Raw genomic sequence first — 54,889 nt, forward strand, 5'->3', positions numbered from 1 at the left:
ATTTGAGGACAGATTATGAAGCGCACACGATTTACGGACGAACAGATCATCGGTATTTTTGGCTGTGCATGAGGCCGGCGCAAAATGCGCTGACCTTTGCCGCAAGCACGGCATGGCCGAAGGCACTTTCTACAACTGGAAGGCCAAGTTTGGCGGGATGACTGTGTCTGAAGCCAAGCGGCTGAAGACACTCGAAGACGAGAATGCCAAGTTGAAGAAGCGTCAGCGGTGTCTGCACCTCACGGGAGTTCAGCTTGCGGGCTTGACGTTCCAGGGCAGCAATTCGTCGATGCGGCTTTTCGGGTGGCCAGCGGCGATAGCTTCGAGGGTTGCCTTGAGCTAGGCGAAGGGTTCGACATCGTTGACTTTGGCGGTCGCGATTTGGGAGGCGATGCGGCCCCAAGCCCTGGCACCTTCGTCATGACCGGCAAAGAGTGCGTTCTTTCTGGTGAGGGCGATGGGGCGAATGAGGTTTTCGACAGCGTTGGAGACGATCTCGATGCGGCCATCGGACAGGAAGGTTTGCAGACCGTCCCAGTGGCGGTGGATGTAGGTCCGCTTCTCACCCAGCCGTTACTTGGCCGAGATACGCAGGCGTTGTGCTTGCAGCCATTCTCCGAAGGCTGCGACCAAGGGTGTGGTGCGGTGCGGGCTTGCCGCGCCGAGAGGCGCTGGCCCGGTCCCATACCTCGAATTTCCGCTTCGATCCGGTAGAACTCTGCGATCTGGTGCAAGCCTTCGGCCGCGATTTGCGAACCGTCATGGTCGAAGATTTCCTTGAGCTTCCGGCGCGCGTGCGCCCAATAATGGGCGACCTTGATCGGTGCCCCGCCCGTGCGACAGGGGCGCATCAGGCGGTCCTAGCCGGAATAGCCGTCCAACTGCAGGGTGCCGTCAAAGCCCTGCAGGATTTGCTCTGCATTTTTGCCTGCGCGGTTTGGCGCATAGGTAAAGACCACGCCGGGCGGGTCCTCTCCACCCCAACCGCGATCGTCGCGCGCCATAGCCCAGAGATAGCCGGTTTTGGTTTTGCCCCGCCCCGGATCCAGCACTGGGGCGGTTGTTTCGTCCATAAAGAGCTTGCCCGATGCCTTCAGATGCTCGGAAAGCCTGTCCACCACCGGCGCCAGCTGGAAGGTAGCGGTCCCGACCCAATCGGCCAAGGTGCTGCGCTCTATGTCGATGCCGGATCTGGCCAGGATCTGACTCAGCCGATATAAAGGCAAATGGTCCGAGAATTTGCAGATCGGCACATCAGCGATGGCGCCCTCGGTGGGCAATCCGCCCTCGATCAGGTGGGCGGGCGCAGGGGCCTAGCTGACAACGTTGGTGCAAGCACGGCAAGCATATTTGGGACGCACCGTGACGATCACGCGCACTTGCGCAGGCACGATGTCCAAGCATTCTGTGCGGTCCTCGCCAAAGCGGTGCATGGCCCCGCAGCCACAGGGACAGTCCAGCATTTACGGTTCGATCATCTGTTCGAAGCGCGGCAGTTCGGCTGGCAGGTTGCCCCGATTGCGGCGGGCCGGTTTGCGCGCAGGGGCGCCCGCGGGTATGCTGGCGTCCTGCTGCGCTTCAACCTCGTCGACGGCGGTTTCCAGATCCTCGAAGGCCAATTGCCGTTCGTCTTTGGTCAGTTTTTCCGATTTCTTGCCATGCACGAGCTGCTACAGTTCGGCCACCAAATGCTCGAGCCGCTGGTTCGAGACCTTCAGCGCATCCCGTTCCTGCAGCACCGCAAGAACAGCGGCGCGCTGTTCTTCGGGGCTGGCGGAAAGGTCGAGGATCGGGGTGCTGGACATGCCCTGATACTACCCTGATCCACCTGTAATTGCACGGTATTGTTGAGTTTCTTTTACTCGGCGCACTCCGGCCTGCGGGTCTAGAGCGCCCTGACCTTCCGCCAATCAAGGCACACAAACAGCGCCTCGAATTGGGCGCGGTGCAGGGTCATCGCCCCGTCACGGATCGCGGGCCAGGTGAACTCGTGATCCTCCAGGCGCTTGTACGCCATCACCAGTCCGCTGCCGTCCCAGTACAGGATCTTCATCCGGTCCGCGCGCTTGGCCCGAAAGACGAACACGGTTCCGGTGAACGGGTCCTCGGCCAAAGCCGATTGGACCAGCGCCGCCAACCCGTCATGCCCCTTACGGAAGTCGACGGGCTTCGTCGCGATCAGGATGCGAACGCCCTCAGACGGCATCAACACGGGCTGGCCCTCAACGCCTGCACCATCTCGGCGATCCTGCTGGCCTCGGCATCGAGGGGCAGCTCCAGGCAAACATCCCCTATCCTGATGCGCAGAGTGTCCGAGACAGTGCCAAAGTCCGGTTTTGCTTCCGGCTTTACGCGATCACAGATCACCAAGGGCGCAAAAACGGCTTCATCCTCAGCCCGAGATGGCAGAAGAAGTTCGCCGTCCTTCGCAGCCCGACGCCACGCCGATAATTGGTTCGCAAGCACCCCATAGCGTTCAGCCACAGCCTTGACCGTAGCACCAGGCTCCAGCGTCTCCGCGACCGATTGCGCCTTTGCTTCTTCGGACCAAGTCCGATGACCCGAAGGATGAAATTCCACGCCCAATGAAATGAGAAACGATTTTATCGCGCACACTGCGAAACGCACTCCCCGTTATCAAACAGGAATGATCTCGCATCGCATAAACCTCAGCTCAATGTGGCGCGCAGACATCGGTTACGAAGAAGCTACTGGCCGAGCAGATGCTAGATCTAGCAGCGATGCGTGAGTTGGCTTCAACGTGAGGGCATGAACGCCACTGGTTCGAAAAAAATGCCCGAACGGTGACGCCCGCTGTTAAGCGCGAGGCCGTCGCGCAGCTGAGAAGCCAGTTCTGCTTCTCGGAACGGCGGGCATGCCGGATTGCGGGCGCGGACCGGAAGATGGTCCGGTATGTTGCGCAGCGAGCACCGGATACGGCCTTCGCGGCCGGTTGCGGGAGTTGGCCAACGAGCGGAGACGGTTTGGCTATCCATTGGCCGGTAGGCGATTGCGTGCAATCGCCGTAAGGCGCCGCCTGTTCGTGTTGTTGCGCCGTGAAGGAGAGCCTTCGGGCATCAACCGGATTTATCGCCTCTACCGCAAAGAGAGATTGACGTTCCGTAAACGCAAAGCCCGCCGCAAAGCGATCGGGACGCGGGCACCGATCCTGATCGAAGCGCGGCCAAACGCACGCTGGTCATTGGATTTCGTCCACAACCAGTTTGCCAATGGCCAACGGTTTCGCGTGCTGAATGTCGTCGATTATGTGACGCGGGAATGCCTGGCTGCAATACCTGACACCTCGATCTCGGGGCGTCGCGTGGCACGTGAATTGACCACCATCATCGTTCGGCGGGGAAAGCCCAGGATGATTGTCAGCGATAACGGAAGCGAACTAACTTTTAATGCTATCCTGCGGTGGTGTGCCGAGAACCAAATTGAATGGCATTATATCGCGCCAGGAAAGCCAATGCAGAATGGATTTGTAGAGAGCTTTAACGGCCGCATGCGTGACGAGCTATTGAACGAGACGATGTTCCGCAATCTGGCACACACCCGCGCGGTGATCGCTGCATGGGCCGCCGATTACAATACGGAGCGCCCTCATTCCGCGTTGGATTACCGCACGCCTGCGGAATATGCCCGAACTCTAAACCGCGCAATCGCCCGCCCCGCTGCGCGGGATGAAAGCTCCGCGCGACGGGCGATTGCTCAACCCGCGCCAATCGGCGTAAACACCCTTCAGGCTCATATCGCCATTGGATGAATGTTCAGTGGCAGGTCACTGCCACTGCATCAGGGGCTGGATGCACTGCTTACAGATTGATCGCATAGCCGTCACTAGCATGGAGAACCAGCCAAAAAAGTAGTTCCTCCCAAATATCCCTAAACAAAAACTTAAACCCGTCCGTTGGAGTCGTCAGCGACCAGTTTCTGATTTCTAGCAGAGGGGCAGAGGGACATGATCAATTCGGGATCGGCAGGGGCCGTGAACATTGCATTGCAGGCGATCTCTGCTGCGGATCAGGATCGCTCCAAATCTATGGAATCCCTTCAGACTGGTGAAAGGATTAACAAGGCTGGGGACGACGTTGCCGGTGTCTCGGGCGCAGCGAAGCTGCGCGGAGAGATCACTGCAGTTGCTCAAGGCATCAGGAATATCGGGGATTTTGGGGGATTCCTTGGGACGGCTGAGACGATCCATACGGGCGCGATCGACATCCTTCAGTCCATGCGCGTGTTGGCGCTGCAATCTGCGAACGGTGTGAACTCGGGGAACGAACGCTTTTCCATTAACGATCAGGCGCAGAATTTGTTGACCCAGTACCGCCAAGAGACCACCGGCGGTAACCTTGCTGCGCGGTTTCTGGTGGATGGGTCATTCTCGGACAAGCAACTGACTTTGGGCGCGGGAGACGACAAGTCTCTGAACATCAGCATCCGCTCCATTCAGCTGCCGGATATCGGCCGGTTCAGCAATGGCACCGAAGCCTCGATGAGCTTTACCACCGGCGCGGGCGTGGCCACGGGGCCGATCCAGAGCGGGGCGGTATTTCGGGTAAACAGCCTTGGCAAAACCGCCGAAGCGACGCTGGAGCAGGGCATGTCCGCGCGGCAACTGGCGGACAAGCTGCGCTCGAATGGCGGCGAGAGTTTGGCCGCGGCGGGGGTAGAGCTGATCGCGACCACGCAGGTGAAGCTGACCTCGCTGGCGGCGGGCAATATGGAGTTCAAGCTGAACGGTGTCTCCGTGGGGGGCATCGTCGGGGGCGATGGGGATCTGACAAACCTGAGCAGCCAGCTCAATGCCCAGTCCAACCGGACGGGTGTGACGGCCAGCCTTGATTCCTCTCGGACCAGTCTGACCCTGACGGATGCGCGGGGAAACAATATCAGCCTCTCGGACTTCCAGAGCTCCGATGGTGCGCGGCTGGAATTAACCGCGCTAGAGGATGGCGCGGACGCAGGGGCGACCAGCGGCATCCACACGGGCGTTCTGGAAAGTGGTGGGAACCTCGGGGCCACGATCACGGGGCGGCTGTCCCTGCTGGGGCACGAGAATATCAGCATCATGCAGACCGCCAATACCGGCGCGGGGCAGGGCTTTGTCGAGGGTGATCTGAAGAACAGCACCTTTGAAAGCCTCGGCTCCGTGGACCTGAGCACCGCAGAGGGCGCGATGAAGGCGGTTTCCATTCTGGATCACTCGATCGCGCGGGTCGAGACGGGCCGCGGACGGTTGGGTGCGACGCAGAATACCTTGGATTCGTTAACGCGGGGGCTGGGGCGGCTTCAGACCAATCTGGAGAGCAGCCACGCGTATATCATGGGGGCGGATATGGCCAAGGAGGTCAGCCACTATGCGCAAAGCAGGATCATGCTGAACGCCGCGCAGGCGATGCTGGGGCAGGGGATGAAGGTACAGTCCCAGTTCCTGAACCTTCTACAGGGATAGCGAAAAGGGGCCGGAAATCCGGCCCCTTTTGCTTTAGTTGATGGGAGCGAGCAGATCGGGGTTCGTCACGATCTGGCGCACGCCGTGCGAGTGGTGTTCGTTGAACTTGTTCTCTTCGGCCCAGGCGTGCAGGGACGAGATATCGACCTGAGCACAGGTCGGGCGCACGGACCATGTCACCTGAAGGGGCGAGCATTGCTGTTCGGTGTATTTGGGGCCAGTGGTCGAGCCTGCGAACACAACGGGGGTGCCGGTGTTGGTGGGCAGGGCATCGGGCTGGTAGTAGCCATCCACCTGCTTGCCGTGGAAGTCGTAGGTGCGGAAATCCAGCGCATAGCGGTTGTTCACGACCAGAAAGACCTGGCTTTCCACGCGCAGCTGCGGGTTGGTGCAGCTTTCGGACATGCAGGACCCCAGACCTTCGCCCGGCGCAACCTCGCACGAGGAATAGACCCAGTGCACCTCGATCGTATCGCCAGGTTTCACGCCGCCAAAGGGACCGTGTCCGCCAAAGGGATCTTCCAACTCGGCCGCGTTCAGCTCGCCGCTTTCGTTACACTTCCAGCCGCCATCTTCGCCCTTGCCCGCCGAGACCGAGAAACCGGGGCCCTTGTGTTCGGCGTTGGTGTGGGTGTGGATGTTGCACAGGTTCATCTGCGAGGGCGGCGGCGCCATGTTGAACAGGCGGTGGTTGTTCCCCTCTTTCATAGAGATGTCGCGCGGGGTTTGCGGGCCATAGCCGGTGCAGGCGTCAGCGGCGATACCGGCAGCAGGCAGTAGGGCGATCAGCGCAGCGGCGCTCAGGTGATGTTTCAAGTTTTCCCTCCCTGAGGCGGAATGAACGCCCCGTTTTCGTTTGGTTTGGATGCGGCCAAGCGGCCGCCGTTTGTCGGAACTTTGGGGGAAAAGGGTATTCATTACGTTACCAGCATCCGGGTTTTCGTCGGATTGGCACATATCCTAATGCCGAACGCCCCTTGCACATAGCCGCTTAAGCAGGGGGTCGGTCTGCGAAAAAGGTTAGTTATCGATATAACAAATGGCGGGGACCGGCGGCGCAAGGCCGCATCCCCACAGCAAAAAGCCCCGCCGATGAAGGCGGGGCTTTGCAAAAACACTTCCTGCGGCCGTTAGGCCATCTGGCGGATGGTGGCGGCCAGACGGCGCACGCCCTCGGTCAGTTTTTCCGGCGTGTTGAGGGTAAAATTGATCCGCAGAGACGACTGATCCTTCCCTTCGGGGTCGAACACGCTGCTGGGAGAGATGCAGACACCCTGATCCAGACCGGCCTTCATCAGGGCATCGGTGCTGATCGCGAGGTTCTTCATCTTGGCCCAGACGAACATGCCGCCGCTGGGTTTCTCCCATGTCATCAGGTCGCTCAGGTGTTCGTCCATTGCGGCGCACAGGGCATCGCGGCGGGCACGGTAGAGGTCCAGAATGCCAGGCAGGGCCGTGTCCGCCACGCCCTCTTCGAACGCTTTGGCGGCGACCATCTGGCAAAGGCCGCTGCTGAACATGTCAGAGCCTTGTTTGGCGGTGGCCAGCGCCTTGATCATCTCGGGGGCGGCGATGATCCAGCCGATCCGCAGACCGGGGGCCAACTCCTTGGATACGGTGCCCAGATAGATCACGGGGCCATCATAGGGGCTGCCGTCGCCGCACATCTCCAGCATCGAGGGCAGAGCCTCGCCGTCATAGAAGAGCTTGCCGTAGGGGTCATCCTCGACCAGCCACGCGCCGGTCTCGCGGGCGGCGTCGATCAGCTGTTGGCGCTGCGCGACGGGCACCAGACGCCCGCTGGGGTTCGAGAAGTTGGGCACCGTATAGGCGAACTGTGCACCGGTCATCGCGGCCTTGGGATCAAAGCCCTCGGCCTCCAGCTTCATCGGGTTATAGCGGGGCGTGCGTGGGCGCCACGCATCCAGCGCGCCTAGGTAGGCGGGGCTTTGGGCGGCGATCAGCGCGCCGGGCTCCAGCAGCACCTTGCCGATCAGGTCCAGACCCTGCGCGCCGCCCGTGGTGATCAGCACGTTGTCACGGGTCAGAGGGCTGTTTTCGGTGCTGTACCGCGCCGCCAGAATGTCGCGCAGATAGGGCAGGCCGGGCACGGGGCTATAGGTCAGCGTCTCGGTCGGGTAATCGCGCACCACGCGGCCCGCCAGTTCTGAAATCTGGTCCACCGGCCACGCATCGGGCGCAGGCAGACCGCCCGCCAGATTGATCAGGTCGGGGATCTGGCCTGCCGCCAGAAACACGGCAACCACGTCGTTGGTGTCATTCAGCCAGTTGGCCAAGGGCGCGCGCTTGGTCATCGGAAACGCCTTTCGTTCTATGTCAGTGCGGGGCGCGGGGCCCCGTTAAAGCAAATGCCACCCGTTTTGAGGGTGGCATCCGGTTCGTCGTGTCAGAACCGCAAATCAGGTGCGGGTGCCTGCGAAACGCTGTTGCCAATCCTCGCGCTGTTCGTCGCTGATCTTGGCGAACAGGTTGTCCGGCACCGCAAAGGCGTGACCGGCGGGCAGGCGCTTCACCGCATCAGCGGCGCTGCCGGGCCATTCGGCGTCAACCTTCATGGCGGTCAGCAGCGCGTCTGCTGCATCGGGGATAAAGGGCGCGGACAGCACAGCGTACAGCGGGATCAGGTTCAGGGCGAAACGCACCTGACCTGCGGCCTTCTCGGGGTCTTCCTTGAAGGTCGACCACGGCGCGGCCTCTTGCAGGTATTCGTTGCCCATCACCCAGATGGCGCGCAGGGCACCGGCGGCCTTGCGGACCTCTTTGTCTTCCATGAACTGCTCGTAGGCGCGGATGTTCGCCTCCAAGGCATCCATGAACGCCTGATCAACGGGCAGATCGTCGCCACCTGCGGGAACCTCTTCGCCGAACTTCGAGCGGCAGAATTTGGTGACGCGGCTGACAAAGTTCCCCAGCACGTCGGCAAGGTCTTTGTTCACCGAGGCTTGGAAATTGTCCCAGGTGAATTCGCTGTCCGAGGATTCCGGTGCGTGGCTCAGCAGCCACCAGCGCCAGTAGTCGGCGGGCAGAATTTCCAGCGCCTGATCCATGAACACACCGCGCCCGCGCGAGGTGCTGAACTGGCCGCCGTCATAGTTCAGGTAGTTGAACGACTTGATGTAATCGACCAGCTTCCACGGCTCGCCCGAGCCCAGAATGGTCGCGGGGAAGGACAGGGTGTGGAACGGCACGTTATCCTTGCCCATGAACTGGGTGTAGGTCACGTCGTCCGCGCCCTTGTCGGTGCGCCACCAGCGTTCCCAGTCCGCGCCTTTGCCAGCGTCCACCCATTCCTGCGAGCATGCGATGTATTCGATGGGGGCGTCGAACCAGACGTAGAAGACTTTGCCTTCCATGCCGTCCCAATCCTGATCGCCCTTCTTGACGGGGATACCCCAGTCCAGATCGCGGGTGATGCCGCGGTCTTGCAGGCCGTCTCCGTCGTTCAGCCATTTCTTGGCGATCGAGGTGGTCAGAACCGGCCAACCCTCGCGGGTGTCGATCCACTGCTCCAGCTGGTCCTTCATCTGGCTCTGGCACAGATACAGGTGCTTGGTCTCGCGCATCTCCAGATCGGTCGAGCCCGAGATGGTCGAGTGCGGGTTGATCAGGTCCACGGGGTCCAGCTGCTTGGTGCAGTTGTCGCACTGGTCGCCGCGCGCGCTGTCGAAGCCGCAGTTGGGGCAGGTGCCTTCGATATAGCGGTCAGGCAGGAAGCGGCCATCGGCGTGGCTGTACATCTGTTTTTCGCTGACTTCGCGGATCAGGCCAGCCTCGGCCAGACGGCCTGCGAAGTGCTGGGTCAGCTTGTGGTTCGCGTCCGAGGACGAGCGGCCAAAGTGGTCGAACGACAGGCGGAAGCCTTCGGCGATCTTGGCCTGAACCTCGTGCATTTCGGCGCAGTATTCGGCGACGGGTTTACCGGCCTTGGCAGCGGCCAGCTCGGCGGGAGTGCCGTGTTCGTCGGTGGCGCACAGGAACAGAACCTCGTTGCCGCGACCGCGCTGGTAGCGGGCGAACAGGTCCGCCGGCAGCTGGCTGCCCACAAGGTTGCCAAGGTGTTTGATGCCGTTGATGTACGGAATGGCCGAAGTAATCAGGTGCCGTGCCATGAGGTGCCCCCAGAATTCTGTTGTCCGGCCTCCCTTAGCGCATGAAGGGGCGGTGTTCCAGCATAACGGACGGGCGGGTTAACATCGGCACGCAGATTTTTGCGTCCCTGTCAGCGCGTGGGGGCACTGGTCAGGGTGATCCCGTCCGCACCCCGCACCATCGTCCACGCAGCGGGTGGGGCCATGCGGGCGCGCACCCGCTCCAGCCGCCACGCCGGATCGCGCCCCTTGGTGGGGATCGGCGCGATGTGCCAGCGGGTTTCCACGGCAGGGACGCCGCCCCGCTCTGGGGTCAGCAGTATGCCAATGGGGGCCTCTTTGCCGCGCTCGGCGCCCCGTTCGGCGGCCAGATGCAGGCGGCGCACGGGGGTGATTTCGGGCAGGTCCGTCAACTCGGCCACCACGGCGGCGGCGGCCCCGCTGCGCAAGGATTCCTCGGTCGCCCACAGGATATCGCGGGCATGAGGCGCCTGCACCGTGATGATCCGCGAGGGATCGCACCACGGAAGGATCCCCGCCGGATACAGCGTATCGCGCAGCCATTTCGGGCGCACCCAGATGACCGGCCCGTCCATGCGCCCCGCCCAATCCAGTGCCAGCACCCGCCGCGAATGTCCGCAAATCTCGTGGACGCGGGCCCGCGCGACCTTCAGCCCTCCGGCCAAGGTCAGCTCCGGTCCATCCCGATGGGGCCGCCGGTCCAGAAGATTTGCGTGATTCACCATGGCTTTCATTATATGTTCACTTTTTGTTCTGAAAACCTATTCTGACGGAGGGGGCAAGCTATTCCACGATCCGGTAAATCTACGGGCGGGGGTTGAGTTTTGACGGGGACCACGCATCTTGAGCCTCAAGCGATTGCAAAGACAAAGGATTACCCGATGAAGACCAGACCACTGGGCCGTACCGGCCTTGATGTGAGTGTTTTCTGCCTTGGCTCGATGACTTGGGGCACCCAGAACACCGAGGCCGAAGGCCACCAGCAGATCGAGCGCGCGATCGAGGCGGGGATCAATTTCATCGACACCGCCGAGATGTATCCCGTGAACCCCGTGCGCGCTGAAACCGTCGGCGTGACCGAACAGATCATTGGCAACTGGTTCGAAAAGACCGGCCGCCGCGATGAACTGATCTTGGCGACCAAGCACAGCGGCGCCGGTTCCTTCGCCCGTGACGGCGCGCCGATTACGGCAGAAAGTATCCCGCAGGCGGTCGAAAACTCGCTGAAGCGTCTGAAGACCGATGTGATCGATCTCTATCAGTTCCACTGGCCGAACCGCGGCAGCTATCACTTCCGCAAACTGTGGGATTACGATCCGTCCAAGCAGAACGCGGAAGAGACGCGCCAGAACATGGAAGATTGCCTTGGCGCCCTGCAAAAGCTGGTCGACGAAGGCAAGATCAAGCATTTCGGCCTGTCCAACGAAACCGCGTGGGGCACCACAAAATGGGTCCAGCACGCCGAGGCGGGCAAGGGCCCGCGCGTGGCCTCGATCCAGAACGAATATTCGCTGCTGGCCCGTTATTTCGACACCGATCTGGCAGAGGTCTGCGTGAACGAGGATGTGGGGCTCTTGTCCTATACCTCGCTCGCGGCGGGGCTGCTTTCCGGCAAATACCAGAACGGGCAGGTGCCTGCGGGCTCGCGCATGGCGATCAACGGTGACCTTGGCGGGCGCAAGACCGACCGCGTGTTCGATGCCGTGGACGCCTATCAGAAGCTGGCGGACAAATACGGCCTCAGCCTGGTGCAGATGTCGCTGGCATGGGTGCGCGACCGTCCGGGCATGTGCTCGGTCATCATCGGGGCGACCAGCATGGACCAGCTCGAAGAGGTTCTGGGGGCCCACGATCTGCACCTCCCCGAGGAGCTGTTCAAGGAAATCGACGCGGTGCATAAACAGCACCCGCTGCCGTTCTGATCCAATGCGGGGCCTTCGGGCCCTGTTTTTGCTGGTGGCGGCACGGGCGCGGTGCAATATCGCGCTATGGATGCATGGATTCTGATCACCTTTGCCGCGGCGACGTTCCAGACGCTGCGGTTCGTACTGCAAAAGCGGCTGAGCGCGCGTGAACTCAGCGCCGCTGGCGCGACCTTTGCGCGGTTCATCTATTCGTTCCCGTTCGCGCTGGCGATCACGCTGATTTACCAGCAGATGCGCGGATTTGACTGGCCGCAGATGGCCCCGTCGTTCTGGGTGCATGGGGCGGTCGGCGGTGTCTCGCAAATCCTTGCCACGCTGATGACGGTGATGCTGCTGGGGCGGCGGAACTTTGCGGTCGGCATGACCTTCAAGAAAACCGAGGTGATCCTGTCGGTCATCGTGGGCCTTCTGGTGCTGGGGGACGTGGTGTCGTGGCCCGCGATGGGCGCGGTGCTGGTCGGTCTGGCGGGGGTGCTGCTGCTGTCCAAAACGGCCAAGGGCGCGGGATGGGACAGCACGGCGGTGGCGCTGGGCCTTGGCTCGGGGCTGCTGTTCGCGATTTCCGGCGTGACCTATCGCGGGGCGACCTTGTCGGTGATCAGCGATGATCCGTTCCTGCGGTCCTCGGTATCGCTGGCGCTGGTGACGCTGTTCCAGACGGTCGCGATGCTGATCTGGCTGGGCCTGCGGGACCGCGCGCAGATCGGCAAAGTGCTGGCCGCATGGCGCCGCGCGGGCCTGATCGGGGTCATGAGCCTGTTCGGCTCGCTCAGCTGGTTCACGGCGTTTACCCTGCAGGCCGCAGGTCTGGTGAACGCGGTCGGTCAGGTCGAGTTGATCCTGAGCATCTTTGTGGGCCGCGTCATTTTCGGCGAACGGTTAACCCTGCGCGAAATCCTCGGGATCGCGACGATCGGCGCCAGTGTGGTGGTGCTGGTTCTGGTCAGCTAAGGGGGCTGGCTCCGCCCAAACGGGCAAAGTGGATGTCCTCGTCCCGATCACGGTAGAACGGCACGCTGTCCGGCACAGGGCCGCCACCAAGGCGGGCCCCGATTTCGGCCAGCACGACCTCGGTGATAAAGGGCAAGTCAAAGCGGCGCACCTCTGGCAGGGGGATCCACTGCAGGTGGCTCAGCTCATCACTGGCGGCCGAGAAATCGTCGGGATCGGTGGCCAGCGCATCCGCATCAATCAAAAAGAACCGCGCGTCGAAACGGCGAGGGCGACCCGGCGGCGTGATGGCGCGGAAGACGAATTCCATCGCATCGGCGGCGGGCAGGAACCCGCGGGCGGCATAGCCCTGCCAGTCGGCGGGCACATCCCCGTCCCATGCTCCGGCGGCCCCAAGGATCAGCCCAGTTTCCTCCCACAGCTCGCGGATTGCGGCGACGGGCAGCGCATGGGCAACGGTGGGGGTGGTTTGTTCGGCCAGCCGCGCCGCGCAGGACGCGGGCAGCGGCATGGCCAAAGGTACAGCGGCGTCGGCGGCATCGACCGCCCCGCCCGGAAACACAAACTTCGACGGCATAAACGCGGCAGTGGCCCCGCGCTGCCCCATCAGGATACGGGGCGCTGTGGACCGGTCACGCACCACAATCACAGTGGCGGCGTCACGAATGGCGGTTTTGTCGATTTCCGTCGAAATAGCCTTATCCTTTTACGTGGCCGAAGCCGTGCATCCGCTTGGACCATTGCAGCGCGACCAGCGCGCCCTTGAGCCTGGGCAGAAGGTAGAGCGACAAGGCCACACAGCCAACCGCAAAGATCGTGAACAGCACCAGCGGATCGGGGCGCCAGGTTTCAAAGGCGATCAGCAGGGTCGGCGCCATGATGTGACCGACGATCAGAATCGTCAGATAAGCAGGGCCGTCATCCGCACGCTGGTGGTGCAGTTCCTCGTTACAGACCGGGCAGGTGTCCCGCACCTTGAGATAGCCCTTGAGCATCGGACCGCTGCCACAGTTGGGGCATTTGCGGCGCCAGCCTTTCCATAAAGACGGGTAGAGCGGGCGCTCCTCACCGGCGTCCACTTTGGGGTTTTCAGACATTCCATCCTCGTTCGCGCTGAATGTCGGGCGACCATGATACGTTAGCGTCCAAAGTGAAAGGGTGCGCGTTGTCCTTGCGGCTCCATGTCGCGAAGGATGGCAGGGTTTACGCATAAACCTGTGATTATTTTCGACGGAACTCCGGTGCTGCCGCGTTTGACTTGATGAACACGGCGGGTGTTGAGGCCACCTGCTGCGGTTCGAGGCCAAACTGTAAAATGGAAACTGGAAGGACGAACAGTATGACCAAGACTTCGACCAAAATTGCTCTGGCACTGATGGGTCTTGCAACCAGCGGCATGCTCATGGCATCCGCAGCTCAGGCGCGCCCCGAAGGCATGATGGGCCACGGCGCACGCCCCGCATTCGCGGAGCTGGACACCAACGGTGACGGCCAGATCTCGGCCGAAGAATTCGCTGCATTCCGTACCGCGAAATTCGCCGAAGCCGACACCAACAAAGATGGTGCCCTGAGCCCCGAAGAGATGATCGCGCACATGGAAGCGCAGCGCGCGGAGAACATGAAGACCCGCATGCTGGAGCGTTTTGACGCCGACAAGAACGGCACCATCTCCCCCGAGGAAATGGCCAAAAACGCGCCGAACGACGCTGACATGATCAAGAAGATGGACAAGGACGGCAACGGCACCATCTCGGCCGAAGAGTTTGCAGCCATGGATCAGCACATGATGCGTGACGGCGACGGCCCCCGCGGCGGCAAAGACGGCAAAGGCCCCCGCAACGGTTGCGGCAAGCCCGATGACCACCACGGCAAAGGTCAGGACGGCAACCAGCAGATGCCGCGCTGCAACTAATTGAAAAGACTTGGTGGCGCATTCCGGTGCGCCACCCGTTGCCGGGAACGGCAGGATCAGGGTAATCAGGGCTGTATGAATATGCCTTATGACGCAGTGAGCGAGCTTTCGGACGAGGCGCTCTTGGTGCTTTATGCCAAGGGTGATCCGCTGGCTGCCCACGTGCTGACACAGCGGTTCTTGCCGCGGGTTCTGGCCCACGCCGCCCGTGTGCTCAAGGATCAGGCCGAAGCCGAAGACGTGGCCCAGGAGGCCATGTTGCGCCTGTGGAAGATTGCCCCCGATTGGCGCGCCGGAGAGGCGCAGGTGACGACGTGGATGTACCGCGTGACCGCCAACCTGTGTACCGACCGTCTGCGCCGCCGCCGCAATGTCCCCTTGGACGCCGCGCCCGAGCCCGAAGACGAAACCCCCAGCGCAGGCGAGGCCATGCAAGAGGCCGCCCGCGCCGAGGCCCTGAATAACGCCCTGATGGAGTTGCCCGACCGCCAAAGACAGGCCGTCGCCCTGCGCCATCTGGAGGGGTTGTCCAACCCCGAGATCGCCGAAATTCTGGATTGCGGGGTCGAGGCCGTCGAGAGCCTGATCGCCCGCGGGAAACGCGCCCTGACCAAGATCCTTCAGGGCAGACGAGAGGAACTGGGATATGTCGATGAATGACAAAGACGACAGCTTGGACCTGGAACTCTGGTTCAGCGCGTCCCGCAAGCACACGGCCGACCCGTCGGATGATCTGTTGGCCCGCGTGCTGGGGGATGCAGCGCGCCTGCAGCCTCAGGCCCCCGGCATCATGACCGCCGCGCCCGTGCTGGCACCCAAGCCCTCGCTTTGGGACCAGTTCATGAACGCCATTGGCGGCTGGTCCGGTCTGGCCGGTCTGGGCACCGCGACCGTCGCGGGCCTGTGGATCGGCATCAGCCCGCCCGCCATGTTGCAGAACGTCAGCAGCGCGCTGACCCAAAGCGACAGCAGCTACGAAACCACCTACTTGAATGCGATGGACGATTACGCCGCGCTGATGATCGAAGGAGACCAATAAGAATGGTCGATTTGCAAAAGCCCGTCGTGAACGCCTCGGGTACTCCGCGCTGGATCAAGGCGCTGCTCGCGGGATCGCTGGCCCTGAACTTTGCGGTGATCGCCGGCGCGATCGGGATGGTCGCGACCTTTGACGGCCCGCCGCCGCCCGATGGGGGCATGCCCGGCGTGGGGGGCTTTGTGCGGTCCCTCAACGAAGAGCATCGCCGCGAGTTCGGGGATGCCATGCGCGGCGCCTTTGACAAGCGCCCCTCGCGCGAGACGTTCATGGCCGATGCGCAGCAGATGATCACCCTGATCCGCGCCGAGCCCTTTGACAGCGCCGCCTTCCAAAGCCACATCGAGACCGTGTCCCAGCGGTTCGAGGATGGTCGCCGTGCCGGTGACGCGGCCCTGATCCGCATCATTGGCGGCATGTCGTCTGCGGAACGTCAGGACTATGCGGACCGTCTGGAAAAGCGCCTGTCCAAGGGGTTCGACAAAGACGACCACAAGGACGGTCACAAAGACGATTTCAAGCCGCGTTAACGCTGCTGCAACTTACTTGGTTACGGCCATTGTTCTTGGCCAGATACAGGGCGCTGTCCGCTTCGGTCAGCGCCCTTTCCATGCCCGAGAGCCCGTCGCGGAACAGTTGGACGCCCACGGAAATGGTTAGCGCGACCTCGGGCGCATCCGCCCCCAGCGCCACCGGAACCGAGGCGATCGCGTGCCGCATTTCCTCGGCCAGCGCGGTGGCGTCGGCGATGTCGTTCACCTCGACTGCGATCAGGAATTCCTCGCCGCCCATGCGGGCCAGAACGGGGGCGTCGGGGATGGCCGCGTGCAAACGGCGCGAAATCTCGATCAGAGCTGTGTCGCCCGCCCCGTGACCGTAGCTGTCGTTGATCCGTTTGAAGTGGTCCAGATCGGCTACCATCAGCGCCAAAGCCCCACCGTTCCGCCGCGCTCGCTCACTGGCGCGGGCCAAGGCGGGCAGGGCGCCCCGCCGGTTCTGCAATCCGGTCAACGGATCGGTCAGCGATTCCGCATAGCCCTGACGCAGCGCGGTCTGCTGCGCCCTGAGCCGCGCTTGGCGGGCCATCAGTCCGCCAATCCGCAGGCCGATCTCGCGCGGGTCGGTGGCCCCCAGATACAGATCGTCCGCCCCCATGTTCAGCAGCTCCAGCGCCTGCTTTTCCAAGGCACCGTCAAAGACCCCCAGCACCGCCGCGGTGTTCGTGCGCCGCCCCGAGCGCAGTTCGATCAGGGTATGCGCCGCCGGAAAGGGGTGCTCGTCACTGGCGCACAGCACCACCACTTCGGGCGGTGTGCCGGTGCCAAAGGGCTCGGCGGCTTCGGTCCAGGCCCGGGCGATGATCCGCCCCTCCCAGCCGCCGGTCAGGGCGCTGGCATAGTCCTGCGCCACCGCGCGGGTCGCGCCCACCACCAGCACCGGCGCGGCTTTCGCCGCCCCCGTCGCCAGCCCCCAATGCCACCCCGAGGGCAGGCTGCCTTCGGCCTCGAAACAGGCGCGGCGGGTCAGGCCGCGCAGGCGCGCGACCATCTCGGCGGGATTGCCCCCCGACTGGATCGCGTCGTCGGCTCCGGCGGCCAGCGCATCGGCCACGCTCAGGGGGCCGGTCTCGGCCAGAATCGCCATGACCGGCACATGGGGCTGCCCCAGCCGCCCCCGCAAATCGGCCAGCATCGCCGCAGGCGCCCCCGCCAGACAGCGCCCCGCCACGATCACCGCGTCCACGGGCGCGGCCTCGCGGATTTCGCCAATAGAACCGTGCAAGGCGACCTGATAGGACAGTTGCGACAGGCGTACCTCGAGCATGATCCTGTTAATCGCCACATCATCGATGACAAGGATACGTCCGGACATGACATGCCACTCTCTGCCTGTTTGCTGGTCATTTCTTTATCGGTAATGCAGGTTAAATTTTTCTTTCCAATATCGGAGGAATTTGAATGAACAGCGCCGCTGCAGAGGTTTTGGCAATCAAGGCTCTGGCCTGGCTCGCCACTCAGGACGAGCTTTTGGGCATCTTCATGGGCTCCAGCGGGGCCAGCCCCGACGATCTGCGCACCAAGATGGGCGACCCGGAATTTCTGGGGGCCGTGCTGGATTTCATTACGATGGATGACGCTTGGGTCGTTCAGTTCTGTAATAAGGCAGGCCTTGCCTATGACATGCCGCTGCGCGCGCGTCAGGCCCTGCCCGGAGGAGAGCAGGTACATTGGACATGACGGCAAAGGTTAAGGGCATTCTGTTCGACAAGGACGGAACGTTATTCGATTTTAACGCCACCTGGGCCGTTTGGGCCTATGATTTTCTGACCGATCTGGTGGGGGGCGACGCGCCCAAGGCCGCCTTTCTGGGGGGCGCGCTGGGCTTTGATTACGCCCACCGGACCTTTCACCCCGAAAGCCCCGTGATCGCAGGCACGGCCGAGGAAGTGGCCAGCTATATCAAGCCCTTCGTCCCCGATGTCCCCGACGCCGAGCTGCTTGATCGCATGAACGCGGCCGCCGCCGTGGCCCCTCAGGTCGAGGCTGTGCCGCTAGCGCCGTTGCTGGCCGAACTGCGGGCGCGCGGCCTGAAGCTGGGCGTCGCAACCAATGACGCCGAACACCCCGCGCGGGCCCATTTGGTTAAGGCTGGCGTGCTGGAAGAGTTCGATTTCGTCGCTGGTTTCGACAGCGGGTTTGGCGGAAAACCGCAGCCCGGTCAGCTCTTGGCCTTTGCCGATCAGCACGGTCTGGACCCGTCCGAAGTGGTGATGATCGGCGACAGTCTGCACGACCTACATGCGGGGCGCGCGGCGGGCATGCGCTGTATCGGCGTGCTGACCGGCATGGCCAGTGGCCCCGATCTGTCGCCCCATGCGGATGTGGTGCTGCCGGATATCGGATTCCTTCCCGATTGGTTAACCCAACAAGACCTGTGGCCCGAGCTGGAAACCCAGCGGTAACCTTCCGCAAAAATCCACGCAATTTTACCTGTTAGGGGCCGGTTAAGGCCCCTTGCCGCACCCTCTGGAAAACGGAGGCAAGAATGCACGGCTTGGTAAATTGCGCGATCGAATGCTTTGTTCGGGACACTTATGGCGACGCCATGTGGCAACGCGTCTGCGCGCAAGCCACGCTGCCCGAACAAAGGTTCGAGCCCCTTCTGGACTATGACGACGACCTGACCCAAGCGATCCTGCGCGCCGCCTGCCGCGTGCTGCGCCGCCCCGAAGGCGAGATGCTCGAGGATTTGGGATGTGCCCTGATCTCTGGCGCGTCGGATTCGGCGGTGGCCACGCGGCGGCTGCTGCGCTTTTCCGGCGATAGTTTTGTCGATTTCCTCTATGCACTGGACGATCTGGCGGACCGCATCGCCCTCGCGGTTCCGGATTTCCGGATGCCCCCCCTGACGGTCGAGGAACGCCAGCCAGACCTCTTCATCGTGCGGGGCGCGCGCCTCTGGCCCGGGTACATGGACGTGGTGCGCGGTGTCCTGCGAGCGATGGCAGACGAATACGGCGTGCTGGTCCTGATCGATTCGATGGACGCGGAGAATGCCGAGGCGCTCGAGGTCCGCCTGATCGACATGTCCTTTACTGCGGGGCGCGAATTCACCTTGCGCGCGGGCTAAACCACTGTGCCGTTTCAATTCCCCGAACTGCTGGACCAACTGTGTCCCCTGCACGCCATTCTGGACGTCCAGGGCGTGGTGACTGGCGCCGGCCCCACCTGCCGGAAAATCCTTCCCGATCCGATTGGTCAGAGCGTCACGGACCTCTTTGAAATGCGGCGCCCTACCGGAATTACCGATGCCTCGGGACTGATCCGCGCGGGGGCAGGGCGGCTGCTCCTTTCGCCCAAGCGGCATCCGCAAATCCGCCTAAAAGGCGCGCTTTTCCCCGTGCCTCAGGGGGCGGTGCTGAACCTGTCCTTTGGCCTGTCCATGCAGGATGCGGTTGCGACCTACAACCTGACCCAGCGGGATTTCCCACCGACCGATCTGGCGGTCGAGCTGCTCTACCTGATTGAGGCAAACGCGCTCGCCATGAAGGCCGCCACCGACGTGACCCGCCGCCTTCAGTCCGCGCGTCAAAGGGCCGAATCCGATTCCCACACCGACGCACTAACTGGCCTGCTTAACCGTCGTGGGCTGGAAAACGCGGTCACGAAATTGCGCCGCCACCCCTGTGATGTCGCGCTTGTGCTCATGGATCTGGACCGGTTCAAAGCTGTAAATGACGGGCTGGGTCACAGTGCGGGCGATCAGGTTCTGCGCCTCGTGGCCGATCTGCTGCGCAAACACACGCGCCCTGATGACATTCTGGCCCGTTGCGGGGGCGACGAATTTACCCTGCTTCTGCACAACGTGACCGACGTCGATCTGGGGAAACGTCTGGACGGTCTGATCGCTGAAATCGGGACCCCGATCGAAATCGAAGGAAAAACCTGTGGCATCGGTGCCTCGGCGGGATGGGTGTTGATCCCGGCTCAGGACCTGAGGAACTATGATAATATAGCAGAAATTACTGATAATGCGCTCTATGAGGCCAAGGCTCGGGGGAGGGGTTGTCACATACGCGCACGAATCGCGTAGAAATTGTAAAATTTGACAAGGGCTTGCAAAATTCTTGGTTTCCCTCTTTTCATAAGGCGCTGCTTTCCGGAAATTTTCGATCCGTAAGTTTGCCAAATGATAAGGACCGGCTTAGCCGGCTGCGTCGAAAGGGATGCAAATGAGAGTTCTGTTGGCGGACGACCATGAATTGGTCGCTCAGACCATCGCGGCCTATCTACGCTCAGAGATACAGGCCGACGTTACGGTGGTGCCGAACCTGCCCGATGCGCTGCATCAGGTTGGAACGCACCGGAGTTATGATCTGATCCTTTTGGATCTGAATATGCCGGGGATGAATCACCTCGAGGGTCTGGATGCCATGCTGACTGCAGCAAATGGCGCCAAGGTGGCCATCATTTCCGGTTACAGCGGTCGCATCGTGGCCGAAGAGGCGATCGCGCGCGGGGCGTCCGGCTATTTGCCGAAAACCATCGCGCCGGTGTCTCTGTTGTCAGCGGTCCGCCTGATGATCGCGGGAGAGGTGTTTTTGCCGTTTGCCTCGCTTATTTCGGCCGAGGAAGACACCACCATTTCTGCGCTGACCCGCCGCGAGTTGCAGGTGTTGCAGGGCATTTGCGAAGGCAAATCCAACAAGGAAATCGCCCGCACCCACGAGCTGCAGGAAGTGACCGTCAAGCTGCACGTCAAAACCTTGAGCCGCAAGCTGGGCGCCAAAAACCGGACCCACGCCGCGATGATCGCACGGGATCGGCAGTTGTGCTAAGCAATTGCCGATAAACGCAAAAAGCGGCGCTTGCGCCGTTTTTTTGTGTCTAATCGTCAGCGATGTTCTGAGAAAAGTGGCAGCCCGTAGGGGAATCGAACCCCTCTTTCCAGGTTGAAAACCTGGCGTCCTAACCGATAGACGAACGGGCCACTCTGTTGGTGAGGGGGTGTTTACTGTCGGGCGCGTGCCAGCGCAAGGGGGAAAATCGCCTTTTTGACAGTTTTTTGAACATCCTAAACGGCCGCGCGAACAGCCGCATCCAGCGATTAATCGATCTGCGATATCGGGGAAAAGTGGCAGCCCGTAGGGGAATCGAACCCCTCTTTCCAGGTTGAAAACCTGGCGTCCTAACCGATAGACGAACGGGCCACTCTGTGGTGAGGGCGTATTTACCGCGCCGCGCGGCAGGCGCAAGGGGAAAATACGGCCGCTGCACAGATAAATTTCGACGCCCAAATCCGGACCGCCAGAAACGAAAAAACCGCCCCGAAGGGCGGTTTGTTTTCGACCGAAGTGGCAGCCCGTAGGGGAATCGAACCCCTCTTTCCAGGTTGAAAACCTGGCGTCCTAACCGATAGACGAACGGGCCACTCTGTCGGTGTGAGGGGGTGTTTACTGCCCGCCGCATATCTGCGCAAGCGGAAAATGCATTCCTTGCGATCTTTTTTCAGTGCCCGCAAAACCCCCTTATTTCAAAGGGATTTCAATCGCTTCGGCTCAGCCCGCCGAGGCAGGCGCGGCGTCCTCGAGGCGCAGTTGCGCGCTGCTGCGGCCCTGCCAGTGATTCAGCTCCAGCCGCCCCGCCAGATGGAAGGGCTGGCCATTGTGGTTCTCCAGCCGCGGGCCCAGATCGGTGTCATAGGCCCCAAAGCAAATCCCCTGCAGCCGCCCGCCCAATCCATCGGAAACGGTCAGCTTCAGGTGGCTCTCGCCGACCCGCTTGGCAAAGGTGATCTTGCAGGCGGGCAGGGCGAACCGCGGCCCCGGCGCACCCGCGCCATAGGGGCCCGCTGATTCCAGTTGCTCGATCAGTTCGGGGGTCGCGGCGCCGGGCATGATCGGGGCGTCGATGCGCAGGGCACGGGGGCCGCCCGCACCAGCGCCTTGGCGCTCCAAGAGTTCGGTCAGCCTCGCCATCGCCGGTTCCAGCTGATCCTGCATCACCGTCAGACCGGCCGCCATCTTGTGACCGCCGCCTTTGACCAGCAGCCCCTCTTGGGCCAGCTTGTGGATCGAGGCCCCCAGATCGACGCCGTTCACAGACCGGCCCGACCCCTTGCCCTCGCCATCGGCAAAACCGATGACCACGGCGGGGCGGTTGGTCGCCTCTTTCAGGCGCGAGGCGACGATGCCCACCACGCCCGGATGCCAGCCTTCGCCCGCAGCCCAGACCAAGGGCAGGTCCAGCCCGCGCCCTTCGGCCTGTTCCATGGCGGCGGCGCGCACGGCGGCCTCAATTTCCCGGCGTTCGGTGTTGTAGCCGTCTAGTCGGTCGGCCAAGGCACGGGCCTCGTGCGGGTCGGCGCAGGCCAAAAGGCGCGCCCCCAGATCGGCCTGACCCACGCGGCCACCGGCATTGACACGCGGCCCCAGAACGAACCCAAGCGAATAGGACGTCGGTGCCGTATCCATCCGGGACACGTCGCACAGGGCAACCAGACCGGGCCGATCGCGCCGCGCCATGATCGCCAGACCTTGCCGCACCAGCGCGCGGTTCACCCCGATCAGAGGGGCCACGTCCGCCACGGTCGCCAGCGCCACCAGATCCAGCAGACCCATCAGATCAGGCCCTTTGGCCCCATCTTCGCGCAGCTGTCGGCCCGCCTCGACCAGCATCAGGAACACCACGCCCGCCGCGCACAGATGCGCCAGATCGCCGGATTCGTCCTGACGGTTCGGGTTCACCACGGCCACGCAGTCGGGCAGGGTCTCCGCGCCCAAGTGGTGGTCCAGCACGATCACATCGGCGCCCTTGGCGGCGGCAATCGGCTCGTGGGACAGGGTCCCGCAGTCCACGCAGATGATCAGATCGTGGTCCCGCGCCAGCGCCTGCATGGCGGGCACGTTGGGGCCGTAGCCCTCGTCAATACGGTCGGGGATATAGAGGGTCGCCTCGCGCCCCATCGCCCGCAGCCACACCAGCAACAGCGCCGCGGAGCTGCCCCCATCCACGTCGTAATCCGCAAACACCGCTATCTTTTCGCGGCGCTTCACAGCCGCCAGAAACCGCCGCGCTGCCGGTTCCATATCGCGCAGACCGCGTGGGTCGGGCAGCAGGTCGCGCAACTGGGGACGCAGGTACTTTTCCGCACCCTCGGCCGAGACGCCAAGCCGCGCCATCACACGGCACAAGGGCTCGGGCAGGCCGGTCTGCTGGGCCATCGCCAGCCCAAGGCGCTCTACCTCGGGGCCGGGGCCCTCCCAGGTGCGGCCGGTCAGGGAATACTCTACGTCCAGAAAAGCCAAATTAGCTGCGTGCCCTCGGGATGCGATAGCTCATGCGGCGGACCGATCCGGTCTTGCTGCGCATCAGCAGGGTTTCGGTTTGCAAGTAGCCGGGTGCACGGACCATCCCGCGCAGCAGGCTGGAATCAGTCACGCCGGTGGCCGCGAAAATCACGTGGTCGGTGACCAGCTCGTCGCGGGTGTAGATGCGGTCCAGCTCGCGGATGCCAGAGGCGCGGGTCAGGTGCCGTTCGTCATCGCTGCGATAGATCAGCTGGCCATAGAAATGCCCGCCAAGACACTTCATCGCGGCCGCCGCCAGAACGCCCTCGGGCGCGCCGCCAGAGCCCATGTACATGTCGATGCCGGTCGATTCAGGTTCGGCGCAGTTGATCACGGCGGCGATGTCGCCATCGGTGATCAGGCGCACGGCCGCGCCGGTTTCGCGCAGGGCGGCGATCATCGGCATGTGGCGCGGACGCTCCAAAAGGCACACGGTGATGTCCTTGGGGGCGCAGCCCTTGGCCTTGGCCAGCGCGCGCACGCGGGTCGCCGGGTCCATGTCCAAGGTCACGGTATCCGCAGGGACATTGCCGCCAAAAGCCAGCTTTTCCATATAGATATTGGGCACTTGGGTCATCGTGCCCTTGGGGGCCATCGCAATGACGGTCATCGCGTTGGGCAGATCCTTGGCGGTCAGGGTGGTGCCTTCCAGTGGATCAACCGCCACGTCCAGCTCGGGGCCGGTGCCATTGCCGACCAAGGTGCCCACGGCCATATGCTCGGACTCATCGTCACCGATCACCACGGTGCCGCGCAGGTCCAGACGGCTCAGTTCCTCTTGCATGGCGGCGGCGGCAGCCTCGTCGGCGGCGCGTTCATCGCCGCGACCGATATAGTCGGCCATCGACAAAGCCGCCTTTTCCACGACACGCCCCAGACCGAGCGCAAGCATACGGTCCTGAAAATCGTCCGAAGCCGACATGGAAACCATCCTTTGTGTTTCGTTACGCCCCGCACCTAGTGTAACGGCCCGGGGCGCGAAAGTCAGTTAAACCTGCTCGATGCGCAGAGCGACCGGATCGGCGGCCAGAACATTGGTCGCGGGCAGGGCCTGCAGGGCGGCGTCCAGCGAATCGCGGGTGCACTTGTGGGTCACGATCAGCACCGAAGCGGTGGATTCATCGTGGCCGGTCTGGCGCATCCGGTCGATGGAAATACCGGCCTCTCCCAGCACAGTCGCGACCTTGGCCAGCGCGCCGGGTTTGTCGGCCAGTTCCATGCGCAGGTAATAGGGCGCAGGCACCGCGCTGCGGGCCGCGTGGGCGGTCTGCAACTGACCGGCGGGGATGCCAAAGGTGGCGATCTTCAGGCCGCGCGCGATATCACACACATCGCCCATGACGGCGCTGGCGGTCGGACCTTCGCCCGCACCGGCACCGCGCAGAACGATCTGGCCCACGCTGTCACCTTCGAGAATGCACATGTTGGTCGGACCTTCGAGCGAGCCCAGCGGCGAATTCGACGGCACCAGACAGGGCGACATACGGCATTCCAGACCACGGCCGGACATCTGCGCAACACCCAGCAGCTTGATGCGGTAGCCCATGTCGCGGGCGTGACGGATGTCGGAGATCGAGACGCGCTCGATGCCCTCGATCTCGATCCCGTTGAAATCGACCTGAGTGCCAAAGGCGATCGCCGCCAGAATGGCCAGCTTGTGGCCCGCGTCGATGCCGCCCACGTCCAGCGTCGGGTCCGCCTCCAGGTAGCCCAATGCGTTCGCCTCGTCGAAGACGGTCTCATAGGGCAGGCCCGCGCTTTCCATGCGGGTCAGGATGTAGTTGCAGGTGCCGTTCATCACACCCATGACGCGGGTGATCTGGTTGCCGGCAAGGCTCTCGGTCAGGGCCTTGATCACGGGGATGCCGCCAGCGACAGCCGCCTCATAGCGCAGGTTCACACCGGCGGTTTCGGCCTGTTCTGCCAGCGCCTGACCGTGGATGGCCAGCATCGCCTTGTTGGCGGTGACCACGTGCTTGCCAGCCTTCAGGGCGGCTTCGGTCGCGGCCTTGGCGGGGCCATCGCTGCCGCCCATCAGTTCCACGAACACGTCCACATCATCGCGGGTCGCCAGCGCCACGGGATCGTCTTCCCAAGCAAAACCGCTCAGGCTGACGCCGCGATCCTTGTCACGGGTGCGCGCGGATACGGCGCTGATCTCGATCTTGCGACCGGTGCGGGCGGACAGCAATTCGGCTTGCTGTTTCACGATCTTGACGACGCCGATGCCGACGGTGCCCAGACCGGCAATGCCAAGGCGCAGGGGTTGGGTCATCGGGGCCTCCAGTTTTTCTGTCATTTTGTAATTTCTGATCGGGCGCCAGATAGCCGCTTTTGGGCGGCGCTTCAATGCGGCGCTTAGGTTGGAAACGCTTTAGTTGGCCTGTGCGGCCAATGCGTCGGCCCGTGCCTGCAAGGCGTCCATTTCGGCATCTGTCGCCGATGTGGGGGCCGCGTGTGTGGTGCCCGGTGTCAGGGGGATCAGCGCCGGATAGGGGGCCGCTGCCACATCGGCGCTTTCTTTGGCGCTCAGGTCGGGCATCGGCTCGCAGCCCGCAAGCAAGCTGGTCATTAGGGCAAGGCTGATCAGGCTGGCACGCACGCAGGGTCTCCGTTGCAATCGGGTGTTGCCTGTCTGAATAGGGATGCACGACCTTTGCATCAAGCACGAACGGAGGGCTTTGCCATGAACGCGCGTTCAGTTATGCAAGAGGGATGGCACGCACGACAGGTTCCCACTCCGATATCACCGGCCCCCGTATCCGCGAAACCGCGCTGCGTTTGTTCGCGGCCGAGGGGTACGCCGCCGTGTCCATGCGCAAAATCGCGGCAGAGGTCGGCGTTCAGGCGGGGGCGCTCTACAATTACACCCCCGACAAGCAGAGCCTGCTGTTCGATCTGATGCGCGGCCACATGGATGATCTGCTGGCGGCGCGCGCAGATGCAGGGCAGGGCGGCACCCCGACCCAGCGCCTTCAGGAATTCACGCGGTTCCACATCACCTACCACGAGGATCGCCCCCACGAGATATTCATCGCCTATATGGAGCTGCGCAACCTGACCCCCGAAAACTTCGAGGTGATCGAGGCCCTGCGCGGCCGGTACGAAGACGAACTGTCGGGCATTCTGCAAGACGGTGTCGCCAGCGGTGAATTCACCCTGATCGACCCGCGCATCGCGACCCGCGCCATTATTTCCATGCTGAACGGTGTGACCACGTGGTACCGCCGCGGCGGCCGTCTGTCCTTGGCCGAGGTCGAGGCCATCTATTGGGACATGGTGCGCAAGGCCGTCGGCGCCTGATGCGCAAAGCCCCCGCGCAGTCCGCGCAGGGGCCAATGCTGTTTAGTGGGCGGGCTTGATAAAGGTGCCGTTCCGCAATTCCTTCATCGCCTGCTGCAATTCCGCCTGCGTGTTCATCACGATCGGGCCGTGCCATGCCACAGGTTCCTGAATGGGCGCGCCCGAGATCAGCAGGAACCGGATGCCCTCAGGCCCCGCCTGAACCGTCACCTCATCGCCGGTGCCGAACCGGATCAGAGTGCGGTTGCCGGACATATCGCGGATGTTCACCTCTTCACCGGCGACTTCCTTTTCCAGCAGAACACCCGTGGGCGCGCTGGCATCAGCAAAGGCACCGGCCCCCTCGAACACATAGGCGAACGCACGGCGATAGGTGTCGATCTTAAAGGTCTTCTTCACACCCGCAGGCACGGTGATATCCAGATATTGCGGGTCAGCAGCGATACCGTCCACGGGGCCGGTCTTGCCCCAGAACTCGCCCACGATCACCTTCACCCGCGTGCCGTCATCGTCGATGATCACGGGGATTTCCTTGGATTTCACGTCCTGATAGCGGGGCGCGGTCATCTTCAGGCTGCCGGGCAGGTTCGCCCACAGCTGGAAGCCGTGCATCTGGCCGGTCAGGTTACCCTTGGGCATCTCCTGGTGCAGGATGCCCGAACCGGCGGTCATCCACTGCACGTCGCCCGCACCAAGGGTGCCGCGGTTCCCCAAGCTGTCGCCATGGTCCACGGTGCCGTTCAGCACATAGGTAATCGTCTCGATCCCGCGGTGGGGGTGCCACGGAAAGCCGCGATAGTAATGCTCGGGGCGGTCGTTGCGGAAATCGTCGAACAGCAGAAAGGGGTCCAGCTCTGACGGGTCATGGAACCCGAAAGCGCGGTGCAGGTGCACGCCAGCGCCCTCCATCGTGGGCTGGGCTAGGCGGGTCTCAAGGGTCGGTCGCAGGGACATTAACGCATCTCCTATGCAGCTCTGCCAAATATAGGGGCTGCGCGCGGTGTTCTCAAATCCCGTGTCTGTGGGCCCCAACACGGGGTGCGTGCGGAACTGCACAGGCTGGATCGCGGAAATGTCATAGCAAAATCAAAGGCTAATGCAGGATTGCAAGCGCGTTTCTGCATCTGCAGCCCTAGCGGAACAGGTCACCACAGGTTACCTCTGAGCCTACGACGACCACCCGATCCCGCACGTTCCCTGCGGGCAGGTTGGCCGGGGGCTCTGATGGCCGCTCCCATCGGGCTAATACTAATGCGGGGGTTTTTGCCCCCGCATTTTTTTACGTGCTGTTGACCTCTGGGCGGGCGCATGCGACCCCTTGGCGCGAAAATCCAAACGGGACCCCGCACATGACCGAGAACGTGACCCTTCGCATTATCCCTTCGACGCTGCGCATCTGGATGGGTGTGGGGGCGCTGTTCGGTCTGGGCGGTCTGCTGCTCTATCTGGCGCTGGCCTATCCGCCGGCCTCGCTGGGCTTGCAGATTTTCCTGATCCTGTTCGGGCTTTTCTCGATCTACGGGGGCGCGCGCATGATGCAGTCGGGCCGCCTGTCGCTGGAACTGAACGGTGACACCCTGACCGACAGTCAGGGCCGTCTGGTCGCCACCATCGACAACATCGTCAAGGTCGAGCGCGGCGCCTTTGCCTTCAAACCCTCGCACGGGTTTGTCCTGCACCTGTCAGAGCCCATGCCCCGCGCATGGTTCCCCGGCATCTACTGGCGCATGGGCCGCCGCGTTGCCGTGGGCGGCGTCCTTCCGGGCGGCGAGACCAAGGCCGTGGCCGACATCATCTCGGCCCGCAAATCCGGCATCGAGATTTAACCGCACTCGTTCAGACAGATCTGAGGGCTGAAACGCGGACGGGTGATCACGTTCGCGGCCATCTCGAATTTATCCAGATCCATCCGCACCGCCAGTGGCGGCGCCCAACCGTTGCCGTCCCGCAATGCGTCCGGCACGTTAATGTCGGTGCGGGTCTCGATCATGATCACGACCTCGCCGTTTTGCAGCGTGGGCAGCTGATCCTTGATGCCCTCCAGATCGTCGGTGGTCAGGCGGTTGGTGATCAGATCCCCCCGGCGGCGCGACCAGTCCACGATGTATTTCGACTTGGATTGGCTCCAGTGAATAACCGTGTAGCGGATGCCGTATCCGGCGCGGCGCCCCACGATATCGGTATAAAGCTGCTCCATCCCGTTCAGATAGGCGGGGGTCAGGGCCGTGGTCTCGCGGGAAATCGCGTCGCTGATCGCATAGGCCGCTTTCTGCGACAGGTTGTTGGTGCGGAACGCGTCGAACAGCACCAGCGACAGCATGAACATGGTGATCAGCGGCGGCAGATACAGGATCGCCTCCAGCGTGATGCTGCCGCGATCGTCGCGGCGGAACCGGCGCAGTTGGCGCTTCAGGGCACGGATCATATCAAGGCTCCTGCACAAAGGTGGACACGGCAATCAGCGCCACACCGCCATCGGATTCCCGCTTCATCGCGTTGCCGACATCCAGCGTGGGGAACACGGGCTCGATACGGGCGCAGGCGCGCACCAGCATCAGGTTGTTCGCCTGACCGACGGTAAAGTTGATCGCGGGCTTGATCGGCTCTGAATGGTCCACGCAATCGGCGTCATCGGGCAACCCCACATAGGCGCGTGGGTCGGCGATCTGCATTTCCAGCTTCAGGTCGGTCGTGCAGCTATCCCCCAGCATCCCCGAATAGTCGCAGACGATATCCTTTAGCTCGTCATAGGTAGGCATCGAGTTCAGCGACCCCAGCCGGACCTCACGGATGGCGATGTCCAGTCCCCGCTCCAGCGAGGTGGCGCGCATCATCCAGATACAGGTCTCGATGCTCCAGAGCAGGGCCAGCAGAAAGATCGGATAGACCATCACGAATTCCACGCTGGTGGTCGCGGATTCGCTGCGCAGCAGGGTGCGCGCCCAAGTGATAACACGGCCCATCATTGGATCAGTCTCAGTTGGTTGATCTGGCGCCCGATGGCCGAGAACACTTCCTCGATCTCGACGCCTTCCACGTTGAAATAGTGGGACTCGGTCGAGGCGCAGTTCTTCAGCGCGATCTGACCGGCCTCGGGGGCCTCGAAGGCGACGGTAAAGATCACGATGTCATTGTTCTTGGCGACGGTGCAGATGGTGTTCAGGCGGGCGTCGGCCGCGGCGGCGTTCACCTTTTCCTCATAGGCATAGTACTGGTTGTAGAATGCCTCGACCGGAGCCTTGCCATCATAATAGGGCTGCTCAAAGAACTTCCACGCGATGGCCTGCGTGCCCCAGCGGGCAAACGCCTCGGGATAGGTCATGCGGTCCGCCGATGATCCGCCATCGGGCGACGAGCGATAGCGATAGGAGATGTCCGATGTCTTGAACCGTTCGCGGAAATAGGTCGTGCTGCTGTTATAGGCCGAGAAGTTATAGGAAAACCGGTCGTCCCCCAAATAGCCGTTGCCGCGCCGGTCCACCCAGATGTCCGAGTTGCCCGACTTGAACACGTCGCGCAGGTCGTACTGGCTGGTGTTTTCCCCGTCGGTCATCAGCACGATCACCTTCAGCGTTTCCTCATCGTCAAAGGCAGCGGGGCGTCCGGCAGCATCGCTGTCCACCTTGCCCGTGCTGATCAGCGAACTGATGATCGACCGCACCGACGGGTCCAAGAGGGCCGCGCCCCACTTCATCCCCACGTCGATCGCGGTGTTGCCGCCTGCGGTCAGGCTCTGGACATAGCTTTGCAGCGACGACACCGACGAGCCATAGGGCAGGATCCCCGCCGTGTTCCCTGTGGGGCACCAGGGGCTGACGATCTCGGTCGAGTTGATGTCATTGGTGAACGGGTCGAAATGCGCCACGCGCGTATAGGCCGAGTTCAGGTGCAGCGCGGTCGAGTTGAAGTCGCTGTTCACAAAGGATGCGCAGGTCGAATAGCTGTGCTCGGCGGTCATGGGGATATAGGGCGACAGGGTCGTGCCCACGTTCACCACCGCCGAATAGGGCACCACGGACACGGTCGTCATGCCCACGTCGCTTTCTTTGACCACCGCTTCGACGAAATCGGATGCGGCGGTGTGCAGGCGGTCGATCCGCCCGTTGTTCGCCATCGAGCCCGACACGTCCAGCACCAGCGAGATTTCCACGTTGTTCACGGTCTCTTCGGCGGCCCCTTTGGCGTGGGCGGGCAGGGACGACCCCTTTTGCTTGTAGTTGTTACTTTCGCCAGTCGAGGGGTCATAGATATAGGGCGTGTCGTAATTCTTGATATAGCCGGCGTCTTCGGCGTTCAGGAACACGGTCGGCACGGACAGGGCGGCGGTCGCCTCCACCTTGCGGCTGTTCAGGCCCTCGGTCACGATGATCGAGGTCAGAGAGTTCTCGATCCCCGCCGCCGTAAAGTAGCTGCGCACCACGGTTTCGGGATCGCCCGTCTGGTCCAGGTCGGCCGCGGCCAGAATGGCGCGGTCGAGGGTGTTCTGCAAACGCGTGCGCTCGAACTCGTGCATCATCACGTCGATTGAAATGTAGCCGAACCACAGCATGAACGGGAACTGCCACAGAAACTGGAGCGAGATAATCCCGCTCTCGTCGCTTGCGAAACTGCGGCAATATCTCCGCAGTCCGGTCGCAAGCAAAGATCTATCTGGCATCGTGTGTTTCATTTCACTCTCGAAACTGGGCACTTGTATTCGAAAGTTCATATTCCAATACCTTATGGCAGGAATGGGGCGCATCACAGGCAAACTTGGGGTAATAGTTAATCAAGAGTTAACGGATTTCGGATGCCTTTTCAGGGCGCTGGGCGCAAATTCCCCAAGGGGTAGGGTCCTCACCGATAGTAGAGATGCGCCCCAAAGCTGATTGTGGGAGGCTTGTTTATCCACAGGTCGTGGATGTTCGAGCCGGAGAAAAATCAGCCAAGGAGCGCCCCCAATGAGACCCCCAAAGGAACCGACTTTCCGCGAAAGCGTCGAGATGATGTTCAACCGCGCCGTGGCGCTGATGGACCTGTCTCCGGGGCTCGAGGAAAAGATACGTGTGTGTAACTCCACCTATACGGTGCGCTTCGGGGTCAGGCTGCGTGGGCAGATATTCACGTTTACGGGTTACCGCTCGAACCACTCCGAACACATGGAGCCCGTGAAGGGCGGCATCCGCTATGCCCTCTCGGTCAATCAGGACGAGGTCGAGGCGCTGTCGGCCCTCATGACCTTCAAATGCGCGCTGGTCGAGGCCCCGTTCGGCGGCTCCAAGGGGGGCCTCTGCATCGATCCCACCCAGTGGGAGGTCCACGAGCTGGAGCAGATCACCCGCCGCTTTGCCTTTGAGCTGATCAAGCGCGACCTGATCAACCCCAGCCAGAACGTCCCCGCCCCCGACATGGGCACCGGTGAGCGCGAGATGGCTTGGATCGCCGACCAATACGCGCGGATGCACACCACCGACATCAACGCCAAGGCCTGCGTCACCGGCAAACCCCTGAACGCGGGCGGCATCGCCGGACGGGTCGAGGCCACGGGACGCGGCGTCCAATACGCCCTGCGCGAATTCTTCCGCCACCCCGAGGATATGAAAGCCGCCGGTCTGACCGGCTCGCTCGATGGCAAGCGGGTGATTGTGCAGGGTCTGGGCAACGTGGGCTATCACGCCGCCAAGTTCCTGCAAGAGGAAGACGGCTGCAAAGTCATCGGCATCATCGAGCGCGACGGCGCCCTGTTCAATGCCGATGGGCTGGACGTAGAGGCCGTCCGCCAGTGGATCATCAAGCACGGGGGCGTCACCGGCTATCCCGATGCGGCCCACCACGCCGAAGGCGCCGCCGTCATGGAAGAGGCCTGCGATATCCTGATCCCCGCCGCGATGGAGGGGGTGATCAACATGGCAAACGCCGACCGCATCAAAGCCCCCCTGATCATCGAGGCCGCCAACGGCCCCGTTACCGCGGGGGCCGACGACATCCTGCGCAAGAAAGGCGTAGTGATCATTCCCGACATGTACGCCAATGCGGGCGGTGTGACGGTGTCTTACTTCGAGTGGGTCAAGAACCTGAGCCACATCCGCTTTGGCCGGATGCAGCGCCGTCAGGAAGAGGCCCGCCACGAGCTGATCGTCCGAGAGTTGGAGCGGCTGGACCATTACTTGGGGGATGCGTGGTCGATGACGCCGGACTTCAAAGAGAAATACCTGCGCGGGGCAGGGGAGTTGGAGCTGGTGCGCTCGGGGCTCGATGACACCATGCGCATCGCCTATCAGTCCATGCGCGAGGTCTGGCACGGCCGCGAAGATGTCGAGGATCTGCGCACCGCCGCCTATCTGGTGTCGATCGCCAAGATTGCCGCCAGCTATCAGGCCAAGGGGCTGTAGCGCACCTTTCTGCGGCGGCGGGCCCGGTGGCGGGCGTGGTGCCGTGAGTATTTTTGCAAAGAAGAAGGGGGCAGGTCCGCGCGAAAGGGTGGGCCTGTTCCTGCGTTCGGGGGCTGGACATCGGCTGTGGCTGGGCCGATATTCGGGCAATGAGTTTGCCCCCCAATTTTATCGATGAACTGCGCACCCGTGTGAGCCTGTCCCAAGTGGTCGGGCGCAAGGTCGTGTGGTCGAAAAAGTCCAACCGCGCCAAGGGGGACTGGTGGGCGTCTTGCCCCTTTCATCAGGAGAAATCCGCGTCTTTTCATGTGGATGACCGCAAGGGGTTTTATTACTGCTTTGGCTGCCATGCCAAAGGGGACGCGCTGACCTTTGTGCAGGAAACCGAGAATGTCGGTTTCATGGAAGCGGTCGAGATTCTGGCCCGCGAGGCCGGGATGCCGATGCCCGCCCGTGATCCTCAGGCCGCGAAAAAGGCCGACCGGCGCAGCGTGCTGGTCGAGGTCATGGAAGAGGCCGTCCGGTTCTACCGGATGCAGCTGAAGACCGGTGCGGCGTCCGAGGCGCGGGCCTATCTGGATCGGCGGGGCCTTGGCATGAAGGGGCAGGACCGGTTCGAGATCGGTTTTGCGCCCGATAGCTGGGATGCGCTGTATAATCACCTCAAGGGCAAGGGGATCGCGGATGATCTGATGATCGCCACCGGCCTTTGTGCCCAGTCCGATCGGGGCAAGGGGCCCTATGACCGGTTCCGTGGGCGCATCATGTTCCCGATCCGTGACGCCCGTGGGCGCTGCATTTCCTTTGGCGGGCGGGCGATGGACCCGAACGCACAGGCCAAATACCTGAACGGCCCCGAGACCGAGCTGTTCGATAAGGGCAACAGCCTCTATAACCACGGCCCCGCCCGTGAAGCGGTTGGCAAGGGCCAGACCCTGATCGTGGCCGAGGGGTATATGGACGTGATCGCGCTGGCGCTGGCGGGGTTCGAGGGGGCGGTCGCCCCGCTGGGGACCGCCATCACGCCCGAGCAGCTGCAACTGATGTGGCGCATCAGTCCCGAGCCGGTGATCGCCCTTGATGGGGACAAGGCCGGTGTGCGCGCCGCCTACCGCTTGGTGGACGTGGCGCTGCCGCTCTTGGAGGCCGAGAAAGCCCTGCGCTTCTGTCTGCTGCCAGAGGGGCAGGACCCCGACGACCTGATCAAGGCCAAGGGCCCCTCTGCCATGGCCGAGGTGCTGGACGGCGCCATGCCCCTGATCGACATCCTCTGGCGTCGCGCCACCGAGGACCAGAATTTCGACAGCCCCGAGCGGAAGGCCGCGCTGGACAAGCGCCTGCGCGAAGAGATCAAGCAGATCCGCAGCCCCGACCTGCGCACCCATTACGGCCACGCGATCAAGGACCTGCGCGCGACCCTGTTCGGCACGCGCCCCGATGCGCCCCGCAGCGACGCCCCCCGCGACTGGCAGCCGCGCCAGAACAATTGGCAGCCCCGTCAGGGCGGGCGCAAACCGTGGGGGAATGCGCCCGCGAAACCGTTGGGCACCACCATCACCTCGCCCCTCGTGCAGGACGAAAACTTCGAGATCAGCTTCCGAGAGGCCGTCATTCTGGCGACCATCATCTCGACCCCGCTGGTGCTGGAAGAGGCGATGGACCTGCTCGAAGCCATGGTCTGCCAGTCCGAGGATCACCGCATCCTGCGCGACACCCTTCTGATGATGAACGGGCGCTCGAATGCCTTCCGGCTGGAACTTGAGGCCATGGTTGGGCCCGAGCTCCTTGAAAACCTGCTGGGGCGGAGCCATATCACGATATGCCCCTCAGTGCGGCGTGCGGGTGATCTGGAGACGGCGACGTTGACCCTCAAGGAAGAGACAGCGAAGCTCAAAGCTGCCCATGGCCGTCTGGCCGAGATCGCAGAGGCAACCGAAGAACTGTCCGGCAGCGCCGACGAAGCGGTGACCTTCCGCCTTCATCAGGCCGCTCTGGCATTCGACCGTGCCAGCCGTGCGCAGCAAGAGGACACAACCGAATACGAGAAGGCCGACAACGGCTTGCGCGTGGACCGAAAAGAGCGGGAAGCCCTTGATGGGCTGCTTGCAAGCCTACGGAACACGTCCAAACATTGAACGTTAAGGGGAAACGGGCGAAAAACCCTGATCAAGAGGTGCGCGAATCAAAGCGAATCAGATATTGAGTCGTTTCGACCGCCGCGAATCACGCCCGCCAAGGAGCACAGACCACATGGCAGCCAAAGATACCGAAGACCGTAAGTCCGACGATCAGGAACAGGATCAGGACGTCTCGCTCGATCTGAGCCAGGCCCGGGTCAAGAGAATGATCGCCGAGGCGCGGGAACGGGGCTACATCACTTACGATCAGCTCAATCAGGTTCTGCCGCCCGATCAGGTCTCGTCCGAACAGATCGAAGACGTCATGTCGATGCTGTCCGAAATGGGCATCAACGTGATCGAGGACGAAGAAGGCGAAGAAGAAGAGCAGGGCTCGACCGAGCTTGTCACCAAAGAGGCTGGCGGTGCCGTCGCTCTTGCCGGTGCCGAGAAAGAGAAGTTGGATCGCACGGACGACCCCGTCCGCATGTACCTGCGCGAGATGGGCAGCGTCGAGCTGCTGTCGCGCGAGGGCGAAATCGCGATCGCGAAACGGATCGAGGCTGGCCGCAACACCATGATCGCGGGCCTGTGCGAAAGCCCGCTGACGTTCCAGGCGATCACCATCTGGCGCGACGAACTTCTGTCCGAAGACATTCTGCTGCGCGATGTGATCGACCTTGAGGCGACCTTTGGCCGTTCCGGCGGCGAAGAGGATGACGATGTCGAATCCGTGCTGGGCGCGGGCGTTGCCTCTGCCGAGGGAGGCGCGCCCCGTCGTGGCGGCTCGGACGAGCCCGAGTACGACGCCGATGGCAACCCCATCAGCAGCGACGAGGATGACGAGGACGACGAACAGGCCAACATGTCGCTGGCCGCGATGGAAGCCGCGCTGAAGCCCCGCGTTCTGGAAACGCTGGACCAGATCGCGGACGACTTCGAGCGTCTGGCAGAAATGCAGGACCTGCGCATCAGCGCCACCCTGAACGAGGACGAAAGCTTCTCGGACGCCGAAGAGGCGACCTACCAGCAGCTGCGGTCGGAAATCGTTATTCTGGTGAACCAGCTTCACCTGCACAACAACCGTATCGAAGCCCTGATCGACCAGCTCTACGGCATCAACCGCCGCGTCATGGCGATCGACTCCGCGATGGTGAAACTGGCCGACCAGGCCCGCATCAACCGCCGCGAGTTCATCGACGAATACCGTGACAACGAATTGGACCCCAACTGGCTGGAAAGGATGGGCGAAAAGGGCGGTCGCGGCTGGCAGGCCCTGATCGAGCGCTCCTCGGACAAGATCGAAGAGCTGCGCAACGACATGGCGCAGGTCGGCACCTATGTGGGCCTCGAGATCACCGAATTCCGCCGCATCGTGCAGCAGGTTCAGAAGGGCGAAAAAGAAGCCCGTCAGGCCAAGAAAGAGATGGTCGAGGCCAACCTGCGCCTCGTGATCTCGATCGCGAAGAAGTACACGAACCGTGGTCTGCAGTTCCTCGACCTCATTCAGGAAGGCAACATCGGCCTGATGAAGGCCGTGGACAAGTTCGAATACCGCCGCGGTTACAAGTTCTCGACCTATGCGACATGGTGGATCCGTCAGGCGATCACCCGTTCGATCGCGGATCAGGCACGGACCATCCGTATCCCTGTCCACATGATCGAGACCATCAACAAGCTGGTCCGCACCGGCCGTCAGATGCTGCACGAAATCGGCCGCGAACCCACCCCCGAGGAACTGGCAGAAAAGCTCCAGATGCCTCTGGAGAAGGTCCGCAAGGTCATGAAGATCGCCAAAGAGCCGATCTCCTTGGAAACGCCCATCGGCGACGAAGAGGACAGCCAGCTCGGCGATTTCATCGAGGACAAGAACGCGCTTCTGCCCCTCGACAGTGCCATTCAGGACAACCTGCGCGAAACCACGACCCGCGTTCTGGCCTCGCTCACCCCGCGTGAAGAGCGCGTTCTGCGTATGCGTTTCGGCATCGGCATGAACACCGACCACACCCTCGAAGAGGTCGGTCAGCAGTTCAGCGTGACCCGCGAACGTATCCGCCAGATCGAAGCGAAAGCCCTGCGCAAGCTCAAGCACCCCTCGCGGTCGCGCAAGCTGCGCAGCTTCCTCGACCAGTAAGGTCGGGCACCAAAAAACGAATACGCGGGGATCGGGAAACCGGTCCCCGTTTTTCTTGTGTATAACCCTGTATAACTCGGGCTTTGATGCTGCACCTGCTCAGACGGGGTCCCCTGCCGCCGTTCCTTAGGGGGCGGGGGGAAACCCCCTCGCGATTGTGCAACTCATAACAGGGAACACACATGAACGTTTCGTCCACAAGTCTTGTGACCGCCGCTTACGCGGGGGCCTCCACAAGCCAAGGGGCGCAAGAAGCGCTAGAGCAGAAGACAGCGCCCTCTTCGACCGACTCCGTCCTGTTGTCGCCGAAGGCCAAGGAGCAACTGGCAGCCCAGAAGGCCGCCGGTTAACGTCACAATGCGCCACCAAAGAAGGGCACCCCATGGGGTGCCCTTTGCCGTTCCAGCGCACAAATTCCTTATCTTTTTCCGAAACGCTCCGTTGGGCTCGGGGAGGGGCCTTGCGCCCCCGACCCCCGCAACCCGAACAAGGAGCCGCAATGAACGTCTCGTCTACCGGCGGCGCGATGGCCGCCCAGATGGCCGCCGCCAGCAGCCAGCCCGCCCCCGCCCAAGAGGCCCCCGCCGCCAAGGCCCCGCCCGCCACCGACACGGTGTCCCTGTCACCGCAGGCACAGGCCAAATTGGCCGCCCACAAATCCTGCGGCTGACCCCCAAGGCGGGTTAACGGGCCCCTCGGGCGCCCCTTCTGAGCCAATCATCAGGCCTGATCTAAATCGGGCACCCCCCGTGCCGTATTCCTGATGGGGCGGGGGGCCGATCAGGCCTGTCCGCGCCTCTGCCATCTCAAAATCAGGGAGGAGTTCGGATGGAAGTCTCAGCCTCGGGGGGCCTTGCGGCCCTTCAGCAATCTGCTGGAAAGAAGCCTGACCAACCGATCGAGCCCGCGATGAAAACGCCAGCCGAGCGGACGGCGGACATGATCACACTGTCCCCCGCCGCCAAGGCCAAGCTGGTCGCGGACGCCAAGAGCGGCATCTGATCCCGCAGCCACGGGACCCCGTGGATCGTAAGGCTGATCCCTGATCCGGGGTATCGGGTCGGGTAACTCACCGTTGACATCTTGTAATCTGAAATCGCAAATACGAGCGCAATTTCAGTGTGTTGGAGAGTGTTATGGTAAAGAATTTGGTTCTGGTCTCCGCATTGGGCCTGATGGGGTGTGCCCAAACGGAGAAACCCGAAGCGGCTGTTCCGGTCGACATTATGGCGGTTCGCGCATCGGCCGCAGCCAATGGGGCTTCAGCCATTGCGTGGTTGAACCAACGTGGCAAAGGGGTGATCCTGCAAACCGCCAGCGACGATGTCCGGTGGAACGCTTTCGGCACGGTCGCGGGCTCGACATTGCACGAGAACGTCCAGATCAAAAGCTATGAGGGTCTCAAGCTGTGCACCACGCGTGCAAACAAATGGACTGGTGCGTGTTTCCAGGTGCTGCCGACTGGAAATGAATCGTATCCCTACAAGATCGTCGGGGAATACGGAAACGGTGCGAAGATCCGCGAAAAGGTACGGTTCAGTACCATCGACTAAGCTTGTCGCGGACGCCAAGAGCGGCGTCTGATCCCCTTTGCCAACGTCAGTACGCAAGCCATACGCGAACCATACGGAAGCTGGCATAGGGATTTTCAGTGAAATCATGGGCTTGGGGCGTGACCGGCGCCGCGGGCCGCGGTAACGTCTGGCATCGGCATTTTTCGTTCGGGGGCAGGCTATGCACACCACGTTTACCATCTCGACCCGCGGGCAGGGGATCTATGAATTCACGCGGGACGTGGCCGATTGGGTGCGGGGCGACGGGCTGCTGACGCTGTTCATCCGCCACACCTCGGCCAGTCTCCTGATCCAGGAAAACGCGGACCCCGAAGTGAAAGTGGACCTGCTGAATTACTTTGCTCGGCTGGTGCCCCCGTCAACCGATCCGTCCATGTCCTATCTGACTCACACCTACGAGGGGCCCGATGATATGCCTGCCCATATCAAGGCTGCTATCCTTCCGATTTCATTGACGATTCCGGTAATTGGCGGGCGTCTTGCCCTGGGCACATGGCAGGGCATCTACCTGTTCGAGCACCGCGATCGCCCCCACCGCCGAGAGGTCGTGGCCAAGCTGATCCAAGGTTAATTTCACTATCTAGGGGCATGAAGAAACCTCTACCCAAATTGTAGAGGTGGTCCTATAGTGCCTGTGGATAACTGGGGCGGCGCCCCCAATTGCACCGGTCTCGAACAAAGGAAATTGCCCATGCGCTGCCCGTTTTGTGGAAGTGTCGACACACAGGTCAAGGACTCCCGTCCCGCCGAGGATCACGTCGCGATCCGTCGTCGCCGCTTCTGCCCGTCGTGCAGCGGGCGGTTTACCACTTATGAACGCGTGCAACTGCGCGATCTGGTGGTGGTAAAAACCTCGGGCCGCCGCGAAGACTTTGACCGGGACAAGCTGGAACGCTCGATCCGCATCGCAGCCCAGAAGCGCCCGGTAGAGCCCGAACGTCTGGATCAGATGATTTCCGGCATCGTACGCAGGCTCGAAAGCCTTGGCGAAACCGACATCCCGTCCAAGATGATCGGCGAGATCGTGATGGAGGCTCTGGCCCGCATCGACACCGTCGCCTACGTGCGTTTTGCGAGCGTTTACAAGAACTTCCAAGCGGCTGACGACTTCGATAAATTCGTCAGCGAGCTGCGACCAGTTCAGCCCACCGAGTGACCCGCGACCTTTTAGACCAGCGCTTTATGGCGCTCGCCCTGTCTCTGGGGCGCCGCGGTATGGGCAACGCTTGGCCCAACCCTGCGGTCGGCTGCGTGCTGGTCCGCGGTGGCAATATCGTGGGCCGTGGCTGGACCCAGCCCGGCGGTCGCCCCCATGCCGAGGTCGTCGCGCTGGCCCAAGCCGGTGACGCCGCCGCAGGCGCAACCGCCTATGTCACGCTCGAACCCTGCGCCCATTTCGGCAAGACGCCCCCCTGCGCCGACGCCCTGATCAAGGCCCGCGTGGCCCGCGTTGTCATCGCGGCCACCGACACCGACCCCCGTGTTGCGGGGCAGGGCATCGCCCGTCTGCGCGCCGCCGGGATCGAGGTGCAGACCGGCCTCATGGAGGCCGAAGCCCTAGCCGATTTGTCGGGCTTTTTCATGCGCTTGGCCGATGGTCGCCCCCGCGTGACCCTGAAATTGGCCAGCAGTTTCGACGGCCGGATCGCCACCGCCTCGGGCGAGAGCAAGTGGATCACCGGCCCCGCCGCGCGCCATCACGTGCACGGCCTTCGGATGCGCAATGACGCGGTGATGGTCGGCGGCGGCACCGCCCGCGCCGATGACCCGCTGCTGACCGTCCGCGACATGGGTGTCAGCAGACAACCGACCCGCGTGATCGTGTCTCGCAAGCTGGATCTGCCCCGCGCAGGCCGCCTGTGGGACAGCATCCCCGATGTGCCCCTGATCCTGTGCCACGGCCCCAATCTGCCCGAGGACGTGACCGCGCCTTGGCTGACCCAAGGGGCGACCCTGATCGAATGCGCCCTCGACGGCCGTCAGGTCGATGTGCGCAGCGTGCTTCAGGGCCTTGGCGCCGCTGGCCTGACCCGCGTGTTTTGCGAGGGCGGAGGCACCTTGGCCGCGTCTCTCTTGCTGTCCGATGTGGTGGATGAACTGGTCGGCTACACCGCCGGAATGGCGCTGGGGGCCGAAGGGCAACCGGCGATCGGCGCGATGGGACTGGGTGCCTTGGCCGAGGCGCCGCGCTTTCGCTTGGTGGAAACGCGGGCAATCGGGCCGGACGTTCTGCACCGCTGGCTGCGGGCCTGATCAGCGCCACAGATGCGCGTAATTCGCCAGTAATCCTTGGGCTTTGGCCAAGAGGCGCAGGTGCGCGCCACCTTTGGGCGCATGCCCTTCGGCCAGTCGCTGCACGGCGATTTCCACGGGGCAGGGGCGGCCAGATACCGGATCGAAATAGCGCGGATAGGCAATCAGGGTGCCGTGCACCAATTCCTCGATCGTCAGGCGGGCACGGCGGCGCGAGGGCACCGGCCCCAGATCGCGGGTCAGCCCCCAACCGGCGTAGAACGGCGCCCCCAGCACGGTGACAGGCACGCCCCTGATCAGCGCCTCGAACCCGAGGGTCGAGGTCATGGTCCACACCTGATCGACCCGCCCCAGCAGGGCAACCGGATCGGCGCGGTCCAGGACCATATCGGCCAGCCCCGCCAGATCAGCGGGGGCAATGGCCCCTTGGCGCAGGCCAGCCTCGACATCCGGATGGGGTTTGTACAGGATCGTGGCCTCGGGATTTTCGGCCCTGACACGGCGCAGCAGCGCCAGATTGGTGCGCTCTTCGCCCGCGCCAAGGCGGATCGAGGCGTCATCCTCGACCTGACCGGGGACCAATATCAGCGGCCCCGACGGCAGCCCTGGCACCGCGCCGGAAAGGTTGTATTTGCTAAGCCCCAGATCGGTCAGCGACCGGATCAGCCGCGCCGCACGATCCCGCTGATCGGCGCGCAACCCCGTGGAGTTGTTCAGAATAACCTCTAGGTCGCTTTTCTGTGTGGGGTCATAGTAAATCCCCCGACTGTCCGCGACCAAAGACAAGGGCGGCACCAGTTCCGCCCCCAGTCCACGCGATCGCAGGAACCCGTCCTCGACCCGCGTCAGCTGCCAGTCAGGATCGGTCTTGCCCGCCCAAGCCATCCATTTGCGGCCTGTATCCTCGGACAGCTCAACGGCGCGGTCCACGTCATCGGCAAAACGCACGCCCTCTCCGTGGCCATAGAACCGCGCCAAAGTGCTGCGCTTCCACAGCCGCATCCCCGAGGCAACCCAGCCCGCACGGTCATCCCGCCACGCGCGGGTCTCGGCCTCTAGGGTGTCAATCACGCGCTCCAGCTCGCACAGGCTGTCCGAGTAGGGGTCGTACCACGTGGGGTACAGCATCATCGCGGCGGCAAAAAGCTGCGCCGGCGTCAGGTTGCGCTGGCGGCGGGTCAGGGGCATCCGGTCCTGAGTCAGGCCCCAACCCGCATAAAACGGCTGCCCGTACACATGGGGCCGATGCCCCGCCAAGATAGCCTCGAACCCCAGTTGCGAAGACAGGGTATAGACCGCCGTCGCGCCCTCTAGCAGGTGCCACGGGCTGAGTTCGGCATCGCATAGGGTGATGCGGTCGGTGGCGTCCTCGGGGCGGTAATGGCCCGCGCGGTGGCCTGCGGCGGTCTCGGGGTGGGTGCGGATCAGGATGCGCTGGCCGGGGTTTTCCTCGACCGCGTCCCACAGCATCTCCAGAAAGCGGTTGCGGTTGCCCTTGGACGCACTGACCGAGGCATCGCCCGCCACCTGATCCACCACCAGCACATAGCCGGCGGGCGGGGCGGGGACCTCGGGGTCGTAGGCGTTGTACTTGGACAGGTGCAGGGCGCGCATTCGGGCAATGCACACCCGCGCACGGTCCAGAAGGGCTGTGTCGTCCAGCGGATGGCGGGCCAGCAGCAACTCCAGCGAGGACGGCTGCGCAGGGTCGAAATGCAGGCCCCGTTCGTCGATCAACAGCCCCAGCGGCGGATCGCCAGCGCGGCCCGGCCGGATCGACCGCAGAAAGGCATCTTCGACCCAGATCTGGCGGGCACCCGTGCTGGCGGCCATCTTAGCGCCTCGTGCGGCGGTCTTGCCTGCACCCCAGACCAGCACCGCATCCGCGCCGGTGGGCCAGCCAATGTGCGGCCTATGCCCTGCCAAGGTCAGAATACGGCGGATGCGGGCATCGGCCATCATCGTCAGGCTAGAAGCAAAACACCGCCGGGGCCCTGGGCCGCCGGCGGTGGTATTTGTGCGTTCGACTGTCAAAGAGCCTTAGCCACCGAGACCGGAGGCCGCTCCTGCAACAGAGTTCACGGTGTTCAAGCTACCCAGCAGCGCGCTGATGGTTTTGTTCCAACGAACGAAGGGCGCTTCGGTGACGTAGAGGGTGTCCTCGTCACGGATGGCAAAGTCGCGGGCTTCGAACATTCCGGTGGGTTCGGTCAGGTTTAGCACATAGACCAGACGCTGATCGCCGACCAGATCGCCACGGCCCAGAACGGCGTTCGCCACTTCGGCGGGCTCGTTGCGGAAGACGAAGACGCCAGTCGGGTCGGCTGCGTTGGTTTGCAAGCCGCCCACGGTGGCGATGGCTTCGATCGCGGAGATGGTCTGGCTTTCGAACGGCACGCGGGTCTGGTTGCCGGTGGCCCCCAGCGCGGTAAAGCTGCGGGTGTCCTGCTTTACCAGAACGCGGTCACCGTTGCGCAGGGCGATGTCCAGACGGGTGTCGTCAAAGATGTCCTCGAACCACACTTGGCCTTGCTGGTTGCCACGGACCACGGTGATCTGGGCAATTTCGGGCTCGATGGTGATGCCGCCAGCGCGGGCCAACATGCCCGACAGGGTGCGGCTGGGACGCTCGATCGGATAGAGGCCTTGGCCGCCCACTGATCCGATTACGGAAACAGCGGCACCGTCACCGGCCAGTCGGCGGACTTCGACCTGCGGGTCGGGGGTCTGCTCTTCGAGCTGGTTGGTGATGATTCGGCGGATCGCCTCGGGGGTGTTGCCAGCCGCTTTGATCCGGCCCGCATAGGGCACAAAGATAAAGCCGTCGCCGTCAACCTGCACCTCTTGAAGGGTGGTCGCGTTGCCTTGGGACCCCGACAGCAGGCCGTCATCCACGTTTTCCCAGATCGTCAGACCCAGCGTGTCGCCTGCGCGGATGGTGTCGGATCCGACAACCCCAGCATTCACAAAGGCATCAGTGAAACCCAGCGCGGGCGTTACCGAAGTGGCACGGGTCACGCGGGAGTTCACGTTAACAACAAAGGCGTCGCCACTGCGCATGACGGAGCCTTCGAAAATCTCGTTTTTGGAGGGACCGGAACGGGGCAATCCGCATGCGGTCAGACCAATAGTCATTGCGGCCAACAAGGCCCCACGCAACAGGCGCGACGATGTGTATTTCACTGCTCAGGTCTCCCCGACCTATTATTCTGCCTTAGTTTTTTGGGTAAGCTATCGTAAAAACTTCCAAAAAGCTAGCACAACGCGAGTGGACAATTACTGCACGACCCGCAGATGTTGCCGAGGTGCCGCGGTTCCATGTGCCAGCGCGTCATAAGGGTCTTCTTCCATCAGCATCATATCAACAACCTGACGTAGAACCTGCCGCCGCCCCTGCGCCGAGTAGAAGCCACCCCCGACCTGAGAGGTTTCAAGAAGATAGCGGCGATAATCCTTGTAGGCGCGTAGATCAGGACGCGAGGGCTGCGCATAGAATTCGGGCAGGGGCTGGGTGCTGACAAACTCGGGCTTGTCATAGACCGCACGGCCAAAGACCCGCAGCGCCATCCCCCGCCACAGCACCTGCTGCGCGGCGGTCGAGTTCACGGTCACGGCGCTTCTGGCGTCATTCAGCAGGGCGGCCAGCTTGCCCCCGCGCAAGTAATGGACCCGTCCCTTGACGCCATATTTCTGGGCCAGCTCGCGGATGTCGGATCGCACGGGAACGCGGCCATCTTCCAGCGGGTGGGCCTTGAAGACCAGATGGTGGTGGCGGGGCGCGCCCTTGGCAAAGCCGTCGATCACGGTTTCCAGAAAGTCCCGCATGGTGCCGAACGACGAATGCGCCTGAAAGCTGCTGTCATGGGCCAACTGTAGCAGCACCACATGATAGGGGAACCCGCCGCGCCGCACGCGGGCGGTGGCCAGAACACGCTCGAACCATTGGGCGGGCATCAAGAGCAACCGGCGCAGGTACAGCCGGAATTCCTGCGTGACCGAGATATCGCGGTGGGGCCGGAAGCTCTGGTATCGGCCGTTCCGGAACATGACGTGCCAATGATAGAGCGCGCCGTAAAACACGTGCTGGCGCATGTCCCCCCATTTGGCTGGGGGCAGGGGGGCGTCTTGGTCGATCCCCGCCAGCGCCTTGCGCATTTGCGGGACGGTCATGTCCATCAGGCGCGAATTGCCGTTGCTGCCGCCCCGTTCGTAAGTGATCCAGTAAGGGCGCATGTACCCTTCTTCGAAGACATGCACGGTGATGCCGCGATCACGGGCAATCCTGATGGCGTCCGAATGGATGCGCCGCACGTCCCCATAAAGCACAATGTCGGTCACGGACCGCTCGGCAATCAGCGCGGTGAAAAAGGCGGGCCAATCGTCCTGAGGCCGGTCAAAGGGAATATAGGTCTCCTGATCGCGCCAGAACGCGGCGTCTCCCGCGTTGAACCCCACGCGCAAGACCTTGGCACCGGCATGGCACAGCATCTCTGCCAAACGGGCAAAGAACGGCCCGTGAGGCCCCTGCAAGAACAGGAAGGTGCGGTCAGGTTCGGGTAACTGGTTCATAAAAACTTGTAACGTACTAAACGCTGACCTTTCTATGGGAGACTGGCGGCAAAAATAAGAAGAAATTCTGCACGAAGCTTGAGAAAACACGGGCAAAGGTCTACCTCGGCCTAGAAAGACGGAGGTCCAACATGTTCACAGGCATCATCACCGATATCGGCCGTATCGCGGAACTGGAGCAGCGCGGGGATCTGCGCGCCCGAATCGAAACGGTCTACGACATGGAAACGGTGGATCTGGGGGCCTCGATCGCGTGCGATGGCTGCTGCCTGACCGTTATCGAAAAGGGCCCGAACTGGTTCGACGTGCAAATCAGCGCCGAAAGCATCTCCAAGACCAACATCGGGGATTGGGCCGTGGACAAGCGCATCAACCTAGAGCGTGCGCTGAAAGTCGGCGACGAGCTGGGGGGCCACATCGTTTCGGGTCACGTGGATGGCGTTGCCGAAGTGGTCGCCGTTCTGGACGAAGGCGACAGCACCCGCGTCACCCTGCGCGCCCCCGAGGCACTGGCGAAATACATCGCGCCCAAGGGCTCGGTCGCGCTGAACGGCACCTCGCTAACGGTGAACGAGGTGAACGGCTGCGATTTCGGCATCAACTTCATCCCCCACACCAAACAGGTGACCACTTGGGGCGGCGTCGCGGTTGGTCAGCGCATCAACCTCGAGATCGACACGCTGGCCCGCTATGTGGCGCGCCTGCGCGAGTGGGATTGATACCTTCATACATTCATATTCCATTGTGTGATCCGGCGCGACTGCGCTAGCATTCCTCCCGAACAGGGAGGAAACCATGTCTCACTTCAAACCCAGCCGCCGCGAGCTGCTCAAGCTGTCCGCGATGGCCCCCGCCTTTGCTTTGCCCGCCAGCACCGCACCGGCGATGATCACGGCCCCCGCAGGGGACAACCCCAGCCATTTCCGCTTTGGTCTTGGGGACGCGCAGATCACCGTGATTTCAGACGGTTTTCTGGTGACCCCCGCCAGTGGTTTGGGCGTGAACGCTGACCCCGCCGAGGTTCAGGCCTTTCTGGCCGCGCACTACCTGCCCACCGACACCAGCCTGTCCCACACCAACCACATCGTCATCGACATCGGCGAGGCGAGGGTGTTGGTGGATGTGGGCTCTGGCGACCGGTTCCTGCAGACCGCTGGCCGCCTGATGACCAATCTGGAAAGCGCGGGCATTGATCCGGCGACCATCACCCACGTCATCATCACCCACGCGCACCCCGACCACATCTGGGGCATCCGCGATGAATTTGACGAGGCGATCCTGCCCGACGCCCAATACTTTATCGGCGCGGCCGAGCATGACTTCTGGCTGCAAGACGGTTTGGCGGCCAGCTCTCCGACCGAGATGCAGCAGTTCGTGGTGGGGGCGGTCAATTCGCTGAACGTAGAGGGCGCCGATTGGACGCTGGTTCAGGACGGTCAGGAGATTTGCCCCGGCGTGACCATGATCGCCACCCCCGGTCACACCCCCGGCCACATGTCCGTGCATGTAGAAAGCGGCGGCCAGCAGATGATCGCGCTCGGCGATTCCATGAGCCACGCCTACACCAACTTTGCCCATCCCGACTGGTTCAACGGCTTTGACATGGACGGGGCGCAGACCGTTGCCACCCGCCAAACCCTGCTGGATCGCGCCGCCGAGGATCGTATCACCGTGGTCGGATATCACTTCCCGTTCCCCGGAGTCGGACACGTCTTGCGCGAAGGGGGTACTTACCGGTTCCTGCCCGCACTTTGGAAGTTCAAAGGTTAGGGGTAATTATCCTTTTTACTCTCTCTTATTCGGCGGGTCGGTTTGGCAGCATTGGGCGACCTTCATTTTTGACCCCGGATTTTCCTTGCGACACGCCGACTTCTTCCTGATGGGCCCGCCGAGCCGTTCGGCAACACACCTGTGGCGCTGGCTCAGCCAGCACCGCGATGTGTTCATGCCTGCCCGCAGGGAACTGGGGTATTACGCGCTGCCCGATCTGCACACCGATCTGGACATGGAGAGCGATCCGCGCCTGTCCGATGTGACGGAACTGCCCGAGCCTTACTTCAAGTGCTTCAAGCCCGCAGGGGACCGCCTGATCGGGGATGGCTCGTCGCTCTACAGTCTGGTGCCGGGGGCAGGGCGCCGCATCTTCAAGGACAACCCGAACGCCAAGTTCGTCTTTGTTCTGGAAAATCCCGTGACCCGCGCCGTCAGTGCCCACCGCTACAACGTGGACCTCGGACTAGAGCAAGAGCCCCATTTTGACGCCGCCCTCCAGAAAGAGCCCGAGCGTTTGGCCAACGGCGAGTCGCCCTTCTTTGGGTATGCAACAGGCAGCCGCTATCGCCAGATGATCGAGCCGCTGGACATTCTGTTCGGACCCGAGAACGTCCTGATCATCATCGCCGAAGAGGCCGTGCAGCAGCCCCTAGCCGCCCTGAACCGCATCCGCGACTTTCTGGATATCGGCGCGGTCGAGGAAATCCTGCCCTTCCGTGCCCGCAGCCGCCAAAGCGCCGTCGCCGAGGTCCTGAGCCGGGTGCGCAGCCGTCGCCGTCAGCCCGAGGTCTGCTCGATGTTCCAAGGCGAGATGGTGTCGGAAATCCTCTGGATGGAGGCGCGAACAGGATCGCCTATGGACCTGTGGCACGCGAAGGTACAAGACTAGCGCCAAAGACGTGTATTCACGCACAGGGACCCAGCGCCGCACCCGCACAAGTCAGGGTGGTGCGCCCTCAATCCACGGGGTATCTGGCGGTACACGATGAAGGAGAGACGCAATGTCCGAGACCAGTCGTTTTGAAACACCCGGCCCCGTCGAAGAGAACCTGCGCGATGCCATTTCCCCGATCGAAGAAGTGATCGAGGATGCTCGCAACGGCCGCATGTACATTCTGGTAGACCACGAACACCGCGAGAACGAAGGCGACGTCTGCATTCCCGCGCAGATGTGCACCCCCGAGGTCATCAACTTTATGGCCACCCACGCGCGCGGCCTGATCTGCCTGACCCTGAACAGCGCCCGCATTGACGCTCTGGGTCTGCCCCTGATGGCAACCACGAATTCCTCTCGCCACGAAACCGCGTTTACCGTGTCGATCGAGGCCCGCGAAGGCGTCAGCACCGGCATTTCCGCCCACGACCGCGCCCGCACCGTGGCCGTCGCGATTGATTCCAGCAAAACCTCTGCCGACATCGCCACCCCCGGCCACATCTTCCCGCTGCGCGCCCGTGACGGCGGCGTTCTGGTCCGCGCTGGCCATACCGAGGCCGCGACCGACGTGGCCCGTCTGGCTGGTCTGAACCCCTCGGGCGTGATCTGCGAGATCATGAACGAAGATGGCTCCATGGCGCGTCTGCCCGATCTGGTGGCCTTTGCCCAGAAACACGGCCTGAAGATCGGAACCATCAGCGATCTGATCGCCTACCGCCGCCGCTACGACAACCTCGTCAAGGTCGAGAGCGAGAGCACCATCACCTCGGAATTCGGCGGTGACTGGACCATGCGCATCTACACCGACACCACGCAGGGCGCACAGCACATCGCCCTGATCAAGGGCGACATCTCGGGCGAAGAGCCGGTTCTGACCCGTATGCACACGCTGGACCCGATGCTGGATATGGTTGGCACAGGCCCCACTGGCCGTGCCTTTGAATTCAGCTCGGCCATGAAGCTGGTCGCAGCCGAGGGCAGGGGCGTCGTGGTCCTGCTGCGCGATCTGCAAATGCAGCTTGGCGGTGCCACCAGCCCGCAAACCCTGCGCCAATACGGCCTCGGGGCGCAAATCCTCAGCCATCTGGGCCTGAGCAAGCTGACCCTGCTGACCAACTCGCCCACACCCAAAGTGATCGGCCTCGAGGCATATGGCCTCGAAATCACCGGCACCCGCAAAATTCCGGAGGCAAACTGATGGCTGCGAACGAACAGCACTACACGCTGGAGCGCCCCACCTTTGACAAGCCGGTCAAGATCCTGATCGTCGTCGCGCCCTATTACAAGGATATCGCCGACAACCTGATCGCCGGTGCCCGCGCCGAAATCGAGGCCGTCGGCGGCACCCACGAGACCGTCGAGGTCCCCGGCGCGCTGGAAATCCCGACCGCCATCGGCATGGCCGGACGTCTGGCGAACTACGACGGTTACGTGGCCCTTGGCTGCGTGATCCGCGGCGAGACCACCCACTACGACACCGTCTGCAATGACAGCTCGCGCGGGATCACCCTGCTGGGTCTGTCGGGGCACTGTGTCGGCAACGGCATCCTGACCGTGGAAAACCGGCAGCAGGCCGAAGTCCGCGCTGATCCCCATGGCCAGAATAAAGGTGGCGGAGCCGCCGCTGCGGCCTTGCATTTAATCGCATTGGCGCGTAACTGGGGCGGCTCAAAGCGTGGCGTTGGCTTCATGCCCTCCGAGGACGAGAGCTACCGCATCGCTTAACCCCATCCACAGGCTGACGATCCGATGACCACACCTGCACCCCTGTCCGGCAACCAGAAACGCAAGATGCGCTCGGCATCCCGTCTTTACGCCGTTCAGGCGCTATACCAGATGGAAATCACCGGTGTGTCCTTTGACCGCGTCAAGGCCGAGTTCCTCGATATCCGCTTCGGTGCCGAGATCGACGGCGAAGAGCTGATCGACGGCGATGTCACCCTGTTCGGTGACATCCTCGAAGGGGCGGTCAAGTGGCAGGCGCTGATCGACCAATGCACCGACCGCGCGCTGGTGGCCAAGTGGCCCCTGGGCCGGATCGACACCACCCTGCGCGCGCTGTTCCGCGCCGCTGGCTCTGAACTTCAGGCCAAGGACACCCCGCCCAAAGTGGTCATCACCGAATACGTTGACGTGGCCCGCGCTTTCTTTCCCGAAGGTAAAGAGGCCGGCTTTGTGAACGGTGTTCTGGACCACATCGCACGGGAACTCTGCCCCGAGGCCTTCTGATCCCCCGATCAGCTGCGACAAATTGACAGAACGCAGGGTCCACCACCCTGCGTTTTCCTTTTATTTAACACTTGGGCGGCACTATTCCGCCAAATACCCGTAGGTGCCGGTGGACATGTCCACAGGGCAGTACTACCTTCCTCCTGTAATCCGGAGGAGATACGTCCATGCCGAAACTCGTTCGTCTCTACATCACTCAGGTCTTCGTTGGCTTTGGCCTGTCGGCGGCTTTTGTAAGCGCCCTGCTGTACCTGAATGTTGCGAACCTATGGCACCTTGTCACCCACTCCAGCGGCGGCGCATTGGCCGTTCTGATGCTTTGGGTGTTCAACGGCATCGTGTTTGCTGGCGTGCAGTTCGGCATCTCCATCATGCGTTTGGGTCAGGATGACGACACCCCCCGCGGTCCTCGTCAGCACGCCTTGGTGCGCGAATACGTCCCCATTCCCGTCCGCACGGACGAAGTGCGCGCCAACCGTCGCCACCTCTGATTTAGGAAAACATCGGCGCCTCTTTCTTGGGGAAATACCCCGGGGGAGGCGCGCATCGCGCGGCGGGGGCAGGGCCCCCTTTTTTATTGCCCGAAGGCCAGTTCCGTTTTGGGGGATAGGTGTGGCGGGCCCGTACGCGACCGTCTAGGTTTTTGCATTCCCGAGGACCTGTTATTACAGGTGGGCGCCAGGTAATCAGGCCAGGGCCAGAACAGAGCCAGCTCCCTCGGAGTTGCTTAAGGCCACCGGAATGAAACCGACATACGAGAGGGACAGCACCCGCCACGGACCACAGGTAATGCGCTGGGGCCGCTTCGGCAAGGGGGGTGCGGGGTTGATTTTGTTCACCGTATGTTCATATTGATCCCATGCAGATCATCCCGACCACGTCCCCCGTCGATCCCAAACCCGGCCAGCTGCTTGCGCGCGGAGTGGCCCGCCATCTGGTGCAGCTTGGCTTTGCCTGTCTGGACGAGTTCGTCCCCGCCCGCGGCCTGCGCGTCGACGTGATGGGGATGGGCAAGAAGGGAGAGCTGTGGATCGTCGAGTGCAAATCCTGCCGCGCGGATTTCCAGAGCGATTCCAAATGGCAGAACTACCTGCCGTATTGCGAGCGATTCTTCTGGGCCGTTGACGCGGATTTCCCCGTGGACCTGCTGCCCGAAGGGACCGGCTTGATCATCGCCGACGCCTATGACGCCGAGATTATCCGCATGCCCGAGGCGCTGCCCCTTGCCGCCGCACGGCGCAAGGTTCTGACCCGGGATTTCGCCCGCACGGCCGCGCTGCGCCTGCAAGGGCTGCGCGACCCGCGTCTGTGATGGATCAGCGGCGCTTGGTGCCGACGTCCTTGGCGGTCTGGATGGCCGCCTGAATTTCTTCGACGATTTCTTCCGCCTCTTCGGGGGTGAAATCCATGGGAATCTCGATGCCGTCAGCTTCGATGTACAGACGGATCATACCCTGATCGGTGGGGCCGATCTGCAGGCTGGCTTCGATGTCGCGTTCGGTGTTGATACCCATGAGAGGCTCCGTTTTCCTGTTATTTAAGGCGGGTAAACGCTGCACATGCCCTTGGCAATACGTTGTTAAATTTTTGTCATTCTGCTGCTTGCAATCCCCGTTCGCTAGGGGTAAATGACCCCCAGTGCCGCCTTAGCTCAGTAGGTTAGAGCGCCTGATTGTGGATCAGGAGGTCCCCCGTTCGAGCCGGGGAGGTGGTACCACTCTCACTTCAAGTGAGGCAGAAAAGCGCCCATTGCGGCGCTTTTTTCTTTTTCTGGCATAGGCTTCTTTCACGCAATTCATGTGACAGCCCAAAAGAAAACGCGCCGCTTTTGAGGGCGACGCGTCAGGTGTTTCAGGTGAGATGGGATCAGATGCTTCGGGCTTTGCCCGGGGCCGTCAGGTTGATCGAGTAGGCGTCCTGACCGTGGATTTCCATGTCCATACCGGCCAATTCCTGCTCGGGGGTGACGCGCAGGTGGTTGCGCGGCATCGGGCCGTAATCGAAGTACTGCGAGTGTCCCAGCTTCTTGATGACGTACATCAGGCGCGAGGCGATCCAGAAGGTCACGATGGCGCTGATGAAGCTGAAGGCACAGATCAGCGCCCCGTAGAACATCTGGGTGCCAAAGACCGTCGGCCCAAGGTTGATGTCTCCGGTGGTGATCGCGAACATGCCGCCCGCCATCAGGCCCACGGCGCCGTGCACGGGGAAGGCACCCACGGGATCGTCGACCTTGATCTTGAACATGAAGATCACCGCCAGAACGTAGACCGCACCACCCAGCACACCGATCAGCAGTGCTTGGGCCGCGGTTGCAGCGTCAGCGTTGGCCGTGATGGCCACCAGACCGGCCAGCGAGCCGTTCATCAGGTCCGAGATGTTGTACTTGTTCTGGGTGACGATAAAGAACGCCAGCACCGCAAAGACCGCCGCGCAGGGGGCAAGGGTGGTGTTGATCACCACTTGACCGAAGCCGCCGATCAACTGCTCGAAGATGGCGTTCGCGATCAGGTCGGGCTGGTTCTGGGTCTGGCTCAGATCGATCGAGGCCAGGTCAAAACCACCAGCAAAGGTGCTGCCCGCGTTAAATCCGTACCAGCCGATCCACAGGAAAAACACGCCCATCGCGCTGAGCGGGATGTTGTGCGACGCGTTGCTGATCGAAGAGCCCGCAAACCGGTAAGCATCGATCTGTCCCTTGCCGTAACCAAATTCGCCGATTCGGGGTTTCAGCATCATCGCGCCTGCCAGACCGGCAAAACCGCCCACACCGTGCACCACGAGCGAGCCCGCAAAGTCGTGCAGCACGCCATAGAGCATCCCGTCGGGGTTCCAAACGGTAAACGCAACCAAAGGATAAATCAGCGCCGAGTAGACCGCTCCGAAGAAGAGATAGGCATAGGGCGCGATACGTCCGGTCACCGCACCGGAGCAGATGGTCACACTGGTTGCCGCAAACGCAAAGTGGAAGAATAGGGCGATATCATCGTTCAGCGTCACGATCGGACCAGGAGAGGTGTTCTGCGTGGTGTGCGCGAAGCCCATCTCGCGCATCCAGTCGATGATCCACGAGTCGCCGCTCAGGATCGGATAGCCGAACCAGTAAAAAAAGATGCCGCAAACGCAGGCATCGACGAAGTTTTTGAAGACGTTATTGATCGCGTTTTTCCGCGACATCGCGCCCGTTTCCAGCATCATGAAACCGGCCTGCATCATAAAGATCAGGACGCCACTGATGAAAACGATCACGTTGATTGTTGAATAAACCCCGAAGATCAGGGATCGGTCGTAACTGGCTAAATCACCGCCCATGGTCTCTCACCTAATTGTTTGATGGGGCCAAATGTAAGTGTGTCTTGGCCGCCAAATTATGTGTGAAAATTAACACTTAAGGCATTAGCTTTGCGGCTGTTTCCCAGTCAAGGCACAATGGCGATATTGTCCATTTCCTCAATTCTGATTGCAGGATTGACGCAGAATTTAGTCGCAGGTTTTGGGATATTTGTTAGTAAAAGTTTCGATATAGATCGAAATGATACTTGTCAGCCGTGTATTTGGGGCCGGTTCGGCGGCGAAATATGAGCCGCAAACAGGGGCGGGCATTCAATTGCCCAATCCCTGTGCTTATTCATGTAATTATAAATTACAATGATGAATTATTGTGCGGTTTTGATTTCCACGGTTTGGGTCAGTTTGCCTGTGCCTGTGTTGAAAATCAGGATCTGCTGCTGGTCGGTAACAATTGCAATCCAGCCCTTGCCTTGTGTAACTGCGCTGATCGTGGATCCGGCGGGCAGGGGCAGATTTTCTGGCACCACCGGTGTAGGGTCCGGAAACCGAAACACAATGACCACAGCGATGGCGATCAGCCCGCCCATCATGACGACCGTCAAGGCCGTCACGAGGCGGCGCAGGAAAACAGCGTCACGGGGTATCTGGTCAGAAGGAAGCGACATGGGCGAGACCTTGGTTAGTGTCATCATCGCGGCGGACCCGCCGCCCCGACTGGATAAGGCTTTGGCGCGCGATGTGCCAGAGGAGGCATCCCTGTCGCGCACCCGTCTGGCCCGTCTGATCGCGGACGGCAAAGTCATGCGCGGGGGCGAGGCTCTGACGGACCCCAAGACCAAGGTCGCCGAGGGTGACGAGATCACCATCGAGATCGAGGCCGCCGCCGAAGTGGACACCGTGGCCGAGGATATCCCGCTGGAGATCATCTACGAAGATGACGACCTGATCGTGGTGAACAAGCCCGCGGGCATGGTGGTGCACCCGGCGCCCGGCTCGCCTTCGGGAACGCTGGTCAACGCGCTGCTGCATCATTGCGGCGATAGCCTGTCCGGCATCGGAGGGGAGAAGCGCCCCGGCATC

Annotated in this window: 56 protein-coding genes, 4 tRNA genes and 3 pseudogenes (1 of these 63 cut by a window edge); 36 read left to right on the top strand and 27 right to left on the bottom strand. The window is 62.4% G+C overall.

The features are described from left to right. Nucleotides 1–15: 15 nt before the first annotated feature. A pseudogene (locus HJ536_RS15550) lies at nucleotides 16–220 on the top strand (transposase); the annotation flags it as partial. 29 nt (nucleotides 221–249) lie between these two features. On the opposite strand, the pseudogene tnpC reads toward HJ536_RS15550, so the two are convergent. From tnpC to tnpA, 3 genes and pseudogenes are all read right to left on the bottom strand, one after another. Then, nucleotides 250–1,805: pseudogene (gene tnpC, locus HJ536_RS21265) on the bottom strand (IS66 family transposase). Between the two features lie 80 nt (nucleotides 1,806–1,885). Beyond that, nucleotides 1,886–2,206 carry an IS66 family insertion sequence element accessory protein TnpB gene (gene tnpB, locus HJ536_RS15560; protein ID WP_177158514.1) on the bottom strand — a complete coding sequence of 107 codons (321 nt, stop codon included), beginning with the start codon at nucleotides 2,204–2,206 and terminating at the stop codon, nucleotides 1,886–1,888. Next, the gene (tnpA, locus tag HJ536_RS15565; protein ID WP_338082447.1) at nucleotides 2,206–2,628 is read right to left on the bottom strand and encodes an IS66-like element accessory protein TnpA; all 423 of its coding nucleotides are present in this window, start codon (nucleotides 2,626–2,628) and stop codon (nucleotides 2,206–2,208) included. The genes tnpB and tnpA overlap by 1 nt, the downstream gene beginning before the upstream one ends. A 74-nt stretch (nucleotides 2,629–2,702) precedes the next feature. Here tnpA and HJ536_RS15570 point away from each other — a divergent pair. Together HJ536_RS15570 and HJ536_RS15575 are read left to right on the top strand one after the other, a co-directional pair. Then, nucleotides 2,703–3,769, top strand: a pseudogene (locus HJ536_RS15570) (IS3 family transposase); the annotation flags it as partial. A 195-nt stretch (nucleotides 3,770–3,964) separates the two neighbouring features. After that, entirely contained in the window at nucleotides 3,965–5,458 is a 1,494-nt protein-coding gene (locus tag HJ536_RS15575; protein WP_177158421.1) for a flagellin N-terminal helical domain-containing protein, read from the top strand. A 33-nt stretch (nucleotides 5,459–5,491) separates the two neighbouring features. Here the strand turns inward: HJ536_RS15575 and HJ536_RS15580 are convergent, their stop codons facing one another. The 4 genes from HJ536_RS15580 to HJ536_RS15595 all read right to left on the bottom strand — a co-directional run bounded on the left by HJ536_RS15580 (nucleotide 5,492) and on the right by HJ536_RS15595 (nucleotide 10,322). After that, complete coding sequence (locus HJ536_RS15580; RefSeq protein WP_228028751.1) at nucleotides 5,492–6,274, bottom strand: delta-class carbonic anhydrase; 783 nt, start codon at nucleotides 6,272–6,274, stop codon at nucleotides 5,492–5,494. Between the two features lie 314 nt (nucleotides 6,275–6,588). After that, nucleotides 6,589–7,773, bottom strand: a complete 1,185-nt coding sequence (locus tag HJ536_RS15585) for an aminotransferase-like domain-containing protein (protein ID WP_177158423.1) — start codon at nucleotides 7,771–7,773, stop codon at nucleotides 6,589–6,591. 105 nt (nucleotides 7,774–7,878) lie between these two features. After that, the gene (gene metG / locus HJ536_RS15590; RefSeq protein WP_177158424.1) at nucleotides 7,879–9,588 is read right to left on the bottom strand and encodes a methionine--tRNA ligase; all 1,710 of its coding nucleotides are present in this window, start codon (nucleotides 9,586–9,588) and stop codon (nucleotides 7,879–7,881) included. A gap of 110 nt (nucleotides 9,589–9,698) precedes the next feature. Further along, nucleotides 9,699–10,322: an ImuA family protein gene (locus HJ536_RS15595; RefSeq protein WP_228028752.1), complete on the bottom strand. Its 624-nt coding sequence runs from the start codon at nucleotides 10,320–10,322 to the stop codon at nucleotides 9,699–9,701. 147 nt (nucleotides 10,323–10,469) lie between these two features. Here HJ536_RS15595 and HJ536_RS15600 point away from each other — a divergent pair, with 147 nt between their 5' ends. Together HJ536_RS15600 and HJ536_RS15605 are read left to right on the top strand one after the other, a co-directional pair. Beyond that, nucleotides 10,470–11,510: an aldo/keto reductase gene (locus HJ536_RS15600; protein WP_177158425.1), complete on the top strand. Its 1,041-nt coding sequence runs from the start codon at nucleotides 10,470–10,472 to the stop codon at nucleotides 11,508–11,510. Between the two features lie 66 nt (nucleotides 11,511–11,576). Next, on the top strand, nucleotides 11,577–12,464 hold the full coding sequence (locus HJ536_RS15605; RefSeq protein ID WP_177158426.1) for an EamA family transporter: 888 nt from the start codon (nucleotides 11,577–11,579) through the stop codon (nucleotides 12,462–12,464). On the opposite strand, the gene HJ536_RS15610 is transcribed toward HJ536_RS15605, so the two are convergent. Both HJ536_RS15610 and HJ536_RS15615 read right to left on the bottom strand, forming a co-directional pair. Then, on the bottom strand, nucleotides 12,457–13,104 hold the full coding sequence (locus tag HJ536_RS15610; RefSeq protein ID WP_338082448.1) for an NUDIX hydrolase: 648 nt from the start codon (nucleotides 13,102–13,104) through the stop codon (nucleotides 12,457–12,459). The genes HJ536_RS15605 and HJ536_RS15610 overlap by 8 nt on opposite strands. Nucleotides 13,105–13,162: 58 nt before the next feature. Continuing rightward, on the bottom strand, nucleotides 13,163–13,561 hold the full coding sequence (locus HJ536_RS15615; RefSeq protein WP_177158427.1) for a DUF983 domain-containing protein: 399 nt from the start codon (nucleotides 13,559–13,561) through the stop codon (nucleotides 13,163–13,165). 242 nt (nucleotides 13,562–13,803) lie between these two features. On the opposite strand from HJ536_RS15615, the gene HJ536_RS15620 reads away from it, so the two are divergent. The 4 genes from HJ536_RS15620 (at nucleotide 13,804) to HJ536_RS15635 (ending at nucleotide 15,942) form a co-directional block, all read left to right on the top strand. Further along, entirely contained in the window at nucleotides 13,804–14,376 is a 573-nt protein-coding gene (locus HJ536_RS15620) for an EF-hand domain-containing protein (RefSeq protein ID WP_176855711.1), read from the top strand. Between the two features lie 75 nt (nucleotides 14,377–14,451). After that, the gene (locus HJ536_RS15625; RefSeq protein WP_176855712.1) at nucleotides 14,452–15,036 is read left to right on the top strand and encodes an RNA polymerase sigma factor; all 585 of its coding nucleotides are present in this window, start codon (nucleotides 14,452–14,454) and stop codon (nucleotides 15,034–15,036) included. After that, nucleotides 15,029–15,415 (top strand): hypothetical protein, encoded by a 387-nt coding sequence (locus HJ536_RS15630; protein WP_177158428.1) that lies wholly within the window; start codon nucleotides 15,029–15,031, stop codon nucleotides 15,413–15,415. The genes HJ536_RS15625 and HJ536_RS15630 overlap by 8 nt, the downstream gene beginning before the upstream one ends. Before the next feature lie 2 nt (nucleotides 15,416–15,417). Continuing rightward, nucleotides 15,418–15,942: a periplasmic heavy metal sensor gene (locus tag HJ536_RS15635; protein WP_177158429.1), complete on the top strand. Its 525-nt coding sequence runs from the start codon at nucleotides 15,418–15,420 to the stop codon at nucleotides 15,940–15,942. Here HJ536_RS15635 and HJ536_RS15640 read toward each other — a convergent pair. After that, nucleotides 15,929–17,284, bottom strand: coding sequence for a GGDEF domain-containing protein (locus HJ536_RS15640; protein WP_177158430.1), 1,356 nt, complete (start codon nucleotides 17,282–17,284; stop codon nucleotides 15,929–15,931). The genes HJ536_RS15635 and HJ536_RS15640 overlap by 14 nt on opposite strands. 86 nt (nucleotides 17,285–17,370) lie before the next feature. On the opposite strand from HJ536_RS15640, the gene HJ536_RS15645 reads away from it, so the two are divergent. The 5 genes from HJ536_RS15645 to HJ536_RS15665 all read left to right on the top strand — a co-directional run bounded on the left by HJ536_RS15645 (nucleotide 17,371) and on the right by HJ536_RS15665 (nucleotide 20,750). Then, nucleotides 17,371–17,649, top strand: a complete 279-nt coding sequence (locus HJ536_RS15645; RefSeq protein ID WP_177158431.1) for a DUF3572 domain-containing protein — start codon at nucleotides 17,371–17,373, stop codon at nucleotides 17,647–17,649. Further along, entirely contained in the window at nucleotides 17,646–18,374 is a 729-nt protein-coding gene (locus HJ536_RS15650) for an HAD family hydrolase (protein WP_177158432.1), read from the top strand. The genes HJ536_RS15645 and HJ536_RS15650 overlap by 4 nt, the downstream gene beginning before the upstream one ends. Before the next feature lie 83 nt (nucleotides 18,375–18,457). After that, nucleotides 18,458–19,042: a heme NO-binding domain-containing protein gene (locus HJ536_RS15655; protein WP_176855718.1), complete on the top strand. Its 585-nt coding sequence runs from the start codon at nucleotides 18,458–18,460 to the stop codon at nucleotides 19,040–19,042. Nucleotides 19,043–19,048: 6 nt separating this feature from the next. Next, a complete protein-coding gene (locus HJ536_RS21225) occupies nucleotides 19,049–20,005 on the top strand; it encodes a diguanylate cyclase domain-containing protein (protein ID WP_177158433.1) in 957 nt (318 codons plus the stop codon). A gap of 139 nt (nucleotides 20,006–20,144) precedes the next feature. Further along, entirely contained in the window at nucleotides 20,145–20,750 is a 606-nt protein-coding gene (locus tag HJ536_RS15665) for a response regulator (RefSeq protein WP_177158434.1), read from the top strand. 77 nt (nucleotides 20,751–20,827) lie between these two features. Here HJ536_RS15665 and HJ536_RS15670 read toward each other — a convergent pair. The 7 genes from HJ536_RS15670 to HJ536_RS15700 form a co-directional block, all read right to left on the bottom strand. Further along, a tRNA-Glu gene (locus HJ536_RS15670) sits at nucleotides 20,828–20,902 on the bottom strand. A gap of 145 nt (nucleotides 20,903–21,047) precedes the next feature. Then, nucleotides 21,048–21,122: transfer RNA gene (locus tag HJ536_RS15675), tRNA-Glu, on the bottom strand. Between the two features lie 145 nt (nucleotides 21,123–21,267). Next, nucleotides 21,268–21,342: transfer RNA gene (locus HJ536_RS15680), tRNA-Glu, on the bottom strand. Nucleotides 21,343–21,470: 128 nt separating this feature from the next. Further along, entirely contained in the window at nucleotides 21,471–23,219 is a 1,749-nt protein-coding gene (gene recJ / locus HJ536_RS15685; RefSeq protein ID WP_177158435.1) for a single-stranded-DNA-specific exonuclease RecJ, read from the bottom strand. Nucleotide 23,220: 1 nt separating this feature from the next. After that, the gene (locus HJ536_RS15690) at nucleotides 23,221–24,183 is read right to left on the bottom strand and encodes a fructose-bisphosphatase class II family protein (RefSeq protein ID WP_177158436.1); all 963 of its coding nucleotides are present in this window, start codon (nucleotides 24,181–24,183) and stop codon (nucleotides 23,221–23,223) included. Nucleotides 24,184–24,249: 66 nt separating this feature from the next. Next, nucleotides 24,250–25,536, bottom strand: a complete 1,287-nt coding sequence (locus HJ536_RS15695) for a homoserine dehydrogenase (RefSeq protein ID WP_176855819.1) — start codon at nucleotides 25,534–25,536, stop codon at nucleotides 24,250–24,252. 99 nt (nucleotides 25,537–25,635) lie between these two features. Continuing rightward, a complete protein-coding gene (locus HJ536_RS15700; RefSeq protein ID WP_177158437.1) occupies nucleotides 25,636–25,863 on the bottom strand; it encodes a hypothetical protein in 228 nt (75 codons plus the stop codon). A gap of 113 nt (nucleotides 25,864–25,976) precedes the next feature. On the opposite strand from HJ536_RS15700, the gene HJ536_RS15705 reads away from it, so the two are divergent. Beyond that, nucleotides 25,977–26,564: a TetR/AcrR family transcriptional regulator gene (locus HJ536_RS15705; RefSeq protein WP_176855724.1), complete on the top strand. Its 588-nt coding sequence runs from the start codon at nucleotides 25,977–25,979 to the stop codon at nucleotides 26,562–26,564. Between the two features lie 42 nt (nucleotides 26,565–26,606). On the opposite strand, the gene HJ536_RS15710 is transcribed toward HJ536_RS15705, so the two are convergent. Further along, the gene (locus HJ536_RS15710) at nucleotides 26,607–27,518 is read right to left on the bottom strand and encodes a pirin family protein (protein ID WP_176855725.1); all 912 of its coding nucleotides are present in this window, start codon (nucleotides 27,516–27,518) and stop codon (nucleotides 26,607–26,609) included. A 395-nt stretch (nucleotides 27,519–27,913) separates the two neighbouring features. On the opposite strand from HJ536_RS15710, the gene HJ536_RS15715 reads away from it, so the two are divergent. Beyond that, nucleotides 27,914–28,390, top strand: coding sequence for a hypothetical protein (locus tag HJ536_RS15715; protein WP_176855726.1), 477 nt, complete (start codon nucleotides 27,914–27,916; stop codon nucleotides 28,388–28,390). On the opposite strand, the gene HJ536_RS15720 is transcribed toward HJ536_RS15715, so the two are convergent. From HJ536_RS15720 to HJ536_RS15730, 3 genes are read right to left on the bottom strand one after another with little or no spacing between them, the layout of a single operon-like run. Next, nucleotides 28,387–28,989, bottom strand: a complete 603-nt coding sequence (locus HJ536_RS15720) for a TadE/TadG family type IV pilus assembly protein (protein ID WP_177158438.1) — start codon at nucleotides 28,987–28,989, stop codon at nucleotides 28,387–28,389. The two genes, HJ536_RS15715 and HJ536_RS15720, sit on opposite strands and share 4 nt — an antisense overlap. A gap of 1 nt (nucleotide 28,990) precedes the next feature. Next, nucleotides 28,991–29,530, bottom strand: coding sequence for a TadE/TadG family type IV pilus assembly protein (locus HJ536_RS15725; protein ID WP_177158439.1), 540 nt, complete (start codon nucleotides 29,528–29,530; stop codon nucleotides 28,991–28,993). Then, on the bottom strand, nucleotides 29,527–31,221 hold the full coding sequence (locus HJ536_RS15730; RefSeq protein ID WP_177158440.1) for a TadE/TadG family type IV pilus assembly protein: 1,695 nt from the start codon (nucleotides 31,219–31,221) through the stop codon (nucleotides 29,527–29,529). Before HJ536_RS15730 ends, HJ536_RS15725 begins: the two co-directional genes overlap by 4 nt. Before the next feature lie 283 nt (nucleotides 31,222–31,504). Between HJ536_RS15730 and HJ536_RS15735 the strand changes: the two genes are divergently transcribed. The 10 genes from HJ536_RS15735 (at nucleotide 31,505) to ribD (ending at nucleotide 41,013) form a co-directional block, all read left to right on the top strand. Next, nucleotides 31,505–32,935 (top strand): Glu/Leu/Phe/Val family dehydrogenase, encoded by a 1,431-nt coding sequence (locus HJ536_RS15735; protein ID WP_176855730.1) that lies wholly within the window; start codon nucleotides 31,505–31,507, stop codon nucleotides 32,933–32,935. A 149-nt stretch (nucleotides 32,936–33,084) separates the two neighbouring features. Continuing rightward, nucleotides 33,085–35,070, top strand: coding sequence for a DNA primase (dnaG, locus tag HJ536_RS15740; protein WP_177158441.1), 1,986 nt, complete (start codon nucleotides 33,085–33,087; stop codon nucleotides 35,068–35,070). A 115-nt stretch (nucleotides 35,071–35,185) separates the two neighbouring features. Further along, nucleotides 35,186–37,186 (top strand): RNA polymerase sigma factor RpoD, encoded by a 2,001-nt coding sequence (rpoD, locus tag HJ536_RS15745; RefSeq protein ID WP_177158442.1) that lies wholly within the window; start codon nucleotides 35,186–35,188, stop codon nucleotides 37,184–37,186. Nucleotides 37,187–37,368: 182 nt separating this feature from the next. After that, nucleotides 37,369–37,536, top strand: coding sequence for a hypothetical protein (locus HJ536_RS15750; protein WP_176855733.1), 168 nt, complete (start codon nucleotides 37,369–37,371; stop codon nucleotides 37,534–37,536). 149 nt (nucleotides 37,537–37,685) lie between these two features. Next, nucleotides 37,686–37,856: a hypothetical protein gene (locus HJ536_RS15755; RefSeq protein ID WP_177158443.1), complete on the top strand. Its 171-nt coding sequence runs from the start codon at nucleotides 37,686–37,688 to the stop codon at nucleotides 37,854–37,856. Nucleotides 37,857–38,014: 158 nt separating this feature from the next. Further along, complete coding sequence (locus HJ536_RS15760) at nucleotides 38,015–38,188, top strand: hypothetical protein (RefSeq protein ID WP_177158444.1); 174 nt, start codon at nucleotides 38,015–38,017, stop codon at nucleotides 38,186–38,188. 134 nt (nucleotides 38,189–38,322) lie between these two features. After that, on the top strand, nucleotides 38,323–38,739 hold the full coding sequence (locus tag HJ536_RS15765; protein ID WP_177158445.1) for a hypothetical protein: 417 nt from the start codon (nucleotides 38,323–38,325) through the stop codon (nucleotides 38,737–38,739). Nucleotides 38,740–38,920: 181 nt separating this feature from the next. Further along, the gene (locus HJ536_RS15770) at nucleotides 38,921–39,331 is read left to right on the top strand and encodes a secondary thiamine-phosphate synthase enzyme YjbQ (protein WP_177158446.1); all 411 of its coding nucleotides are present in this window, start codon (nucleotides 38,921–38,923) and stop codon (nucleotides 39,329–39,331) included. 120 nt (nucleotides 39,332–39,451) lie between these two features. Then, entirely contained in the window at nucleotides 39,452–39,916 is a 465-nt protein-coding gene (gene nrdR, locus HJ536_RS15775; RefSeq protein WP_176855738.1) for a transcriptional regulator NrdR, read from the top strand. Between the two features lie 26 nt (nucleotides 39,917–39,942). Then, a complete protein-coding gene (gene ribD, locus HJ536_RS15780) occupies nucleotides 39,943–41,013 on the top strand; it encodes a bifunctional diaminohydroxyphosphoribosylaminopyrimidine deaminase/5-amino-6-(5-phosphoribosylamino)uracil reductase RibD (protein WP_177158447.1) in 1,071 nt (356 codons plus the stop codon). Here the strand turns inward: ribD and HJ536_RS15785 are convergent, their stop codons facing one another. From HJ536_RS15785 to HJ536_RS15795, 3 genes are all read right to left on the bottom strand, one after another. Further along, the gene (locus HJ536_RS15785; RefSeq protein ID WP_228028753.1) at nucleotides 41,014–42,972 is read right to left on the bottom strand and encodes a capsular polysaccharide biosynthesis protein; all 1,959 of its coding nucleotides are present in this window, start codon (nucleotides 42,970–42,972) and stop codon (nucleotides 41,014–41,016) included. Between the two features lie 81 nt (nucleotides 42,973–43,053). Further along, a complete protein-coding gene (locus tag HJ536_RS15790; RefSeq protein WP_338082449.1) occupies nucleotides 43,054–44,196 on the bottom strand; it encodes a polysaccharide biosynthesis/export family protein in 1,143 nt (380 codons plus the stop codon). Between the two features lie 93 nt (nucleotides 44,197–44,289). Continuing rightward, nucleotides 44,290–45,582 (bottom strand): capsule biosynthesis protein, encoded by a 1,293-nt coding sequence (locus HJ536_RS15795; RefSeq protein WP_177158449.1) that lies wholly within the window; start codon nucleotides 45,580–45,582, stop codon nucleotides 44,290–44,292. 131 nt (nucleotides 45,583–45,713) lie between these two features. On the opposite strand from HJ536_RS15795, the gene HJ536_RS15800 reads away from it, so the two are divergent. The 8 genes from HJ536_RS15800 to HJ536_RS15835 all read left to right on the top strand — a co-directional run bounded on the left by HJ536_RS15800 (nucleotide 45,714) and on the right by HJ536_RS15835 (nucleotide 51,830). Beyond that, nucleotides 45,714–46,301 (top strand): riboflavin synthase, encoded by a 588-nt coding sequence (locus tag HJ536_RS15800; protein WP_177158450.1) that lies wholly within the window; start codon nucleotides 45,714–45,716, stop codon nucleotides 46,299–46,301. A 76-nt stretch (nucleotides 46,302–46,377) separates the two neighbouring features. Continuing rightward, entirely contained in the window at nucleotides 46,378–47,352 is a 975-nt protein-coding gene (locus HJ536_RS15805; RefSeq protein WP_177158451.1) for an MBL fold metallo-hydrolase, read from the top strand. 85 nt (nucleotides 47,353–47,437) lie between these two features. Continuing rightward, nucleotides 47,438–48,244 (top strand): sulfotransferase family protein, encoded by an 807-nt coding sequence (locus HJ536_RS15810; protein WP_177158452.1) that lies wholly within the window; start codon nucleotides 47,438–47,440, stop codon nucleotides 48,242–48,244. Nucleotides 48,245–48,356: 112 nt separating this feature from the next. Beyond that, nucleotides 48,357–49,487 (top strand): 3,4-dihydroxy-2-butanone-4-phosphate synthase, encoded by a 1,131-nt coding sequence (gene ribB / locus HJ536_RS15815; protein WP_177158453.1) that lies wholly within the window; start codon nucleotides 48,357–48,359, stop codon nucleotides 49,485–49,487. Next, entirely contained in the window at nucleotides 49,487–50,014 is a 528-nt protein-coding gene (locus HJ536_RS15820) for a 6,7-dimethyl-8-ribityllumazine synthase (protein WP_177158454.1), read from the top strand. The genes ribB and HJ536_RS15820 overlap by 1 nt, the downstream gene beginning before the upstream one ends. A gap of 24 nt (nucleotides 50,015–50,038) precedes the next feature. Continuing rightward, nucleotides 50,039–50,518 carry a transcription antitermination factor NusB gene (gene nusB, locus HJ536_RS15825; RefSeq protein ID WP_176855746.1) on the top strand — a complete coding sequence of 160 codons (480 nt, stop codon included), beginning with the start codon at nucleotides 50,039–50,041 and terminating at the stop codon, nucleotides 50,516–50,518. 167 nt (nucleotides 50,519–50,685) lie between these two features. Next, on the top strand, nucleotides 50,686–51,009 hold the full coding sequence (locus HJ536_RS15830; protein WP_177158455.1) for a hypothetical protein: 324 nt from the start codon (nucleotides 50,686–50,688) through the stop codon (nucleotides 51,007–51,009). Nucleotides 51,010–51,377: 368 nt separating this feature from the next. Beyond that, nucleotides 51,378–51,830 (top strand): MmcB family DNA repair protein, encoded by a 453-nt coding sequence (locus tag HJ536_RS15835; protein ID WP_177158456.1) that lies wholly within the window; start codon nucleotides 51,378–51,380, stop codon nucleotides 51,828–51,830. 4 nt (nucleotides 51,831–51,834) lie between these two features. On the opposite strand, the gene HJ536_RS15840 is transcribed toward HJ536_RS15835, so the two are convergent. After that, nucleotides 51,835–52,032: a DUF6324 family protein gene (locus HJ536_RS15840; protein WP_176855749.1), complete on the bottom strand. Its 198-nt coding sequence runs from the start codon at nucleotides 52,030–52,032 to the stop codon at nucleotides 51,835–51,837. Between the two features lie 126 nt (nucleotides 52,033–52,158). Here HJ536_RS15840 and HJ536_RS15845 point away from each other — a divergent pair. After that, nucleotides 52,159–52,235: transfer RNA gene (locus HJ536_RS15845), tRNA-His, on the top strand. Between the two features lie 149 nt (nucleotides 52,236–52,384). Here HJ536_RS15845 and HJ536_RS15850 read toward each other — a convergent pair. Then, complete coding sequence (locus HJ536_RS15850; protein ID WP_177158457.1) at nucleotides 52,385–53,830, bottom strand: ammonium transporter; 1,446 nt, start codon at nucleotides 53,828–53,830, stop codon at nucleotides 52,385–52,387. A gap of 344 nt (nucleotides 53,831–54,174) precedes the next feature. After that, nucleotides 54,175–54,474, bottom strand: coding sequence for a DUF6476 family protein (locus HJ536_RS15855; protein WP_176855751.1), 300 nt, complete (start codon nucleotides 54,472–54,474; stop codon nucleotides 54,175–54,177). Between HJ536_RS15855 and HJ536_RS15860 the strand changes: the two genes are divergently transcribed. Next, nucleotides 54,473–54,889 carry the 5' portion of an RluA family pseudouridine synthase gene (locus tag HJ536_RS15860; protein WP_176855752.1) on the top strand. 609 nt of this gene lie beyond the right edge of the window, so only the first 417 of its 1,026 coding nucleotides appear in the window; it begins with the start codon at nucleotides 54,473–54,475; the stop codon falls past the right edge of the window. The two genes, HJ536_RS15855 and HJ536_RS15860, sit on opposite strands and share 2 nt — an antisense overlap.

This window comes from Donghicola mangrovi, assembly GCF_013377535.1.
GTDB lineage: Bacteria > Pseudomonadota > Alphaproteobacteria > Rhodobacterales > Rhodobacteraceae > Donghicola > Donghicola mangrovi.

Excerpts from the sequence above, each read along its gene's own strand:
- tnpB (WP_177158514.1), bottom strand. The coding sequence starts at position 2,206 with ATGCCGTCTGAGGGCGTTCGCATCCTGATCGCGACGAAGCCCGTCGAC.
- HJ536_RS15575 (WP_177158421.1), top strand. The coding sequence starts at position 3,965 with ATGATCAATTCGGGATCGGCAGGGGCCGTGAACATTGCATTGCAGGCG.
- HJ536_RS15585 (WP_177158423.1), bottom strand. The coding sequence starts at position 7,773 with ATGACCAAGCGCGCGCCCTTGGCCAACTGGCTGAATGACACCAACGAC.
- metG (WP_177158424.1), bottom strand. The coding sequence starts at position 9,588 with ATGGCACGGCACCTGATTACTTCGGCCATTCCGTACATCAACGGCATC.
- HJ536_RS15595 (WP_228028752.1), bottom strand. The coding sequence starts at position 10,322 with ATGAAAGCCATGGTGAATCACGCAAATCTTCTGGACCGGCGGCCCCAT.
- HJ536_RS15600 (WP_177158425.1), top strand. The coding sequence starts at position 10,470 with ATGAAGACCAGACCACTGGGCCGTACCGGCCTTGATGTGAGTGTTTTC.
- HJ536_RS15605 (WP_177158426.1), top strand. The coding sequence starts at position 11,577 with ATGGATGCATGGATTCTGATCACCTTTGCCGCGGCGACGTTCCAGACG.
- HJ536_RS15615 (WP_177158427.1), bottom strand. The coding sequence starts at position 13,561 with ATGTCTGAAAACCCCAAAGTGGACGCCGGTGAGGAGCGCCCGCTCTAC.
- HJ536_RS15620 (WP_176855711.1), top strand. The coding sequence starts at position 13,804 with ATGACCAAGACTTCGACCAAAATTGCTCTGGCACTGATGGGTCTTGCA.
- HJ536_RS15625 (WP_176855712.1), top strand. The coding sequence starts at position 14,452 with ATGAATATGCCTTATGACGCAGTGAGCGAGCTTTCGGACGAGGCGCTC.
- HJ536_RS15630 (WP_177158428.1), top strand. The coding sequence starts at position 15,029 with ATGAATGACAAAGACGACAGCTTGGACCTGGAACTCTGGTTCAGCGCG.
- HJ536_RS15635 (WP_177158429.1), top strand. The coding sequence starts at position 15,418 with ATGGTCGATTTGCAAAAGCCCGTCGTGAACGCCTCGGGTACTCCGCGC.
- HJ536_RS15640 (WP_177158430.1), bottom strand. The coding sequence starts at position 17,284 with ATGTCCGGACGTATCCTTGTCATCGATGATGTGGCGATTAACAGGATC.
- HJ536_RS15645 (WP_177158431.1), top strand. The coding sequence starts at position 17,371 with ATGAACAGCGCCGCTGCAGAGGTTTTGGCAATCAAGGCTCTGGCCTGG.
- HJ536_RS15650 (WP_177158432.1), top strand. The coding sequence starts at position 17,646 with ATGACGGCAAAGGTTAAGGGCATTCTGTTCGACAAGGACGGAACGTTA.
- HJ536_RS15655 (WP_176855718.1), top strand. The coding sequence starts at position 18,458 with ATGCACGGCTTGGTAAATTGCGCGATCGAATGCTTTGTTCGGGACACT.
- HJ536_RS15665 (WP_177158434.1), top strand. The coding sequence starts at position 20,145 with ATGAGAGTTCTGTTGGCGGACGACCATGAATTGGTCGCTCAGACCATC.
- HJ536_RS15690 (WP_177158436.1), bottom strand. The coding sequence starts at position 24,183 with ATGTCGGCTTCGGACGATTTTCAGGACCGTATGCTTGCGCTCGGTCTG.
- HJ536_RS15695 (WP_176855819.1), bottom strand. The coding sequence starts at position 25,536 with ATGACCCAACCCCTGCGCCTTGGCATTGCCGGTCTGGGCACCGTCGGC.
- HJ536_RS15705 (WP_176855724.1), top strand. The coding sequence starts at position 25,977 with ATGGCACGCACGACAGGTTCCCACTCCGATATCACCGGCCCCCGTATC.
- HJ536_RS15710 (WP_176855725.1), bottom strand. The coding sequence starts at position 27,518 with ATGTCCCTGCGACCGACCCTTGAGACCCGCCTAGCCCAGCCCACGATG.
- HJ536_RS15715 (WP_176855726.1), top strand. The coding sequence starts at position 27,914 with ATGACCGAGAACGTGACCCTTCGCATTATCCCTTCGACGCTGCGCATC.
- HJ536_RS15720 (WP_177158438.1), bottom strand. The coding sequence starts at position 28,989 with ATGATCCGTGCCCTGAAGCGCCAACTGCGCCGGTTCCGCCGCGACGAT.
- HJ536_RS15725 (WP_177158439.1), bottom strand. The coding sequence starts at position 29,530 with ATGATGGGCCGTGTTATCACTTGGGCGCGCACCCTGCTGCGCAGCGAA.
- HJ536_RS15730 (WP_177158440.1), bottom strand. The coding sequence starts at position 31,221 with ATGCCAGATAGATCTTTGCTTGCGACCGGACTGCGGAGATATTGCCGC.
- HJ536_RS15735 (WP_176855730.1), top strand. The coding sequence starts at position 31,505 with ATGAGACCCCCAAAGGAACCGACTTTCCGCGAAAGCGTCGAGATGATG.
- dnaG (WP_177158441.1), top strand. The coding sequence starts at position 33,085 with ATGAGTTTGCCCCCCAATTTTATCGATGAACTGCGCACCCGTGTGAGC.
- rpoD (WP_177158442.1), top strand. The coding sequence starts at position 35,186 with ATGGCAGCCAAAGATACCGAAGACCGTAAGTCCGACGATCAGGAACAG.
- HJ536_RS15750 (WP_176855733.1), top strand. The coding sequence starts at position 37,369 with ATGAACGTTTCGTCCACAAGTCTTGTGACCGCCGCTTACGCGGGGGCC.
- HJ536_RS15755 (WP_177158443.1), top strand. The coding sequence starts at position 37,686 with ATGAACGTCTCGTCTACCGGCGGCGCGATGGCCGCCCAGATGGCCGCC.
- HJ536_RS15760 (WP_177158444.1), top strand. The coding sequence starts at position 38,015 with ATGGAAGTCTCAGCCTCGGGGGGCCTTGCGGCCCTTCAGCAATCTGCT.
- HJ536_RS15765 (WP_177158445.1), top strand. The coding sequence starts at position 38,323 with ATGGTAAAGAATTTGGTTCTGGTCTCCGCATTGGGCCTGATGGGGTGT.
- HJ536_RS15770 (WP_177158446.1), top strand. The coding sequence starts at position 38,921 with ATGCACACCACGTTTACCATCTCGACCCGCGGGCAGGGGATCTATGAA.
- nrdR (WP_176855738.1), top strand. The coding sequence starts at position 39,452 with ATGCGCTGCCCGTTTTGTGGAAGTGTCGACACACAGGTCAAGGACTCC.
- ribD (WP_177158447.1), top strand. The coding sequence starts at position 39,943 with ATGGCGCTCGCCCTGTCTCTGGGGCGCCGCGGTATGGGCAACGCTTGG.
- HJ536_RS15785 (WP_228028753.1), bottom strand. The coding sequence starts at position 42,972 with ATGGCCGATGCCCGCATCCGCCGTATTCTGACCTTGGCAGGGCATAGG.
- HJ536_RS15795 (WP_177158449.1), bottom strand. The coding sequence starts at position 45,582 with ATGAACCAGTTACCCGAACCTGACCGCACCTTCCTGTTCTTGCAGGGG.
- HJ536_RS15800 (WP_177158450.1), top strand. The coding sequence starts at position 45,714 with ATGTTCACAGGCATCATCACCGATATCGGCCGTATCGCGGAACTGGAG.
- HJ536_RS15805 (WP_177158451.1), top strand. The coding sequence starts at position 46,378 with ATGTCTCACTTCAAACCCAGCCGCCGCGAGCTGCTCAAGCTGTCCGCG.
- ribB (WP_177158453.1), top strand. The coding sequence starts at position 48,357 with ATGTCCGAGACCAGTCGTTTTGAAACACCCGGCCCCGTCGAAGAGAAC.
- HJ536_RS15820 (WP_177158454.1), top strand. The coding sequence starts at position 49,487 with ATGGCTGCGAACGAACAGCACTACACGCTGGAGCGCCCCACCTTTGAC.
- nusB (WP_176855746.1), top strand. The coding sequence starts at position 50,039 with ATGACCACACCTGCACCCCTGTCCGGCAACCAGAAACGCAAGATGCGC.
- HJ536_RS15830 (WP_177158455.1), top strand. The coding sequence starts at position 50,686 with ATGCCGAAACTCGTTCGTCTCTACATCACTCAGGTCTTCGTTGGCTTT.
- HJ536_RS15835 (WP_177158456.1), top strand. The coding sequence starts at position 51,378 with ATGCAGATCATCCCGACCACGTCCCCCGTCGATCCCAAACCCGGCCAG.
- HJ536_RS15840 (WP_176855749.1), bottom strand. The coding sequence starts at position 52,032 with ATGGGTATCAACACCGAACGCGACATCGAAGCCAGCCTGCAGATCGGC.
- HJ536_RS15850 (WP_177158457.1), bottom strand. The coding sequence starts at position 53,830 with ATGGGCGGTGATTTAGCCAGTTACGACCGATCCCTGATCTTCGGGGTT.
- HJ536_RS15855 (WP_176855751.1), bottom strand. The coding sequence starts at position 54,474 with ATGTCGCTTCCTTCTGACCAGATACCCCGTGACGCTGTTTTCCTGCGC.